Consider the following 57,481-nt stretch of genomic DNA (forward strand, 5'->3'; position numbering starts at 1 on the left):
CCCCCATGCGCGCGCGTCTCGACATTCCTGCCGGCACCCTGCACCGTTTTTCCCATAGATCTGAAATTCTTGGACGAAACCGGCTGGGGGATACGGCAACGCGCGAGATCCACGTCTATACCCCTCATGGTCATGACGGCAGCGGCTTGCCGCTTTTGGTGGATATCGTCGGATTTACCGCCGGCGGCCCGGCTCACACGAACTGGAAGAATTTCGGTGAGAACGTACCGGAGCGGCTCGACAGGCTCATCCATGACGGTGCCATGCCACCTGTTGCAGTCGCTTTCCCCGACTGTTTCACGCGTCTTGGCGGGAACCAGTACATCGACAGCGACGCTATGGGGCCCTGGGCAACCTGGCTGACAACCGAAATGCTGGAAGATGTTGAAAATCGCTTCAAGTGCGGCGGCACCGGCAAGCGCGGTATCTTCGGAAAATCCTCAGGAGGCTACGGCGCCATCATTCATGCGATGAAACACTCAGACGTCTGGTCTGCCGCTGCCTGCCATTCCGGTGACATGGCGTTTGAACTTTGTTACCTGCCCGAAATGCCAAGCGCATTGAGGGCAATTTCAAAAGCGGGTTCAATCGAAGCCTTCGTCCGGGATTTTGAAAAGGGTCCGAAATATCCGGGCAACTCACTTCATGACTTGATGACCTTTGCCATGGCTGCAACCTACGATCCGGATCCCGATCCGGAGGTCTTTTGCGGCATCCGTCTGCCTGTCGATCCGGAAACATGCGAACTCATTGAAGAACGCTGGAATGCCTGGCTGAAGTGGGACCCAGTGCACATCGTAGGTGATCACATCGATGCTCTGAAATCCTTGAAGGGCCTTTGGATCGAATGCGGCGATGTCGATCAATACAACCTGGTCTATGGTGCGCGCCGCCTGCACAGGAAACTGAGCGAAGCCAGCGTTGACCACGTCTATCAGGAATTCAGCGACAATCACTCGTCAGTGGATTACCGGCTGGATGAGAGCCTGCCGTTTCTGGCAGAAAAGCTCAGTCATTGACCTTTGGCGCCAGGCATCTCAGGAAGCCTGGCGGAACTTTCTGAAAGGGTTCGGCAGGGTCAGAATAGCACCGCCCGCCACAATCAGAACGGCCCCAAAGACAGCAACGCGAGTGGGAATTTCTCCCCAGACTGCAAAACCGAAAACAGCCGACATCACCACTGTGCCGTAATACACGGGGGCAAGTGTTGCCGCCCCTGCTCTTCTGTAGGCGGAAATATTCATGGACTGGCCGACAATTGCCAGTGGACCCATCCAGGCAAAAATCAGCAGATCGCTCCAGGAAATTCCATCTTTGACGATCAGCCAAAGGACCGGCCCGCTCAACAGCACCGCGGCAAAGACATTGACATATGCCAGGATGGTGACGGTGTCCTCGCGCTGGGCAATATAGCGCATGATCAGGGCTTCACAGGCCATGAACACGGCGCCGATGAGCGCTGACATGACGCCAGCCAACGCAAGCTCGTCATAACCCGCAGCACTTTCCGCAGACCGGACCACGAGATATGCACCTGCAGCGCACAACACACCTGCGACCCAATGACGACCGGTGATCACCTCCTTGAGAATAAAACCAGCCAAGATGATGGCGATGATACCTTTTGTGAGGCCTATTGCGGTTGCGTCCGCCAAGGGCAGAACACTGGCGGCGTAGATGGAGCAGGCAAGTCCACCAACACCACAAAACGCTCGCATGAGGTGCAGTTTCCAGAGCGGGCTGACACGCGTGAACACCGGAACACGCTTGACGGCCGCAACACTCACGATCGTTGCAGCTCCCCCAATGAACCGAAGCCATACCAGCACAGCAACCGGCAACAAACCTCCAGACAGTTTACCAGCGGCAAATATCGGTGTGAAAGCGGCCATGCCGGCAAGTGCAAGCAAAAGGGCGAGCAACGTGTTATCCGGGCGGTGATAGACGGAGTTCTGTGACATTCAACGGTTCCAGGTAATTTCAAGAGAGTCTTATCACTGCTCCGGCAGCCAAATCAGTCGTGAAAACCCCATAACGGGTATGCGTATACGCATCACGTTGCTCCGCGCCTTGTATATTGGTATAACCCACCCATGAACTGGGATGATCTGAAACTGGTTGATGCCGCTGCCCGCATGCGCTCTCTCTCCGGGGCGGCAAAGGCACTGGACATCAGCCAACCGCAACTGAGCCGCCGCCTGAAGAGCTTTGAAGACCGGATAGGCGCAAGACTGTTCGACCGTACGCCGACAGGACTGAAACCGACGGATGCCGGGCTGCGCCTGATCCCACTTGCAGATGACATGCGCAAGAAGGCGGAGGCGGCTGCACGGATCCTGCCCGATCTGTCCGGATCGGCACTGAAGGTTGTTCGTGTCGCCGTAGACGAGGTCCGTGCGCGGGTTCTGACTGACCGGTTTGAACTGCTGACGGGCCTGCTCGACGGTGTCGAGCTTGAACTGATATCAAGCCACCAGCATGTCAATCACCAGTCACGCAGTATTGAGCTGCAGATCCGCAATTGCCTTCCGGAAACCGACACGTTGATTGCACGGAAAATCGGTGAATTGGCCTACGCGGTTTACGGTTCGGCCGATTACGTCGCAAAACACCCTGCCGCCAGAACACCGGACCGTTACAAACTCTGTACATGGCTTGGCTTTGCTCCAGACGACCTCTGGTATCCCTCGCAGATGCGCTGGCTGGAAACCCGGCTGGCACAGATGCCGAAACTGCGATCCAATACCATGACGACTCTCATGAACATGACCGCATCGGGAGCCGGATTGTGTCTCTTGCCGGTTTTCATGGGCGACAGTAACCGCGAGCTCGTCAGATTGACTGAGCCGCTTGCGGAACTCACGAACGTCGAACACATCATCGTTCACCGGGACTTGCGCCGGGAACCCGCCGTGCGCCAGGCCATGGATGCCATCGCCGAGGTCTTCCGTCACATGGGACCGCAGTTGCGCGGCACCTCATTGAACGAGCCAGTCGCAGCAGCAGAATAAAACGGCCGGGAATACCCGACCGTCTCACTTACGCTTTTCGATTGTGTAGTCTGTCTCAGGGCTGTCTGCGAACGAAACAGTCGCCACCGGCTGCCTGGAGGCTTTCGCACAAGCTTATTGCTTCATCGCGCGACCCGGTCGGGATCCGCGCCCTGTAGAACACACCCCTGTCTTCAACGGTCGCTGCAACGATCACCGCGTTCCGGTTACCCAATACAGCCGGGAACCGCCGTTGCAGTCCAGAGTATGCGTCGCTTGCAGCGGCTTCAGAACGTTGAGACGTTACCTGAACGATATAGGTCCCAGACGGGATGCTGCCGCCGGAGGTGCTGGCAACAGGTGCCGGTGCTGCGGGCGCAGTTGTTGCCGGGGCAGCAGGCTGTTGCGTCAGGTTAAGCGGACTATCGTTCTGCTGCGCCTGCGCCGGTGTCGAGACGACGGCTGGAGCACTTGCAACCTGGACAGGAGCATCCGGCTTCTTGCGAGGCACAACTGACGGCACCGGTGCAGCAGGTTCACTTGCAGTCGGTTCCGGCGCTACGTCAGCACCGGTTACGATTGCCGGTGTATCGGGCTGAGCCGGTTCCGGTGCAGTGGCTGACGGATCTGCAGGCGCGACATCCGCACCGGTCACGACGGGCGACGTGGAAACCACCCGCGAACCGTTTTCGCCGGAAGCCGCATCAGGCTGCGCCGGTGCCGCCGGTTCAGGCTGCGCCGGTGTCGCTACAGCAGGTTCTTCACCTTCAGGAATGATGGTTCCGTCCGGTCTCACGACCACAGTCCTCACCCGTTTCGGAGTTCCGGGAACGAGATCGGCGTCGCCGTTGGTGCCTGCAGGTGCCGGCGGCAGCTCTGCGGGTTGCGGAGATTCTGTCGGGATAAGCCTGTCTGGTCCGGCTACACCAGTGCCGTCGACCCGATCATAAATAAGCTTGCCGGCCTGATCGTTTGCCGAAGCCTGGCTCTGCTCCGGATATACCTTGAGCGGCTCCTGCAGACCGCTGATGACCGGTGGCGGACCACTGGGTACAGGAACGGCGTCGCTATCGAACAGAAAAAAGCTTGCGCCGCCCAGGACAGCAACGCCAAGCACTCCAGCTGCAACGAACAAGCCTTTCCGGGATTTTTCGCCCGCATGCGGTATCGCGTTGCGTTCGGCTGCCGAGTGAGGCGGCAGGACGCCAGCACCGGTAAGGCTTGGATCGCTTTCCTGCATTGCCCGTGCAACCGCATCAAGGTCATAGCCTTCCGGCGGTGGCGGCGTTTCGTCGTCTTCCGATTGAGGAACCGCTGCAGCTGCAGCAGGCCAAGCCATATCGTCCAGGTCCGGCTCTGTTGATGGAGTGTCCTGCGACGATGGGTCGATCGAGCCACCAACAGGCTTCCGAGACGTTGGAGCCGGGAAGTCAAGATCGGCAAAAAGGGCGTCAATGCCGGCAGGATCTCCTGCCTGTTCCGGCGCGGCTTCCACCTTTTGCGCCGCCGGTTCGGACTGAACCGGGTTCAGCGCAGCAAAGAAGTCATTCTCGTCAATCTGCGGACGTTGCCCGGTTACAGGCTGCTGGTAGTTGGAGGTTTCGAATACCTCCTCATCTCCAGCAACTGCCTCAACCGGTTCATCGTGTTGCACGCCACCAATCCGGTAGTCGTCCGAGGGACGCGGCGCATCAATTGGCTTCGAAATGCTGGACGCTGCGGTCCCAATGGCGGGAGACACGGACGGCGCGCTCGGCACCTGGGTTGCGCGGGTCAAGCTGTCAGAGGCGGCAAAATCCGTTTTTTCGCGGGAGTATGAAGATGCCGTTGGCATCACAGGAATTGAGGGAGTTTGAGGAGCAGCCTCTTCCACCTCGTCTGCATATCCCATATCGGGCGCGCTTGCCGGATGTGTCTCGTCAACGGACTGACGCAAGGCGCCGATCAACTCGTCTTCCAGTTCTGCCGTAAGATTCTGTTCGAGATCCATGGCAACGGAAGGTGCAAGATAAGACTTGTCGTTTGCGCCCTCTGGCTCAGCCTGCACTGGGGCAGCCTGTGGCGTGCGAAACTGCACGACATGATCCACCGGAGCATGTGACACGCCAACCGGGGGAGCGACTGGTTGTACAGGTTCTGCGGCCTGCTCCGGCTCGCTCGGCCAAAGCGAAGAAACGTGTGAAGAAGGCGTCACTGGGGCTGTTTGAACCGGCTCTTCCAGCTGGAAAGACTGCTCGAAGCTGGACGGCGGTGTCGCCGCGTAGAAATCATTCCTGGAGGCGCTGTATGTTCCTTCAGGTTCTTCTGCAAAGTCCGCGCCAGCAGGGGCTTCAGGCGTATTCGACACCGGACGTAGATTTGAAAACGAAGGTTCGATGCGCGACGGCGCCGGGGTGGATTGTGCAGGCCCATCGCCTGCCACATCGTCCAGCCCCGCAAAATAATCTGTACTACCAACGCGGCCGCTGCTCACATTTGCCCCCGATTGCTTGTTCTTGTGGACAATCCGGGCCAATTCAACCAGCGGATCCTCCGCGGCCGGCCGTTCGCCGCCCGCCTCGTTTTGCGAGGCGCGCAAATCTGATCGCTTTGTTTCGTAGTCTTGTGACATGAGCTTTACGAAAACCGGTCCACTTCAAGTCGCTGGCGAGCCATTTAGTCGTTCCCAGCGGCCATTAAAACTAGCGCATTTCTTCAGGAGCATTCACGCCGAGAATCGTTAGACCTGAAGCGAGCACCAAAGATACTGCACGAACCAAAGCAAGACGCGCTAGGGTTAATTTCAAGTTACCGGCCTGAATAAAACGTAAATGAGGCAATTCGTAGCCTTTATTCCAGTGGCCATGCAAAGAACTAGCGAGTTCATGTAGATAAAACGCAATTCTGTGCGGCTCATGTGTTTCTGCAGCTGCTTCGACCACTTTCGGCCATTCCGCCATCTTGGCGATAAGCTCCTGCTCGCCGATATCATCCAGCAAGGTGAAATCGGCCCCTGCAAGATCATCAACCGCATAGCCGGCTTCCTTGAGTTCATCGGCCGCCTGCCGCAACACCGAACAGCAACGCGCATGGCCGTATTGAACATAGAAGACCGGATTGTCTTTCGATTGTTCCGTAACCTTTTTGAAGTCAAAGTCCAGCGGTGCATCATTCTTGCGGAACAGCATCATGAAGCGAACCGGGTCCGGCCCGACTTCATCCACGACATCGCGCAGTGTGATGAAATCGCCGGAGCGTTTGGACATCTTGACCGGTTCGCCGTCACGCATCAGCTTCACAAGCTGGCAGAACCGGACAATAACTTCCGTCTTGCCGTCGGAGATCGCCTTCCCGACTGCCTGAAGGCGTTTGGCGTAACCGCCGTGATCGGCACCAAGCACGTAGATCGTTTCGGAAAAACCCCGTTCGAACTTGTCCTGGAAATAGGCGACGTCGGCAGCGAAATACGTGTAGGAACCATCGGACTTCTTGAGCGCCCGGTCGGTATCGTCACCAAAGTCGCTTGCGCGAAACAGTGTTTGCTCGCGGTCTTCCCAGTCATCAGGAACCTGACCCTTGGGTGGCGGAAGCGTGCCTTCGTAAATCAGACCCTTGTTCCGGAGAGTTTCGAGCATGTGATCGATCTTCGAACCGTTGCCCGAGCCGCGATCATGCAAGGTTCTTTCGGAATAGAACACCTCGTGTTCCACACCGAGCGCTGCCAGGTCCTGCCGGATCAACTCGAGCATGGCGGCAATCGCGCGTTCCTTTACCAGCGGCAGCCAGTCGCTTTCTTCCTTGCTTACCAGCGACGGACCGAACTCCGCTTTCAGTTTTTCACCGACTGGCTTCAGGTAGTCTCCCGGATAAAGGCCAGCCGGAATGGCGCCGATGTCCTCGCCAAGTGCCTCGCGGTAGCGCAGGAAGGCGCTACGAGCCAGCGTATCGATCTGCGAGCCTGCATCGTTGATGTAATATTCCTTGACCACGTCATTGCCGGCAAATGCCAGAATGTTCGCCAAGGCATCACCCACGACCGCTCCACGGATATGACCGACGTGCATCGGACCAGTCGGGTTCGCGGAAACATATTCGACGTTGACCTTCGGAGCAGGAGAACGTTCCTGGGCTCCGAAGCGGATACCCTGATCCAATACGCTGCCCAGAACCTTGTGCCAGACCCCCTGGGCGACACGCAGATTGATGAAACCAGGGCCGGCAATCGTCGTCTCGGTAATTTCCGGGTCAGCGTTGAGCTTGGCAACGAGCTGCTCGGCAAGATCGCGCGGCTTCATGCCGAGTGGTTTTGCAAGTACCATTGCAGCATTGGTGGCAAGGTCGCCATGTGCCGGATCACGCGGTGCTTCCACGACGACTCGCGAAAGATCTGGCGCCTCTCCATTTGCATCTTTTAAATCAAGGTCTTGGAGAGCGTCTTTGACGCGCAGCGTGAAGTCCGCGAAGATATTCATAGAACACCGGTCTGGTTTTGGTTTTCAAACACAAAGCCCCCGCGCGCTGCGAAGGAAAAGCCTTCGGCGCCACGGGGCTGTAAAGTTGCCTCTGCGCCTACCCCAAATCAGGAGTGTCGTCAAACAGTCTGCGGTGCTCTTCGATGGCGTATCGGTCGGTCATTCCGGCGATATAGTCGCAAACCAGTCGCGCGACTTCCGCTTCACCCAGATTGCCAAGACCACTGTTCCATGGTTTCGGCATGAGGTCCGGCTCCGCAAGGAACCTTGTGAACAGGTCCCGCACAACCCGGGCAACCAGCTTTCGAACTGCAAGAACATCTTCATGCCGGTAGACACGGGCGAACAGGAACCGTTTCACTTCCTTTTCCGCAGCGGTCATGTCCGCAGAGAAACCGACGAGACAACGCCCCGCCATGCGAATCTCCTGGACGCTTTGCGGAGCAACGTCATTCAGATTACGCACCGCTTCGCGAATGACATCCTCGACCATGCGCGTGATCGATCGCCTGACGATCTCGTGGATACGTCGGCTCTCTTCGAGACCCGGATATTTGCCATCGACCTCGGCAAGGATGTCGGCCAGGAACGGCACATCGCGCATGTCTTCGATCGCAAACAGCCCTGCCCTCAATCCGTCATCGAGATCATGCGCGTCATAGGCAATATCATCGGCAATGGCAGCGGCCTGTGCCTCTGCACCAGGCCAGGTGTGCAACAGGAGGTCCTGTTTCCTGGCATAGTCGCGGATCGCAAACGGCAACTGGCTGTCCTTGAACTTTCCGAGCGGCGCACCGCTGGCATCAATCAAGGGGCCGTTGTGCTTGACCAACCCTTCCAGAGTTTCCCAGGCCAGGTTCAGACCGTCGAATTCGGCATAGCGCTGCTCCAGATGGGTCACGACCCTCAGTGATTGCGCGTTGTGGTCGAACCCGCCGAAGGGTGCCATGCACTCATGCATGACGTCTTCGCCTTCATGCCCAAACGGCGTGTGACCGAGATCATGTGACAAGGCCAGGCATTCCGCCAGATCTTCATCAAGCCGCAAAGCGCGTGCCAGCGAGCGCGCGATTTGCGATACCTCGATGGTGTGGGTCAACCGTGTGCGAAAATGGTCACCTTCGTGATAGACGAAAACCTGCGTCTTGTGCTTGAGCCTGCGAAACGCGGAAGAATGAATAATCCTGTCCCGATCCCGCTGGAAGGGTGTCCGCGTCGGGCTTTCAGGCTCGGGGAAGAGCCTTCCCCGGCTTTCCAGAGGGTTTTCCGCGTAGATTGCGCGGGATTGTCCCCCAAATCCGATATCCGCTTTCATCAGTTTCCAGCCATCCTTCACAGAACCGGTCCGCGTTTGCTGTTGCTCGGGCCGCGGGCAACACATTGACGCGGGCGGTCGCAAAACATACTTATCTGAACAAATCAGGTTTAACGTTCCCGCACATTGCCGGAACTAAGCGAGTCGGTGAAAGATGACCGAAACACTTGAAATTGGCGTAACAGTCAGCGACCGCGCTGCCAAGCGCATTGCATCGATTTTGTCCAAGGAACCGGGCGGCAGCATGCTGCGTGTCAGTGTGGAAGGTGGCGGCTGTTCCGGACTGCAGTACAAATATGACGTGGTCGACAGCCGCGAAGACGACGACCTGGTGATCGAAAAGCCTGGGGCAACGGTTCTGATCGATTCCATTTCCCTTCAATATATGAGCGGATCGGAAATCGATTTCGTCGATGATCTGATTGGCCAATCTTTTCAGATCAACAACCCGAATGCGGTCGCCGGATGTGGCTGCGGCACCAGTTTCACGATCTGACACTGTTGCGATACCGCATTGACGCCGGTTGCCCCGGCAGTTTCGAACAATTGAGGCAACCGCGCTCATGAAAATTGCGACCTGGAACATAAACGGCGTCAAGGCGCGTATCGACACTGTCCTTGAGTGGCTCAAGGAAGCGTCTCCGGATGTCGCCTGCCTTCAGGAAATCAAGTCCGTCGACGAGAACTTTCCCCGTCAACCGTTTGAAGACCTCGGTTACGCCGTCGAAACACACGGCCAAAAGGGTTTCAACGGCGTGGCGCTTCTGTCCAAGACGCCGCTGACTGATATTCAGCGCGGCTTGCCCGGAAACGATGCGGACGAACAGGCCCGTTATATTGAAGGCAGCCTGTCGACGGATAGCGGCCAGGTTCGAATCGGTTGCCTCTACCTTCCCAACGGCAATCCGCTGGGAACAGAAAAATTTCCGTACAAGCTCGAGTGGATGGACCGGTTGATTGCGCATGCTCAAATGCGTCTTTCAGAGGAAACGCCATTCCTGCTGCTGGGAGACTACAATGTGATCCCCGATCCGGTGGATGCCAAGAACCCGCAGAACTGGCTGGAAGACGCTCTCTTTCAGCCTGAGAGCCGGCAACGCTTCCGTGCCCTCACCCACCTCGGCTTGACCGAAGCAGTCCGGTCCTGCAGCGAAGCGCCGGAAACATTCACGTTCTGGGACTATCAGGCAGGTGCCTGGCAAAAAAACAATGGCATTCGGATCGATCATATTCTGATGTCTCCGCAGGCCACAGACCGGTTCTCAGGCTGCGGTATCGATAAGCATGTGCGCGGCTGGGAAAAGCCGTCGGATCATGTGCCAGTCTGGGTGAAGTTGGCTGCTTGAGACTGAAACTGCCTCCAGAAATCCAACTACTCCATTGCTGATGCAGGCGTGAAGCGCGGTGCGTGCCCGGAAACCGGGCTTGCAGTCGGCTGACGTCATGGTAAGCTTTTTTCCATCATGGGATGACGCTCAGCCGACCAACATCCGCGACGGCGACATGCGGAACAGACACACCGGTAACGACTTCGATTACCGGTCGTTCGGTCTTTACTGTCACCGCATGGTTGATTTTGGGTCTGGTTCTTGGGTCAGGCAGCGCAGCTCGGGCGCAAGACGTCTCGTGTACCTGCCGATACCAGGGCGAGAAATACGGCGTAGGTGAATCTATCTGCCTGAAGAGCCCATCCGGGCTGAGAATGGCGACATGTGAGATGGTGCTGAACAATACGTCATGGCAGATCAGCAACGCGCCTTGCCCACTGACCCAAATTCAAAGCCCTGCGATCGATAAATTCACGACCAGTCGTCCGACGACACCAGCTCATCCTTCAGGTTGAAGTCCACTCATAAGATAAAGCGGATTTTCTGAAACCCTGGCTCTCTCCAGCTTCGAGCCGGAGCAGAGATGACATGGCTTGTGCGAAAGCCATTGCAGCCGATCACACGTACATGGTGTTCAGATCGGTCTCTATGAGCTTGAGGTTATTGAGCGGGCAACTGCTGTGCGGTGAGCACGTCCGGGCGATTTTGCTTCAACCATCCGTCAGCCATTGATCTGGCCATCTGCCTGACAGGCTCGGGCGAAACCGCGAAATACTGCTCGTGCATGGAATGGATCCAGCTGGCATCCGTCCCCTTGGCCTGTTCCCGGGCAACGGTCATCCACATCAGGCCGCGAGCTTTTTTCTTGTCCGACGTACCGAGTGCATAGAGCGTTTCACCAAGGCGTGCCTGGGCACCCACATGACCCTTGAGCGCGGCAAGATTGTACCAACGAACGGCCATGCGGCTGTTGTTTTCCTGGTACATGCGGCCAAGTTCATACTGGGCATCGGCATCGCCGAAATAGGACGCGGCATGCGTGAAGATCTGACGGGCACGTGATTCATTCTTGGGCACAGCGCCGTCGATGCCGTTCAGATAGTAGGAACCGAGCGCAACGAAAGCGCTTGAGACGAAGGGAGCATCCGGTGCATCGGGGCGATCTTCCCCGTGCTCACGAACGATCTGACTGTAATATTCGAAGGCCTTGAGGTCGTCTTCCTTGACGCCGTCGCCGGAGGCATACATTTCGCCCAGCTTCCAGGCGGCCATGGGCTGACCGTTTTCGGCGGCATACTGCAGCGACCCAAGCGCAGCCGCCTTGTCGCCGGAATAATATTGGCGGGCACCGGCCCGCAGTGCTTCAGACGGGGAAAGATCGTTCGGACCGATCGCCCGTGCAGGCGCCGGCTGACCGTCAAAGGCGGCCACGGGCCCTGTCAGGCCGATCAGGATCAACGCACCGAGCACGGTTCCGGCTCTTCCCATGCGTTGAAGCTTTGTGCTGTTCTTAGGCATCCCAGTCACACTATTATCCGTCGGCAACGAAACAGATCCCCGACGGACTTTCTTGTTTTTTGTCCGCGCCAAGCGCATTTGCTGTCTCTTTGGTCCCAAAAGCATATGCCTGCGGGACCCACTGTTTCGGAGTGGCCTAAATTGGCCGATCATTTCGTCTTAAGTTGGGCCATACGACGCCGAAATAAGACCATTTCCTGACACTTTTGTCCGGACTGTGAACCACTTCAGGAGTTGATCCCGATCTGGTCGTCCCAGACATTAGCGTAACGGGTGACGGGCAAACATGGCCGAACAGGGGCAACGGCGGCAAACCGGGGCCCTGCAAATGACTCTGTCAGTAACTGTTGCGGAATTGGCACATATTGTGACCGCCCCTCTCCCATTCAAGACCCCTATTTCAACACAGGCGGGTTGATGATGTGTTTCCAGATCGGTTTTTTGGGCCCCTGGCTGTTGAAAACGGGGGCTTTTGGCCAATTACCTTTGCCGTTCTATCTTTGTCCTTCAAACTGAGACATGATTCGGTGTAGGTAACAGCGCTGAGTTTGTAAAAACTATGACCCAAGACCCATCAGGCGATACGGAATGAGCGCAAAAGACGATCTATTTGCAGGCAACGCGGCGGTCTCTGCCCCAATGATACGAGATGAGCCCGCCCCAGCTCCGCAAAAGCCGCGTCCCGTTGCGCCTGTCGCGGTCAGCGACGATTATTCAGCGGCCGACATCGAGGTTCTAGAAGGGCTCGAGCCGGTTCGGCGCCGGCCAGGCATGTATATTGGCGGCACTGATGAAAAGGCGTTGCATCACCTCTTTGCCGAAGTGATCGACAACTCCATGGATGAGGCGGTTGCCGGCCATGCGACGTGGATCGACGTGTCGCTTTCCAACGATGGCTATCTGACGATCACCGACAACGGCCGCGGTATTCCTGTCGACCCTCACCCGAAGTTCAAGGACAAGTCCGCACTCGAAGTGATCATGACGACGCTGCATGCGGGCGGCAAGTTCGACAGCAAGGTCTACGAGACCTCTGGCGGTCTGCACGGTGTCGGAATTTCCGTGGTCAACGCGCTGTCAGAGGAACTGATTGTAGAGGTCGCACGCAGCCGCAAGCTCTATCGCCAGATCTTCCGCCGTGGTCACGCCCAGGGTCCTCTCGAGCTGGTTGGCGACACCCAGAACAGACGCGGGACCCAGGTCAGCTTCAAACCAGACGATCAAATCTTCGGCAAAGGCGCCAAATTTGTCCCGGCGCGCCTTTTGAAGATGGCACGGTCCAAGGCCTATCTCTTTGGCGGTGTTGAGATCCGCTGGCACTGCGCACCTGAATTGCTGTCTGAAAAGGACGAGACACCGGCTGAGGCCGTGTTTCACTTCCCCGGCGGTCTTCGCGACTTTCTCAACGAAAGACTGACCAAGGAACGCCGTGTCGTCGACGACGTGTTCTTCGGCCGCACCGACAACGCCGGCAAACACGGGTCCGTGGAATGGGCAGTGAGCTGGTTTGCCGGCGACGGCTTTGTCAGTTCCTACTGCAACACCGTGCCGACACCGGAAGGCGGAACTCACGAAGCGGGTTTTCGATATGCCCTGCTGCGTGGCCTCAAGGCATATGGCGAACTGACAAACAACAAGAAGGCATCCATCATCACCGGCGATGATGTGATGACATCAGCCGGCGGAATGCTGTCCGTCTTCATCCGTGAGCCTGAATTCGTCGGCCAGACCAAAGACAAACTGGCGACCAACGAAGCCACGCGCATTGCGGAGACGGCTGTCCGTGATGCATTTGACCATTGGCTGACAGCCTCCCCCAACCAGGCAAACAAGCTTCTGGAGTGGGTTATCGATCGCGCGGATGAGCGCTTGCGCCGTCGCCAGGAAAAAGACGTCGCCCGCAAGACAGCCGTGCGCAAGCTGCGCCTCCCGGGCAAACTTGCCGACTGCTCGGCAAACCAGTCCGATGGAACCGAACTCTTCATCGTGGAGGGTGACTCGGCAGGTGGTTCGGCCAAACAGGCGCGCAACCGTTCCAACCAGGCCGTCTTGCCCTTGCGCGGCAAGATCCTGAACGTCGCAAACGCCGGCCGCGACAAACTCGTTGCCAACCAGCAGCTCGCCGATCTCATCCAGGCCCTTGGCTGCGGCACGCGCTCCCAATACCGGGAAAGTGACCTGCGGTACGAGAAGATCGTCATCATGACGGATGCTGACGTCGACGGCGCCCACATTGCATCACTTTTGATTACTTTCTTTTACCGCGAAATGCCGGAGCTAATCCGTGGCGGCCATCTCTTCCTGGCCGTGCCACCACTCTATCGTCTCAGCCAGGGGGGGAAGACCCTCTATGCACGCGACGATGCCCATAAAGACGAATTGATGGAGACCGTCTTCAAGGGTAAATCCAAGGTGGAAATCGGCCGTTTCAAGGGTTTGGGTGAAATGTTGCCGGCTCAGCTGAAGGAAACGACGATGGATCCGTCCAAGCGGACCATGCTGAAGGTCGTTGTAGAAGAAGAAGCTGTAACAGACACCAACGACACCGTTGAACGGCTGATGGGCAACAAGCCGGAAGCGCGCTTCCGGTTCATTCAGGACAACGCTGAATTCGCTGAGGATCTTGATATTTAGCCGCAACAGCAGGTATTTTGATCTATATCTTTTTTTGAAGAGGTTGGGCGGGCGTATATTTTTGCCCGCACTGCCTATTTGACCGGTCGGAAACGTAGCATGTTAAACCGGATGTATTCGATACTGGACAGACGGCTTCGCCCCTTGCGAAATCATGTCTTCCTGGCTTTTCCCAAGCACAAGATCGCCTTTGCCCGTATCGCAGAACCTGCTTTTCAACTTCTGCGCCCGGTTCTTCATTGCCTTGCCGGTACCGACAAGCTAAAGGCCCTTTCCGGTTTTGATCTTCGGACCGCCGCCACGGAACGGCTGCTCTTCCATGGGAATGTGGAGTTACTGACAGCACGCGAACTCAAGCGACGGCATCCCGAAATGAAAGTCGCGGCCTGGGTCCAGGATCCGATGCATCGGTTGGCCTACTGTTATGAGAAAGTCATCCTGAGTGCCGATCCGCTTCCTGCCTATTATGAAGAGCGCCAGTTCAATCAGGACATGACACCTCAGGAGTTCGTGTCACACGTTGCGTCGATCTCGGACCTGGAAGCAGACAATCTGTTTCGCAGCCAGACAGCTGCCCTCACCTACAAAGGTATGTTGACGGCCGATCTGATCTTGCAGCTTGAAGATTTCGACCAGTCATTCGCGACTTTTCTTTCGGAAAGCTCTCTCAGGTTCCGCACGAAATCTCCTGTCGCGTATCACGTGGACAATTTTGTCGGCAGGGACACGCTGTTGTCCTTTACCGAAGACAGCCTGGTTCAGCAGCTGCGGCGGCGCTACAAGTCAGACTACGACCTGTTCTACAAACCGGCGGCTCTTTCTGCCTGACGCTGCGCAATTTTACGTATCGAATACCGGCTGAAGCGATACTTTCGGAAACACATACCTTCGTTTGCGCCTGCATTTTGGGCAACGCATACTGATTTTCCAGCCGATTTCATGAACCAACTTGGTTGCACTATTAACTGAGATGGCAAATCGTACTCGGAATTACTCGATTTTCTTGAGATTTTACCTCTCAAGCGCATTGACACCTGAGCGCATGAATGTAGGGTGTGCGCACATTGGCACCGGCGGTTCCCACGGCGCCGCCGATTAACAATCACAACATTCGGGCAAAGCGCTCCATGGCATTTAATACTCTCGGTCTTAGCGAGAAGGTCCTCGCTGCAGTTGAAGCAGCAGGTTATAAGGAACCCACGGCAATCCAGTCGGGAGCCATTCCGCAGGTGCTTGAGCGCCGCGACATCCTTGGCATTGCCCAGACCGGAACCGGCAAGACCGCAAGTTTCACACTGCCCATGCTGACGCTGCTCGAAAAGGGTCGCGCTCGTGCGCGGATGCCGCGCACGCTCATCCTGGAACCGACGCGAGAACTCGCTGCGCAGGTTGAAGAGAATTTCGCCAAATACGGCACCAACCATAAACTCAATGTCGCCCTGCTGATCGGCGGTGTTTCCTTTTCCGACCAGGACAAGAAGCTCGACCGTGGCACAGATGTTCTGATCGCGACGCCTGGCCGTCTGCTTGATCACTTCGAGCGCGGCAAGCTGTTGTTGCAGGGCGTTGAAATCCTTGTCATCGACGAAGCCGATCGTATGCTCGACATGGGCTTCATTCCGGATATCGAGCGGATCTGCAAACTGATCCCGTTCACTCGTCAGACGCTTTTCTTCTCGGCGACGATGCCACCAGAAATCCAGCGTCTGACCGAAACGTTCCTGCAAAACCCGGCCCGTATCGAAGTTGCTCCGACCTCGTCGACGGCTGAAAACGTCGCTCAGTTTCTGAAGGCAGCCGAGTCCAAGGACTACGAAAAGCGCGCAGCCCTGCGCGAACTGCTGGAAGGTGCTGAAGACCTCAAGAATGCGATTGTGTTCTGCAACCGCAAACGGGACGTGACGACGCTTTACCGCTCTCTGGAGCGTCATGAATACAACGTCGGCGCTCTCCATGGCGACATGGACCAGCGTACCCGCATGATGATGCTGGACAATTTCCGGAAGGGAACGATCAAGCTCCTTGTCGCAAGTGACGTTGCCGCGCGTGGCCTCGATATTCCCGAGGTCAGCCACGTCTTCAACTTCGATGTTCCGAGCAATGCCGAAGACTATGTCCACCGGATTGGCCGGACGGGCCGCGCCGGACGCAAGGGCACAGCCTTCACGCTCGTAACCGGTGAAGACCAGAAATACCTCGATGCCATTCAGACATTGATCAAGAAGGACATCGACTGGCTGGGCGATGCGATAGACTTCGAAGCTGCCGCTCAGGAACGCAAGGCACGCCGCAAGGCCGGCAAGCCTTCCAGGAACGCACGGTCGAGCAACGACAACGAGGCTGCAGAACAACCCAAGCCTTCCAATCGTCGCCGGTCGCAGAGCAAGCCACGCGAAGTCGTGGAAGAGCAGATGGAGGAACTCCCGGAAATGCTGAACCCGACACCGGTCTCAAACCTGCCGCAACGGCAGACTGGCAAGCGCTCCAGAAACGATAAACTGGAACCTGCCTTCGGTGCTGGCGTTCACATTCCTGCGTTTCTCCTGCGTGAGCCGCGGCCTAAAAAGGCCTCGTAACGCCGAATTCTCTCCAGGTTTTGCTTTAAGCTTAACGGCTCCTTAAACCTTCCAGCCGAGTTTAAAACCTAGTTCTTGTGTCCGTGTGGGGCGGATTCGCAAGGCATGGGTGAGAGAAACTTGATGGCGGATGAAGACGACCATAAGCGGACTATCCAGTATGGAGAGTCCGCAATCAGTTACATCAAGAAGAATGTGCTGCCAGCCTACCCTCGTTCCTACGAGCTTTGGTACACTTACGCGGCTGGATACAATCAAGGCCTGAACAGGGCCGTCAATGAATCCATAAAATCCAACGGCAGGATCAGCACCGACGAGATGCTGACCCTTTACGGTCGTTTCCTGTCGCCGACACGGCTCGGTGATCGCCTGGATGAAGTTGGCTCCAAGGTTTCCCGGGAAGTTGAAGAACTGGTCGACACGCTAAAGCTGAGTGCTGACGCCACGTCCGATTATGGCACCGCGCTCGAGCAGGCAGGTGAAAAGATCAGGTCGGTCTCCGATCCGGAGAAATTACAGAACTACGTCACACATCTGGTGAAATCGACCCAGAATGCAGTTGCGTCCAACCGCAAGCTGGAGAGCCAGCTGCTGGAGTCCAAGAAACACATTGAGAACCTGCAGTCGTCACTGGAAGCGATCCGCTACGAATCCCTGACGGACGAGCTGACAACACTCAACAATCGCAAACACTTCGAGAACTCGATTGAACGTGTCATCGATCAATCGAAGGAGAGCGGTCGTGGTTTCTCCTTGCTGATGACCGATATCGATCACTTCAAGAAGTTCAACGACACCTATGGCCACCAGACTGGCGACCAGGTTCTGCGACTTGTCGCACTTGCGGTTAAACAGAACATCAAGGCACAGGACATCGCCTGCCGGTATGGCGGTGAGGAATTTGCGATCATTCTGCCACATGTCGGGCTCGAAGATGCTGCCGAAATTGGCGAGAACATCCGAAATGCGGTGATGTCCAAAGAACTCGTGAAACGTTCAACGGGAGAAAATCTCGGCCGTGTGACCATCTCTGTCGGCATCGCAACCTACGAGAACATCGATACGGTCCATTCCATCGTTTCGCGCGCGGACGAAGCGCTCTACCTTGCAAAAGATGCCGGTCGAAACCTAGTGAAGACTGAAAAGGATCTTGCAGGAGTGGATCAACGAGAAGACGTTGCCTGATCCAAGGCATCGTCCCTGATCAAGTATCAAGTTTCTAAATTCATTGGAAAAACAGGGGCTGAGCAGAAAACTGTCTCAGTCTTTTGCATTCAGCCCCATCTGCCAGAAATCACTTTCCAGACGGCAGGCCTTCTCAAATATGGACAGCACGCGCGGATAGCGGTGCTCCGTCAACGTCTGGCCTGCAGTTCCGTCGAGCCAGGCGATAAAGCCTTTTGCGAGTTCCTGATAGCCTTCACTGGCGTATTCCCGGATCCAGCGTGCGTAGGGATTGCGATCGGTGTCGCAGCCTTCCGCGGCCAGCCTGGCTCCAATTTCCGCATAACCAATTACGCAAGGTGCAAGAGCGGCCTGGAGGTCCAGGAGATCACCAGCCATACCGGCATCGAGCACAAAGCGCGTATAAGCCATTGTGGGCGTGTCTTCTGGTGCCTGCTCGATCATGTCACGCTCCATGCCCCAACTGCGGCACATCTCGACATGCAGATCGAGTTCATCATCCAGAATCGCCTTTACCCCCTCCAGTGACTGACGCATGTCGGTGACTGACGGGCTTTTGTAGACGCCAAGCGCATAAGCGCGGGCGAACTGGATGAGAAACAGATAGTCCTGAACCAGGTAGTGCTTGAAACAAGATAACGGCAGCGTTCCCGCGCCAAGCTGCTGAACAAATGCGTGACGGGTGTAGTCTGACCATTGCGGACCGGCGTCGGCCTTCAGCCGCTCGAAAAGGCTCATGAAAATCTCATCGAATAGATAGAAAGGCGCGATCAGCGTGCCAGGGCATTCAGGTCCGCAGCCTGAAGCGAAACGGATTCCCCACAGCCACAGGCGGACACTTCATTCGGGTTCTTGAAGATGAAGCCTGAACGGAACTTGGTCACTTCGAAGTCCATTTCCGTGCCGAGCAGAAAGAGCACGGCAGAAGGATCCACGAAGAGTTTCGCCCCCTTGTCTTCAACGGCATCATCACCAGGCCGCGCCGCATCCACCATTTCCATGGTGTATTCCATACCGGCACAGCCGCCCTTCTTGATACCGACACGCAAGCCGATGGCATTCTTGTCAGAGTTCTCGACAAGTTCCTTCACGCGCTCGGCGGCGGCGTCAGTCAGGGTCATCACCTGGAATTTAGCGGCGGAAGCCATATGATCCTCGTTCAGTGCAGCGAATGCTAAACCTGATATGGGGTTTCAGCTTATCCGATTAAAGGCTTGAAGCTCAATACCAGTTGAGCGCAACCTTCGCTTCGTCAGACATGCGATCGGGTGTCCAGGGAGGGTCGAAGACCATATCGACGTTGACCGGCCCCACCCCTGCAACCGCAGAAACGGCATTTTCCACCCAGCCCGGCATTTCGCCAGCCACAGGGCAGCCAGGGGCCGTCAGGGTCATGTCGATGTTGATCGACCTGTCATCCTCGATATCGACTTTGTAGATCAGGCCAAGCTCATAGATGTCGCACGGAATTTCCGGATCGTAGACCGTCTTCAGAGCACCGATAATATCGGTGGTCAGCTGGTCGAGTTCATTTGCCGGAATGGCGCTCTTGGCCGAGACTTCCGTCTGCAACTCTTCGCCGTCCGCGCCGGTATCGATTGTGGTAGCGTTTTCCATGGGGTCCGTCCTTACCCGAAAAAGCTCTGAGCCTTCAACAGGGCTTCATACAGCGCGTCCACTTCCGCACGCGTGTTGTAAAGCCCGAAGCTTGCCCGACATGTAGAGGTCACACCATATCTTGCCAAGAGCGGCTGTGCACAATGGGTCCCTGCCCGCACGGCGACCCCTGCCCGGTCGATGATCGTGGCAACGTCGTGCGCGTGGGCGCCCTGCAGTTCGAACGAGACAATTGCACCCTTGTCCGGCGCATCCCCGAAAATCCGCAGCGAGTTGATCTCGCGCAGTTTCCGGTGGGCATAATCCTTCAGATCAGCTTCGTGGCGTGCAATGTTTTCACGGCCTATCGCATCCATATAGTCGAGAGCCGCGCCAAGACCGATTGCCTGCACGATCGGTGGCGTACCTGCCTCAAACCTGTGCGGCGGTTCATTATAGGTAACAAGGTCCTCGGTCACGTCGAGGATCATCTCGCCGCCACCGTTGAAGGGACGCAAGGCTTTCAACCGATCCGGCTTGCCCCACAAGACCCCGATGCCCGACGGCCCATAGACCTTGTGTCCCGTGAAGACATAGTAATCGCAGTCGATGTCCTGAACGTCGACAGGAAGATGTACGGCCGCCTGGCTTCCGTCCACAAGCACCGGGATGCCCCGTTCATGCGCGATCCGGCAAACTTCCTTCACCGGAACGACCGTGCCCAGAACATTCGACATGTGCGTGAGCGCAACCAGTCTTGTCTTGTCCGTCAAGGTATCAGCAAAGGCATCGAGATCGAACGAGCCATCCTCGCGAACATAGACCCATTTCAACTTCGCACCGTGACGCTCCCGATGGAAATGCCAAGGCACGATGTTGGAGTGGTGCTCCATGATCGACAGAACGATCTCACCGCCATCGGCAAAATAGTCGGGCCCGAGGCCATATGACACCAGGTTGATCGCTTCGGTCGTGGACTTGGTGAAAACCACCTCATCGACGGATCCGGCATTCAGGAAACGGCGCACTTTCTCGCGCGCGGCTTCATAGTTGTCCGTTGCGGTATTCGACAGGAAATGCAGGCCACGATGAACGTTGGCGTACTCCTCCGAGTAAGCCTTGGTCACCGCATCTATCACCTGCTGGGGTTTCTGGGCGGAAGCACCGTTATCCAGATAGACCAGCGGCTTGCCGTAAACCTCTCGCGACAGGATCGGAAAATCCCGACGGATGGTTTCGACGTCGTAACCGGTGTTGCCGGTTGTTTCTTCTGCGGTCGCGACCGTCATGCGGCGCTGCTCCTTATTCCCGTTCGCTTCAGATGTCAGTGATTGGCAAGCCAGTCACGCACGCGCGCTTCCAGGCCCTCGGTCACTTCGTCCTCGCCGTATTCTTCAATCGCTTCAGACAGGAAAGCGAGTACCAGAAGGGTCTTTGCCTCGTCTTCCGGAATGCCACGGGCGCGCAGGTAGAAGAGCAGATCCTCATCAATCTGTCCGCTGGTCGCACCGTGAGCGCACAATACGTCGTCCGCGAAAATCTCCAGTTCCGGCTTGTTGGCCATTTCCGCGTCCTCGGAAAGGAGCAGAGCCTGGGTCATCATCTCGCCATCGGTTTTCTGCGCATGCTGGGCAACGTTGATGCGGCCCTGGTAGACACCCCTGGCCTCGCCGTCCAGAACGGTCTTGAAGAACTCGCGGCTGTTGCAGTGTGGCACAGCATGATCGACGATCAGCGTCTGATCAGCCAGCGATTTACCGCCCGCCATGGTCACGCCGTAGATTTTCGCTTCCGAATTTTCGCCGGTAAAGTTGATGAATTGCTGGTTGCGCGTGAACTGCGGTCCAGCGATGAAGCCAAGCGATTTCAGCTCGGTTTCAGCGCCAAGCGTTGCGATTGTCGTAAACAGCTGCGCGGCGTCCGTCTTGCCGACGATCAATCGCGTGGCAGCAAGCGCTGCCTTGTCGGCGAGATCGTAGTCAAACACCGTGTTCAGTTCCCCTTCACCGGTATCTCCGACAAAGGTTTCCAGAAGACGTAATTTTGCGCCTTCGCCAAGTTCGATGCGGTTGCGGACGGCCTGCGCGCCCGTGGAAGTCGCCACCTGAACCAGCTCGACCGGCTTGGACACTTCCACGCCCGCCGCGACTGTCATGACGACGCCGCCTTGGAGGAAGGCAGTGTTCAAGGCAACGACACCGTCGGACGGTCCCGTCTTTGGCGACGCAATCAACTGGGTGCCTGTTTCGCCGGCAAGAGCATCGGCAACACTTGTCAGGGTTACACCTTCGCCTGCGAGCGCTTCCACGTCCGAAAGCTCGGCAAGATAGGACCCATTGGCAACGACGATGCGGTACCGGTCGAGATCTCCGAAGCCGTCCTGTGTCTCGATCAGCTTGCTGGCAATGGCCGCGTCAGTTGCACCCGCAAGGGAGGCAGCCGACTTCATGTAGGCACGCAGGTCGGAATACTTGTATTCCTCTACACGGCGATGCGGCAGTCCACGGTCCCGAATCTGGCCGAGCGCCGCTTCGCGGAGAGCCTTGACGGCAACCGAGCCGGCCAAACCGTCTTTCGCGCTGTCGAAGCGCTCCAGCAGGTCGCTTTCCGCCTGGGTGTGTTTGATGGGTGCGCTGGCGTTCATATCGCTTTGCTCCCTCAGGCGGCCGTGTCGATGTAGTCGGCGTAACCGTTCTTTTCCAGCTCCAGCGCAAGGTCCTTGTCACCGGTCTTGACGATGCGGCCCTTGGACAGAACGTGGACGACATCCGGAACGATGTGGTCAAGCAGACGCTGATAGTGGGTGATCACCACCATGGCGCGATCGGGACCGCGCAGCTTGTTCACGCCTTCAGAAACGATCCTGAGCGCATCGATGTCGAGGCCCGAATCCGTCTCGTCGAGAACGCAGAGCTTCGGCTCAAGCAAGGACATCTGCAGAATTTCCGCACGCTTCTTCTCGCCACCCGAGAAGCCCACATTGAGCGGGCGCTTCAGCATATCCATGGAGACGTTCAGGTGGCCGGCAGCCTCCTTGACGCGCTTCATGAAGTCCGGGATCGACAGCGTGTCCTCACCGCGCGCCTTGCGCTGTGCGTTCATCGCCGTCTTGAGGAATTCCATGGTGGCAACACCCGGGATTTCGATCGGGTACTGGAACGCCAGGAACAGGCCCGCAGCAGCGCGCTCATCCGGCTCCATCTCAAGAAGGTTCTCTCCGTTGAACAGGATCTCGCCTTCGGTAACCTCGTAGTCGTCCTTGCCGGCCAGGATGTAGGACAGCGTCGACTTGCCGGAACCGTTCGGGCCCATGATGGCGTGTACTTCGCCTGCATTGATGGTCAGATCGATGCCGCGCAGGATCTCTGTTTCGTCTTCCGCAATGCGGGCATGCAGGTTTTTGATCTCAAGCATTGAGATTGTTCCTCGTATTTCGGCGGGCATTCAAGGCCCAAATCAATTCGTAACTTTGCAGGCCCTCTAGCCCACGGATCCTTCCAGGCTGATCGAGATCAGCTTCTGTGCCTCGACGGCGAATTCCATGGGCAGCTGCTGGATGACGTCCTTGACGAAACCGTTGACGATCAGCGCCACGGCTTCTTCTTCCGACAATCCGCGCTGCAGGCAGTAGAACATCTGGTCGTCCGAGATCTTCGAGGTGGTCGCCTCGTGTTCGAACTGGGCCGAGGCATTCTTGCTCTCGATGTAAGGCACGGTGTGAGCACCGCAGTCCTGGCCAATCAACAGTGAGTCACACTGGGTGAAGTTGCGCGCATTCGAGGCCTTGCGGTGAGCGGAGACCAGGCCACGATAAGTGTTCTGGGACTTGCCTGCGGAAATGCCCTTGGAAATGATCCGGCTGGAAGAATTCTTGCCCAGGTGGATCATCTTTGTGCCGCTGTCGACCTGCTGGTAGCCGTTGGAAACCGCGATCGAATAGAACTCACCACGCGAATTTTCGCCGCGCAGGATGCAGGACGGGTATTTCCAGGTAATCGCCGAACCGGTCTCGACCTGCGTCCAGGAGATCTTGGAATTCTTGCCGCGGCAGTCGCCACGCTTCGTGACGAAATTATAGATGCCGCCCTTGCCGTCCTTGTCGCCCGGGAACCAGTTCTGGACGGTGGAGTACTTGATCTCCGCATCATCCAGGGCCACCAGTTCAACGACAGCGGCATGAAGCTGGTTCTCGTCACGCTGAGGTGCCGTACAGCCTTCCAGGTAGGACACGTAAGCGCCCTTCTCGGCAATGATCAGCGTACGTTCGAACTGTCCGGTGTTCTGTTCGTTGATACGGAAATAGGTCGACAGTTCCATTGGGCAGCGAACGCCTTCAGGCACATAGACAAAGGATCCATCCGAAAAGACAGCCGAGTTCAGCGTCGCGTAGTAGTTGTCGGTCACCGGAACGACGGAGCCAAGATACTTCTTCACCAGATCCGGATATTCGCGCAGTGCTTCGGAAATGGAGCAGAAGATGACGCCGGCTTTCTTCAGCTCTTCCTTGAACGTGGTCACGACGGAAACGGAATCGAACACAGCATCGACCGCAACCCGGTTCTTCGGCTCGACACCGGCCAGGATTTCCTGCTCGCGCAGCGGAATACCGAGCTTTTCGTAGGTCGCCAGCAGTTCCGGATCGACTTCGTCCAGGCTTTTCGGGCCTTCGACGGATTTCGGGGACGCCCAATAGTAGAGGTCGTCGAGATCGATCTTCGGGTAGGAAACGCGCGCCCAGGTCGGCTCTTCCATTTGCTGAAAGCGGCGGAGCGCATCAAGGCGCCATTCGGTCATCCACTCCGGCTCGTTCTTTTTAGCCGACAGAAAGCGAACGGTTTCCTCGGACAGGCCTTTGGCGCCTTTTTCCGACTCGATATCGGTCACAAAGCCGTATTTATACTGGTCGACATCGATGGCTTTCACCGTATCGATGGTTTCCTGTACAGCTGGCATGTCTTGCCTCCATTCAACAGGCCTCGTGCCTGCTTTTGTTATTTCCTGCAGGGACCTTGTCACCTGCGCCATGTCTGGCAGCGAAGCTGCCTAAATCTTGTCGTCAAGCCGCCTGATGACGTGCTTGCGGATTGAGCCTGCCGACGATTTTCGGCCACAGCTCAAGGAACCTGTCGATATCGGCGCCGCAGGTATTCCACCCCATGCTGATACGCAAGGCGCAGCGGGCAAGATCTTCCGGAACGCCCATGGCTGTCAGCACATGAGACACGGACACCTTGCCGGAAGAACAGGCTGAACCGGATGAAACCGAGATATGGTCGAGATCGAAGGCGATCAGCGCGGTTTCTGCCGGAATGCCCGGAACGGCAAAGCAACAGGTGTTGGACAGTCTTTCAGCCTTGTCGCCAAAAATAACTGTCGAAGGACAAATCGCGCACAGCCCGGCTTCGAGCTTCGCCTTCATATCGCTCAGATGGCGCGTATCGGCCGATTCTTCAAGAGCAGCCTTGCTGGCAATGCCGAAGCCGGCGATTGCCGAAACGTTTTCCGTTCCGCCGCGGCGCCAGTTTTCCTGACCACCACCAACCATCAAAGGCGCAGGTACACGGGCCGTTGAACGCACCACAACCGCGCCAATGCCTTGCGGACCACCGAACTTGTGAGCAGACAGCGTCAGGACATCTGCCTTCCAGCTTTCCAGATCGATCGGCATCCGGCCGGCAGCCTGAACCGCGTCGACGTGAAAGAAGTGGCCGTGTCTTTCGGCAATGGCACCGATTTCGGCAAGAGGCTGGATGACACCGGTTTCATTGTTGGCAGCCATTACGGAAATGAGGCTTGGCCCGGCGTCCTTGACAGCCAGTTCGAGGGCACCGAGCTCAACACGGCCATCGCTGTCGACAGGTATGACCACCTGATCGGAAACCGCAAAGCGTCCGCCGGTCATCACGGAAAGATGCTCGATCGCGCTCCTGAACAACTTGTCGAGGTAAACGGGCGCTCCCTGGTCCTGCCAGGTCGGTGAAAGCGCCGTCATGTTCGCTTCCGTTCCGCCGGACACAAATGTCACAGCACGGTTCCTGGCATTGCAAAGACGGGCGACCTGTTCGCGTGCGGTTTCAATGCGTCCACGCGCCTTGCGGCCGTGAGCATGAACGGAGGATGCGTTGCCTGCATCATTCAGCACCTCGATCATGACCTCACGCGCGGTTTCGCGCAGAGGCGCGCCGGCGTTGTGGTCCAGATAGATCGGGGCTGACTGCTGCTGCATAGCGCCTCTTACGCTTGAACTCGAGTTTCGCAAAAATCGAATTTTCGCTTTATTATCAGTCACATGTGCGAAAAACCTTGAATTTTTCCGCCATGATGACGATAACTGCCCCCAACCGGTCGAACCGAGCATCGTCTGCCTGTTGAGGGATGGTGCGAACTTTCGAATAATTCTAAACAGGGTTCTAGAAACTCGGAGACAAAGAGTCAAGTTTAGACTTACGGGAAACCACGTATCGTGAGCCCAAATTACCGCGCGATCTTCTTCTGCGCGACAAAATGACAAGGACATAGCGTTTCATGCCTGAGGTGATCTTCAACGGTCCCGCCGGCCGGCTTGAGGGCCGGTTCCATCCCGCCAGAAAACGCAACGCGCCCATTGCCCTGGTTCTGCATCTGCATCCGCAATTCGGCGGCACGATGAACAACCAGATCGTCTACCAGATGTACTACATGTTCGCCCGGCGCGGATTTGCAGTGCTGCGTTTCAACTTCCGCGGCGTCGGCCGGTCGCAAGGCTCCTTCGACCATGGCCAGGGCGAACTGTCCGATGCAGCGGCGGCTCTCGACTGGGTGCAGACCGTACACACAGACGCCCGCGCCTGCTGGATTGCCGGTTTCTCGTTCGGTGCCTGGATCGGCATGCAGTTGCTGATGCGCCGCCCTGAAGTGGAAGGCTTCATCTCGGTCGCCCCACCGGCAAACCTGCACGACTTCTCTTTCCTGGCCCCCTGCCCGTCCTCCGGCCTGATCATTCATGGTGATAACGACAAGGTCGTTCCGCAGAAGGATGTGCAGACGCTGGTCGACAAGCTGAAAACCCAGAAAGGCATCGTGATCGATCACGAAACCATTCCGGGAGCCAACCATTTCTTCGAAAACGATATGGACGAGCTCATGCAGCGTTGCGGCACATATGTGGATGGGCGGCTTGGGCTGACGCCATCCGATTACGTCGACATCGACTGACACGACACCAAAGCCCGCCACCCGGCGGGCTTTTCATTTGTCCGAACGCCTGCGGTTCTCATGCCCGTGTCAATAGACAGTCTCGTCATCCGCTCGGCAAAGTCCGAAGATTTCCAGGGACTTTGCGCGCTCTATGCCCAACTGATTTCCAACGACATTGCCGCTGATGATGATTTTCGCCTCGAAACTTTTCACCAGATCCTGACGCAACAAGGTGTCGATTTGCTTGTCGGAGAACTGGCAGGCACATTGGTTGCGACCTGCATGCTGATTGTCGTGCCCAATCTGACGCGTGGCTGCGCATCATTCGCCCTTGTTGAAAATGTCGTTACACATGCCGACTGGCGGGGGAGCGGAATTGGAAAGGCACTACTTCGTGTTGCCACCGACAAGGCGTTTTCGGCCGGATGTTTCAAGGTGATGTTGCTGTCGGGTTCAGCCAACAAGGACGCTCATCGGTTCTACGAGAACCTCGGGTTCACCACCTCCAAGACTGGCTTTGAATTACGCGCTCCAGGGTACCCTGCACGCAATTGAGAGCAACCGCCAAGTCCCTGTAACATTTAGCAGACTGGACAGACTGGTATTTGCCTGCCTTGATTTCCCAGATTGAGAACCGGGAGGCGTGAACACGATGGCCGGCTACTTCGGGACGGAACAGCAAATCAAGCTCCAGCAGCGAGCGGAAGAACGTTACGGCTGGACCATGAAGACGCCCGGAGCCTGCTGCAATGTACGCACGCTCGGTACGGACGACCCTGATGCCCTGGGGTTCGACTCCATTTTCGAAGTACTGGCAGAAGATGGCGTGTTCGGGTTTCGTCTGCTTGAGAAAGCCCGTCAGCCCGACCTGGAAAACGCTCTGACAGAAAACGGCTACCGGCTGGACACCTGGGATGTATTCGTGGGCGACACAAATGCGATCCGCGACGCAACAAGGCCGACCCTTTCGACCGCCCTTCCAGGCGGCATTCGCGCATTTTCAGAGCTTGACGGTGCAGAGGGTCCACTGACGCGTTCGTTCCAGGAGTTTATGGCAGCGGCTGGAATCGCTCCGTTCTCAGGATCGTTCCTGAATGGCGATCATGGTGCGGTTGTTTCCGTCGGGTTGATGGATGACGCAGGTTGCCTTGCCGCTTGTGCCCACGCCTATCTGCCGCACAATCATCACAGCCCCTATCACAAGTATGCCTGGGGTGGTCTCGTTGCCGTTGCGCCTGAACATCGCGGTAAAGGGTTCGGCACTTACGTCAATGCGCTGATGGCGGACGCAGCATTGACACGACTTTCAGCGACACATGTCTATGAACTGGTAGCGGCAACGAACACAACATCACGCCGAATGGTCGAAGGTTGCGGGCTTTCGTTGTCGCAAGAACTCTATTCCGGGCTCGCGACCAGAGGAGCAGAACGGTTTACGCGATAAGACCCAAAGCCGTTTTCCGACTTCTGCCTACCCCTGGAAGGGTTTCGGACGCGGCACGCCCGGACCAGTATCCAGACCGTCGTCAGGTCCAGCCAACGGGTCTTCGCCCTCTGCAACGGTGCCTTTAATGGGAGGACCGGCATAATCTTCTGGCGGCGGAACGCTTGAGGCAAGTTTACAATCGGTCAGCCAGATATCGTACACGGGGTGCTCAACCGCGTGGAGGCCCGGGCTGGCTGCAAACATCCAGCCGGAATAGATCCGCCGTACTTCGTTGTTCAGCGTGATTTCATCGACCTGAACAAAACCGGTCGTGAGAGGCGATTCTGTCTGAGGGCGCGTGTGACAGACCCTTGGCGTGACCTGCAGCGCACCGAACTGGACGGTTTCACCAATGTAAACATCGAAGGAGATGATACGTCCGGTGATCTTGTCGAGGCCCGAAAAGACGGCGACCGGGTTTTCGATCTTTTGAGCGTTTGCAGAAACCAGGGGCATGACCATCGCCATCGCCGCGATTCCAAGGCCTGCGCCCAGGCGCTTTACCGCTTTCATCGTGTCAAACTGGTCCGCCATCAGCTTCAATTCGATTCCTCAGGTGCTAAGCATACGTGTGTTCTTTTATGCGGCGCTAGCACCGAATTGCGGCCCGGAAAAGACAAAGCTCGTTCCGGGCCGAGAAATGATCTAGCCGATTTCCGCCAGACGACCGAGCGCCGTCTGGACCTTCTCCAGCTTTTCCTTGGATTCGGCAACTTTTTCGCGTTCGCCGTCAACAACCTCTTCGGGGGCCTTGGCAACGAATGCCGGGTTGGAAAGCTTCTTCTCGATCTTCGAGATCTCACCTTCCAGCTTGCCGGCTTCCTTCTGAAGTCGGGTCTTTTCTGCACCAAGGTCGATGACCCCGGCGAGTGGCAGACAGACCGTGGCTTCGCCAACAATAATCTGGGCCGCTCCGGAGGGAGCTGCATCAGCCAGGGAAACGGTCTCTGCCCTTGCCAGACGAAGAATGGCAGATTCGTGGGTCTTGAGCCGAGCCTTGGTTTGTTCGCTGGCCCCTGTGACGACCACGGAGACCTTCGCACCTGCCGGAATGTTCATTTCCGCGCGAACCGATCTGATTTCGGAAATCAGATCCACGAGCCAGTTGATCTCACCAGCCGCAGCCTCATCGGAAACCTTGGGCTCCGGCCAGGCAGTCAGCATCAGCAAGCCATCATGCGCGTTGCCTTCGTTTCCGAGACGCTCCCACAGTTCTTCCGTCAGGAACGGCATGATCGGATGCAGGACCTTCAAGATTTCGTCCAACGCCCATGCTGCCGTTGCCCGGGTTTCAGCCTTGGCAGCTTCATCATCACCGTTGAAGATCGGCTTTGCGAGTTCCAGGTACCAGTCGCAGAACGTGTTCCAGGTGAACCGATAGGCAGCACCGGATGCATCGTTGAACCGGAAGTCCTCGAGTGCCGTGGTCACCTCGGCGATACAGCGGCTTGCTTCCGTTGCGATCCAACGGTTGAGCGTGTGCTTGGTTGCTGCCGGGTCGAACCCTTCCATCCGGGCACAGCCGTTCATTTCGGCGAACCGGGCAGCGTTCCAGAGTTTGGTGGCAAAGCGCTGACCGCCTTCGGCTGCCTGGTCGGACATTCGAAGCATTCTGCGGGCCTGAACCTCCTGGCTCGCAAGCGCAAACCGGGTGGCATCGGCGCCGAAACGGCCGATCAGATCGAGAGGATCGATCACGTTTCCGGTCGACTTGGACATTTTCTTGCCCTTGCCGTCAACAACGATCGAGTTGAAGTAAACCGTGTGGAACGGCACTTCGTCCATGAAATGAATGCCCTGCATCATCATCCGGGCAACCCAGAAGAAGATGATGTCGAGACCCGTGATGAGCACATCCGTCTTGTAGTAGCGCTCGAGTTCCGGCGTCTTGTGTGGCCAACCAAGCGTCGAAAACGGCCAGAGCGCAGAGGAGAACCACGTGTCCAGGACGTCCTCGTCCCGCGTCAGCGCCTTGCCGCCTGCCATTGCAACGGCCTCTTCCTCGGAATGCGCGCAGTATTCCTTGCCATCTTCATCGTACCAGACAGGGATCTGATGGCCCCACCAGAGCTGGCGGGAAATACACCAGGGCTGAATGTCGTTGAGCCAGTTGAAATAGACCTTGTCGGCGTTGCCGGGAATGAGCTTGGTCGTGCCGTCCTGAACGGCTTTCAGGGCGGGGGCCGCCAGTGTCTTGGCATCGACAAACCATTGGTCCGTCAACATCGGCTCAATGACGACCTTGGAGCGGTCTCCGAACGGCTGCATGATCTTCTTGGATTCAACCAGCGGCAACCGCTCCGGCGCTTCCACGCCTTCCTCCAGCGGACGAACGACGGCCCGGCCAAGCGTGTTCCATTCAGGGGCCTGCCCCTTCATCCAGGTAACGTCCGGATGATCCGCCGGCGCCGTAACTGCCAGACCTTCCGCCGTGATCTGTTCAATAACGCGTTTGCGCGCCTCGAACCGGTCAAGTCCACGCAGATCGTCCGGAACGATATTGATGAGATCGACCTCTTGAATGGTCATCTCTGCGCCCTCGATGATCGCCTGGGCCTTGGCGGCCTCTTCGACATAAGGCGCACCATCGGCGCGCATCGCACCCTTGGTGTCCATCAGGCGGTACATCGGGATCTTGTTGCGCTGAGCGACACCATAGTCGTTGAAATCATGTGCACCGGTGATCTTGACCGCCCCCGAGCCGAAATCCGGATCCGGATATTCGTCGGTGATGATCGGGATCAGACGGCGATGTTCCTTTGGCCCGACCGGGATTTCGCAGAGTTTGCCGACAATTGGCTTGTAACGCTCATCGTCCGGATGAACGGCAACGGCACCGTCACCCAGCATGGTTTCCGGCCGTGTCGTGGCAATCGAAATATAGTCACGGGTCTCGCGAAGGGTGATGTTCCCCTCTTCGTCTTTCTCGACGTATTCATAGGTCGCGCCACCAGCAAGCGGGTAGCGGAAGTGCCACATGTGTCCGTCGGTTTCGATGTTCTCGACCTCGAGATCCGAAATGGCTGTCTCCATCTTCGGATCCCAGTTGACGAGCCGCTTGGACTTGTAGATCAGGCCCTCGTTGTAGAGGTCGACAAAAACCTTGCGGACGGCCTCCGACAGGCCTTCGTCCATGGTGAACCGCTCACGCGACCAGTCGCATGATGCGCCCAGACGCTTGAGCTGAGCGATAATCGCGCTGCCGACTTCTCCCTTGTAGCGCCACGCACGCTGCACGAATGCCTCGCGGCCGATCTCTGTGCGGCTCGGCTCGTTGCGTTCGGCCATCTGTCTTTCGACAGCGATCTGAAGCGCGATCCCCGCATGGTCGGTGCCCGGCTGCCAAAGGGTGTCAAAGCCCTGCATGCGCTTCCAGCGGATCAGGATGTCCTGAAGTGTGTTGTTGAGAGCATGCCCCATGTGCAGCGAACCGTTTACGTTCGGCGGCGGAATTACGATGGAAAAGGAGGCTGCGCCCTCTTTGGCACCAGCTCCGGCCTTGAAGGCCGCCGCCTTTTCCCAGGTTTCGTAAATCCGCGGCTCAACGCTGGCCGCATCGTAGGTCTTATCCAGCATCAGGGTCACTCAATGGGAGAATGAATTTCGATTTTCGTGAAGCACCGTGTAAATCGGATGCGCTGCCGCAAGTCAACCGCCTATGCGGGGCAAACCTGCTGCCCAGTAGCGCTTTTGATAGGTGAATTGCCTGTCTTCCGATCAGAACTTGGGTTGAATGACGTTTGCTGCGATAAGCGGGTCATGACCGTTTCAATCCGTCCGCACCACCTGCTTTGCATGCTGACCTATCTGGGCAAAGGCTATACGCCGGCCTTTGTCCAAAATTACAGCACAATCGTTCAGCGCCTGAATGAAGGTGAACCCATTGAGCTGGTAGAAGGTCCAGACACCTTGTGCCAGCCAATGTTGGACGAACCGGGGTGCCATTGTCGAAATGAAAGCGTTCGCGACAGGGACCGGACAGCGGCCGCTGATATTGCACTGGCGCTCGGACGCCCTCTTGAAAAGGGAAATTCCATCATTTTGGACCGACAGACACTGTCTTTTCTGAGGGATGCGTTCGCTAACGGCTCAATCCGCAAGGCATGCCAAGGCTGTGATTGGCAGAGCATGTGCTCAGCGATTGCCAGAAACGAATTCAGGGGATGCCATCTGACACCCCCTGACTGAAATCTTCGGACAAATCCGGCCTAGCGCCGGCGCGTCACGCGCTGAATTTCCTTTTGAACCATCTGCTCGACCATGCCAGGCAGGTTCTGGTCCAGCCACGCCTTCAGCATCGGCCGCAGCATTTCCTTGACCAGCTCCTCAACAGTCTGCGCCTGCGAGCCAACAAACATGTTCGACAGGTTGTCGAATGCCGCGTGAACGGCTTCACCGGTGTTCTGCGATGTCAGAGGGGCATCGTCCGCCACATTCGGCAAATCGTCAGGCACCGGCCGAGCGGCCATCACAGGCTCAGGGTCGAAAACAGGTTCCGGTTCGGGGTCAAATTCAGGAGCAGGTGGAGCCGCGAAGGAAATGTCTCCTTCGTCGCCGTCCAGGTCCTCTGCCATTCCTTCGACAATGTCCATCGCATCATCGTCAGGAATCGCCAGTTCCTCGGTCAGCTCCAGAACGTCTTCGCCTTCGTCTTCTTCGGCATCCGCAGCCATGGCCGCAGCCATGTCATCCGCGTCGTCATCTTCTACCGGAAGGTCGTCTTCATCATCGTCGCTGCTCATGTCGAACAGCTTGTCGAGATCGTCCTGGGACATTTCGGAGGCATTGCCCATATCGTCCGCCGCCTCTTCTTCTACTGGTGTCTCTACGGGTTCGCTGCTGCCGCTTTCGCCGTCTTCGGCTCCCTGGGAGTCCTCATCGGATATGATTCGGCGGATCGACGCGAGGATTTCCTCCATCGACGGCTCATCAGCCTTCTTCGCCTGCGCCATGACTTCCCCCGTACTTACCGGCTACGCTCAGGAACAGTCTGTTCCATCAAAATGATTCGTTAACCGAAATTATGCGGGTCAATAAGAAACGCGCAAAGTGAACGCGCCCCGAAGCATCGCCTTATCCCCTTTTTAGTCGGGAATTACCGATCAAGGGTGGAATTCGGCCAGGCGTTTCACGTCATCCTTCGTAAATTTGTCAGGATGTTCAGCCGAATAACAAAAGCGGCTGAAGATCTTTCGACCGTCAGCCGCCATCGTGAAGAATATAAGTTACCAGTTTCTTACCGGCCATCCGGAGTGCGCAGACCAAACCACTGGTCCCGCACAGCCTCGTAATGCTGCTTCGGATTGTAGCGGGCAACGTTGAGGCCAAGTGATTCAGCGTCCAACCGGCCAATCGAAGCAACCAGCTGATATCCGCTGACAATCCGGTTGCGCTGCGCTGTTACGAGATTGGACTGCTGAATGACCAGTTCGCGCTGAGCGTCAAGAACGTCGAGCGTGGTGCGCTGACCGACGCGCTGCTCTTCAATAACGCCTTCCAGAGCCAGCTGTTGTGCTTCGACGGCGGCCTGGGCTGCAACGATGGAAGCTTCTGCCGCCTGGTAGTTACCCCAGGCGGAAATGACGTTGGCGCGAATCTGATCGCGCGCCACATCCAGTTGCAGACGGGTCTGGCCCAGCTCTTCCTTGGCCTGCCGCACGCGCGACGACACGCCACCACCCTGGTAGAGCGGAATGCTGACGTTACCGAAAATCTGCGCATTATCGCTGTAGTCGGTCGTTGCAGACGGGTTCCACGATCTGGAAATGCTGCCATCCAAGGTGACGGTCGGCAGAAGTTCGCCTTCGATCGTCTTGGTGTTGAAAATGGCAGCATCGACAAGGTGTTGTGCCTGACGGATCAATGGCTGATGTGTTTCACTCAGCTGCATCGCCTCGTCAATGGACTTGGGAACGTAGCGGCTGATCGACGTATCCGCCGACAGGCTGCGTGCCTCAACGCCGATCACCTGACGGTAGATGGCGCGGCTTGTATTCAGGTTGGCCATCGCGGTGTTGAGGCTGGCGCGGGCTTCGGCGGCGCGGGCTTCTGCCTGGCTGACGTCCGTCCGGGTGCCCTCACCTACGTCGAACCGGTCACGTGCGGCTCTTACCTGTTCCTGAAGGAAGGCAAGGTCACTGCGCTGAAGCGACACCAGAGCCGTATCCCTGATCACATCCACGTAGGACGTTGCCGCATCCAGCAGCGTGTCCTGCTCCGTCGACATCAGGCTTTCACGCTGAGCACGCACGACAGCTTCTGCCTGACGGGTGGAATTGATCGTCCGGAAGCCGCGGAACAGGGTCTGACTGATTGTCAGCGAGATCGACGCATTGTTGCGATAGTCGATCGCCGAGTCGGCCCCGGCTGCGAGGCGTCCGGCTGCTGCGGATGCTGTCACGGTTGGCCGCCAGCCCGTCAGTGCCTGAGGCACATTCTCATCCACACCACGAAGCTGCGCACGCGCCGCGTTCAAGGTGGGATTGTTCGAATAGGCAAGCGCCAGCGATTCTCTGATGGTTTCAGCATCAGCGGGAGACAGGGAGGCACCGGTCAAGGCGGTGGCGGAAACGCCACCCAACAGGCCAATAGCAATGGTCAAAACTTTTAGAGTTGAACGACCAGACACCCCACACTCCTTCCGGGTCAACCTACTTGATCCTGTTGAGTAAACTGATGGGTGTTATTCTTCAACCGTTTGAGAGCGGATAATTGCGAATTTCCGCGAGTGCGGCTTAATGGCAACAAGTTATCGCTGCGTTAAGCCATTTCTCCGCTTTTAAAGCAAAAACCCGCCATCATTCGGCGGGTTTCTGTCAGTCCGGACCAAATTGATCGCTCAGAAAACGAATTCGTCAGCCTTGTCGAAGCCAGGAAGCACGCTAACGGAGGCATTGAAACCGAATCGGCTGCTCACCGCAGAACCCGATTTCTGGTAGAGTTTGGCGACGCCAGCACCACCGCGTCCTTCAATCACTGCCAGACGTCCTGTCGGCTTCAGCTGGTCAGTCAGAGCCTTTGGCAGCACTTCGACGGCTCCGTCCACGAAAATGACGTCGTAAGGGCCTTCGGAAGAATAGCCTGCTGCCAGTGCGCCTTCCACGACAACCGCATTTTCGATGCCGAGATCGACCAGAACCTCGGTTGCCGTCTTGGCAAGGTCCGGATTTTCCTCAAGAGCCACGACGGAAGCAGCAAGTTTGGAAACGACTGCAGCGCTGTAACCGGTGCCAGCTCCAATGACCAGAACGACATCGCCTTCCCGGATATCCGCTAGTTGAACCAGCTTTCCGAAAATATGCGGCTTCATCAGCATGCGGCCGGTTTCGACTGCTCCAATCGGCAGATCTTCGTCGATATAGGCAACGGCACGTTTGGATGCGGGAACGAAGCGCTCGCGCGGCACCACTTCCATTGCGTCCAGGATCCGGTGATCGGTCACATCGTTGGTGCGCAGCTGGTTATCCACCATCTTGCGGCGGGACTGATTAAAGTCCGTCATATCGGCCCTCACTTTGACATGCCGGATTACCGGCGCCTCTTGAGAAACGTTCATTAGCGATGCAAAGGCTGCCTGACAAGTATGCGCGCGAGCAGATCCTGCGATGGCACCCGGATTCTACGGAAAATAAGCAGCAACTCATGGCTTTCCTCAAATCGATAATCGGCAACGGTGGAAATGTGTACGACGTTGAAAACAGGGCTTGACCAAATCGTGCAACTGTTTGATAAGGCGCGGCACACCACCTAGGGGCCCTGTGGCGGAGTGGTGACGCAGCGGATTGCAAATCCGTGTACACCGGTTCGATTCCGGTCGGGGCCTCCAGACACTTTTTCAGATCATTGCATGTTTTCAGGCGTTCGTTGTCCTGAACGAAGCCGATGCTACATCTTTCCCTTGCGTCATGTTAGCTTCTGTCCAGAAGCCTTGAAAAAGGGGATGTGCCATGAAAACACCAGGTGGAAGTCCGCCAGCGCCAGGCAAACCGGCGCGAGTGATCACGACATCAACCATGAAACGCGTTGAACCGCCCCGGCCGCGCAAGACACCGCAAGCGGTTTCCGCGAGCGACAATACCGCGGCTCTTGTGGAAGCCTTGCGCCAGCGCATCAATGACCTGGAAAACCGAATAGCTGATCTGGAAAGCGTGATTTCGCTACAGAACCAGGATGTCATTATCAGTGCGCCGAAAAGCGTGCTCATCCAGGGCATGGACACTGTCGAGATCTCGGCCGGCAGCAAATTCAAGGTTTCTGCCAGCATGACCGAGACAAGCACTCCCATCGCCAGGTTTTCCGGCATTCTTGAGTGCGACATCGTCAAGGCGAACACGGTGATGGGTGCTGCCTATACGCCTGGCGCGGGTAACATCTGGTAGTTTTTGGCAAGGATGCGGGTGACGATCGTTTCTCACGTGCTCCATCCGCATTTATCCTGCCTTGACCGAACGCTGTAACAGCACGGAAGCTGCCTAGCATGAAGGAACCGAGTTTCAGCATTGGCGTCGAGGAAGAATATCTCCTCGTCGACAGATCGACCCGCATGTTGGCGAGTTCGCCGCCACCGGAACTGTTCAAGGCCTGCGAAACCGACCTCGAAGGACGGGTCAGTCCTGAATTTCTGAAATGTCAGATCGAGGTTGGAACACCGGTTTGCTCCAGTCTGCAGGAAGTCCGCACGGAACTCGGCTATTTCCGCAAGACGATTGCGCGCCAGGCGGCAGTCTTCGACCTGGCGCCGATTGCGTCTTCAACCCACCCGTTCGCCGACTGGACGGACCAGCCGCACACAGACAAGGAACGTTACAACGAGATCGCCAGGACAATGCAGCTCGTGGTCAAGCGCATGGTGATCTGCGGAATGCATGTTCATGTCGGTATCGAAGATGAAGAACTGCGCATCGAGCTGTTCAATCAGCTCGCCTATTTCCTGCCGCACCTGCTCGCACTCAGCACTTCATCCCCGTTCTGGCGTGGTCGGAACACCGGCCTGAAGTCCTATCGCCTATCGGTTTTCAACGAAATGCCGCGGACCGGCCTGCCACCCGGGTTCGACAGCTATTTCGACTATCGGCACACGGTCGACATTCTCGTTCGCGCCGGTGTCATCGAAGATGCCACCAAGATCTGGTGGGACCTGCGCCCCTCCGACCGGTTTCCGACACTGGAAATGCGCATTACCGATGTCTGCCCCTTGCTTGACGACGCCGTCGCCATAGCGGCGACTTTCAGATGCCTGTGCCGCATGCTTTACAGGTTGCGCCGCGCCAATCAGGGTTGGCGGCAATATTCACGATTTCTGCTGGCGGAAAACCGCTGGCAGGCACAACGACACGGCACAAATGCACAACTGATCGATTTCGGCCGCAACGAAACGGCAGCCTTTCCGGACATGATCGAGGAACTGATTGAACTCATTCTTCCGGACGCCGTTCATTTTGACTGCGTGTCCGACGTGAACCATTTGAGGGAGATCGCCGCCCGGGGCACCTCCGCAGAACGCCAGCTGGAACTGGCTGGTGATATTCCTGAAGACGGTCACCTGCCCCAGGACACTCTCGACAGGATTGTCGACCTGTTGATTTCCGAGACCCAACGAGGGCTTTGATCAATCCAATCGTGGGTCGGCTCTCGCCACGATCAACCTGGTTGTCTTGGCGGTGTTCCGTGAGCGTCTGTGTGAAAAAACTCGGTCGAACCGGTCAGCACAAAGGCAAATTCGTCGATTTCCTCAATCACTGCAGCGGCAGAGCGTGACAGCCCGGACCTTGGGCGCATGCCGCGCTGCGCCTTGATCAAGGCCTGCCGCGCCAGTGCAAGCTGAGCCAGCAGGGCGTCGCGTTCCACGTCCTGCAATGGTGAATGGTGGCTGGTCTTTGCCATCAGGGCGTCCTTCGGTGCGCATTGTTCTTCTTTTGTTCTTTTTTCTGCACTTTGACGGATCTGTCAATGCGCCCAAAGTTGCGTCGCCTTGCGCCGTACCCGCCTCCCTTGCACCCTAACGATAGAAGTGCGGTACCGAACACGGATAAATGTTTGAAAAGGCAGGCAACAGCGCATAACAGCTTTTGGGACAGGACGAACAAATGCGCAGGACGTTCTTGCGGCAACGCATGTCGGGAACCGTCTGTACTTTTGGCCTTCCTACCGGCTAGATGAGTGACGAAAGGCAGATCGGCCGACCTGCCAACTGCAAGAGGCATTTTCATGGAACACGGCGGGGATTTGACCCTTGCGATAGAGCGCTTTGGCGGAACGCATGACGACTGGCTGGATTTATCAACCGGGATAAATCCATACAGCTATCCCGTGCCTGACGACCTGCCGCTGTCCACCTGGACCAGCCTGCCGGCACGCGGGGCCGAAGAACACCTGATTGCAGCTGCGCGCCAAGCTTATCGCATTCCCGACAATCTCGCTGTCTGTGCAGCGCCTGGAACACAGGTCCTGCTGTCGCTTCTTCCGACCATCCTTCCTGAAGGGCCGGTCGTTCTCGCCTCGCCCACCTATACCAGCCACAGGGATGCCTGGACGCGGGAAAGCCGAGCACCTATCGAAGTATCCAGCGTCTACTCCCTTCCCGCTGATGCAAAGATCGTGGTTCTGGTCAATCCGAACAATCCGGACGGGCGTCTGATAGATGTCAAAAGCCTGATCGAAATCGCGCGGACACTGAGCGCACGCGGCGGTTATCTGGTTGTGGACGAAGCCTTTGCCGATGTCGTTCCGGGCGCTACCTTGCTGCCGCACATCGGAACCGAAAACGTTGTCGTTTTGCGGTCCTTCGGAAAGTTCTTCGGTCTTGCGGGACTGCGGATCGGCTTTCTTGCAGGCGAAAAAACCGCCATTTCCAGAATGTCCGGCCTGCTCGACAGCTGGAGCCTCAGCGGACCGGCGCTGGAAATCGGAGCCAGGGCACTGCGTGACAGCACCTGGCAGGATCGGACAACCAGGCAGTTGATCGAAGACATGGCGGACCTGACAGTCGCACTTTCCGAGGCAGGTCTCAGTGTCTTCGGCGGCACGCCACTCTATGCGCTTGCCGGCCTGCGCAATCCCAAGGGCTTGCATGAGGCCCTTGCCCGCAGAAGGATCTGGACGCGGATCTTCGACTACGCACCAACCTGGATCCGCTTTGGCCTTCCAGGTGGACCGGAAAATCTCAAACGTCTGACAGACGCTCTTGCAGAAGCGCTAAAAGAGGTCTGACGGACCGGGATGCTGCTTTACGACCACGCTCTCTGGCTGCTTCTCGCCGCGCTGTTTCTGGACGCCCTGATCGGTGATCCCGACTGGATGTGGCAACGCCTGCCGCATCCGGTTGTCTGGATCGGCAAGTTGATCGGCCTGTTTGACCGGAATTTCAACAAAACGGAATTCGCACCGGCGACACGCAAGCTCGGCGGCGTGCTGACACTCCTGGCGCTGCTTGCCGGCGCCGGACTTGCCGGTGTCATCATTGAGGCAGTTGCGAAGTGGCTGCCATATGGCAGGGTGCTTGAGGCCGTCGTAGCTGCGGTGTTTATCGCTCAAAACAGTCTTTACCGTCACGTGGCAGCCGTGCGGGATGGCCTGTTGAAGGACGGGTTGGAAGGTGGCCGCAAGGCGGTTTCCATGATTGTCGGACGTGACCCGAACCGGCTGGACGAAGCCGGTGTCTCGCGAGCAGCCATCGAATCCTGCGCCGAGAATTATTCCGACGGTATCGTGGCACCCGTCTTCTGGTTCGCCGTGCTCGGCCTGCCCGGATTGATTGTCTACAAGGCGGTGAACACTGCCGACAGCATGATCGGCCACAAGAACGAGGTTTATGCAGACTTCGGGTGGGCGGCTGCCCGTTTCGACGATCTGGTCAATCTGCCCGCCTCGCGCCTGGCAGGGCTGTTTATCGCCTTGTGTGCGCCCTTGTCCCGAGGCTCGGTCCGCAAGAGCATTGCCTGTATTCTGGACGACGCCCGCAAGCACCGCTCACCAAATGCCGGTTGGCCGGAGGCGGCCATGGCAGGCGCATTGAACCTGGCTCTTGCAGGACCTCGGATCTATCCTAGTTACACCGTCAATGACCGGTATCTGAATGCGAGTGGACGAAAGGATGCGATGGCAGAAGATATTTCGCGCGCCTTGAGGATCCTCATTGGCTGCTACGCACTCGAAGCGTTGCTGATCGCATTTCTGGCGCTATTGCTGGCCTTCTAGGTCAGGCGTTTTCAGCCGCGCCGCGTGCGATCTTGAGGATGGCCTCCACGTCGAGGACGCTGTCCAGATGCCCTGCAAGATCATCCAGAATCCTGTCCATGTCCCTGTCATAACTGATGTCTGAGCGCACGCCGAAGGCATTCAGGTATGCCGTCCGGAACGCATCGGCGGTGAACAGGCCGTGAATGTAGGTTCCGTACACTCGGCCATCCGCTGAGACCGCACCATCGGACCGACCATCATCAAGGCGCATCATGGGATTGGTACAGTCTGGCCCGGTCGTTCGGCCAACATGAATTTCGTAGCCGGAGACAGGGGCTCCGCTGGCAACATGGGTCGCGCGTGCGGCAACGGTCGATTTGTCTGCTGTCAGTATGGTCTCGACATCCAGATAGCCCAGGCCTTCGACTGTTCCGGGAGATCCCTCGATGCCATCGGGATCCGAGATGATCTTGCCCAGCATCTGATACCCACCGCAGACGCCCAGGATATGCCCGCCCCGTCGGTGGTGTGCCTTGAGATCTATGTCCCATCCCTGTCTGCGGAAAAAGGCGAGATCACCAATCGTGGACTTCGACCCGGGCAAAAGCACAACATCGGCGTCTCCCGGCAACGGGGTGCCGGGTTGAACAAGCTCAAGCGTTACACCCGGTTCAAGCCGGAGCGGATCCAGGTCGTCGAAGTTGGCGATCCGCGAGATCACGGGAACGACGATCTTGAGCCCCCCGTCACCAAATCCGTCCGCCAGACCGAGTGCATCTTCAGCCGGAAGTTTCGCAGCATCCGCAAACCACGGGACAACACCTAGACCTTGCCATCCGGTGCGCCGCTCGATTTCTCGCAAGCCTTCGTCGAACAGGCTCGGGTCTCCCCGGAACCGATTGATGAAGAAGCCCTTGATGCGCTGCCGTTCGTTTTCTTCCAGCACCGCACAAGTTCCGACGACTGACGCAATAACCCCGCCGCGATCTATATCCGCACACAGGATCACCGGCAGATCCGCCGCCTCGGCAAATCCCATGTTGGCGATGTCTCCAGAGCGGAGGTTGATTTCCGCAGGGCTTCCTGCACCTTCGACAATCACCAGATCAACACCTGAGGCGTTTATCGAAAAACTCTCCAGAACCTTCGGTAATAATTCTGCTTTCTGCTTTCCATATTCGCGCGCCCGCATCGTGCCATGTCGCTTGCCCTGCACGATTACCTGAGCACCGGTGTCGGTTTCGGGCTTTAACAGAACGGGGTTCATGTGAACACTCAACGGAACGCGGCAGCCCATGGCCTGAAGCGCCTGGGCCCTGCCGATTTCGCCGCCGTCGGCTGTTACGGCAGCGTTGTTTGACATGTTCTGCGGCTTGAAGGGGCGCACGTTCAGGCCACGGTTGGCAAAGAGACGACACAGACCGGCGACGATCAGGCTTTTGCCAACATTCGAGCCAGTGCCCTGGACCATGATTGCCGGCACCTTGCCGACCGCTTTTGTCTCAACCATGCAACGTCAATCTTTGCCGAATGGTGCTGCGCCATATGGCCGAAATTCGCTTGGCACCGGAAGATTGGCGAGCCGCAGTTCCAGCATCAAGCGAACCGTCGGCCGAACGGCAAAGAGAACCGATCCGATCACGAACAACCATGTTCCTGCGTACATTAGGTTGTCGTAGAAAAAGAAGACGCTGCCGACAAGAAACGTCAATGCAGCCAGAAATTCGACAACGGTTCGGTAAAGTTCGTATTTCCGGACCGTTTCCACATGCGCCTGCGAGGCCGTGCGAAGACTGTGATCGAATAGCTTGCTCATCCTCGATCCCCTTTGATTACCTCTGGGTTTCGTGATCCAAGTGCCCGGGTCTAAAACTCGATGCCTTCCTGTGGTTTCACACCAGACCGGAAGGGATGTTTTATCTGGGTCATGTCAGTGACAAGATCTGCAATGTCGATCAGCTCGTCCTTGGCATTGCGCCCCGTGATGACGACATGCACATCGTCCGGTTTTTCGTTCTTAAGGAAATCGACCACTTCGGCAATGTCCAGATAATCGTAGCGCAGAACGATGTTGAGTTCGTCACACAGGATCAGACGATATTCACCGGATGTGATCATGTCCTTGGCGGCTTGCCAGGCTTCGTTCGCGGCATCGATATCCCGTTGCCGATCCTGTGTTTCCCAAGTGAACCCCTCACCCATCCGTTTGATCGTGACGAGGTCGGAGAACCGTTCCAGCGCCATGCGCTCACCGGTTTCGATCCGCCCCTTTACGAATTGCACCACGCCCACCTTGTGGCCGTGACCGAGAGAACGGAACACCATCCCGAAACCCGCTGTCGACTTGCCTTTGCCCTTGCCCGTGTGGACGATCAGCAATCCCTTTTCGATGGTCTTGGTCGCCATGATCTTGTCACGTGCGGCCTTTTTCTTGCGCATCTTCTCGGCATGGCGGGCATTGAGTTCTTCTTCGGTCAGTTCCGGCTTGTCCTTGTCGGCGGTCACGATGCGTCCGTCCCTTCCAGTCTTGTTTTCAAATCATTCAGTGCAGCATGGGTCGAATTGCGCCGCGGCGTCCAGAGGCCGCGTTCAATTGCTTCATGAAAGCGGTCCAGCATTTCGTTGAGACCCGCCGGATTGGCGTCCTTGAGGAAATCCAGAACTTCTTGGTTATCCACGTAGGCATCATACAGCTGGTCAAAATGGTGATCTCCCACGGCCCGGGTGGTCGCGGCAAATGCGAACAGATAGTCGAGCGTCGCAACCATCTCGAACGCGCCCTTGTAGCCATGCCGCATGACACCTGCGATCCACTTCGGATTTGCCGCACGAGCGCGCACCACGCGGCCGATCTCTTCCGAAAGGGTGCGGACCACCGGACGCTCAGGCCGCGAATGGTCGTTGTGGTAGACCGTCGGTGCTTCGCCTTTCAGTGCTTCGACAGTCGCTGCCAGTCCGCCCTCGAACTGATAATAGTCGTCACTGTCCAGAAGATCGTGTTCGCGGTTGTCCTGATTGTGCAGGACTGCGTCCACGGTTTTCAGCCTCGTTTCGAGATCGTGCCTGGCGACGGAGCCTTCCGCACCGCCACCGTAGGCGTAACCACCCCATGTCAGAAAGGCATCGGCAAAATCCGAACGTTCCTCCCAAAGCTTCTCGTCGATCAGCGCCTGCAGACCAGCACCATAGGCACCCGGTTTTGAGCCAAAGACACGGAACCCGGCCCTGCGTTCGGCTTCGTTCTTGTCCAGCCCTTCAGCCTGAAGCCGTGCACTTTCCGATCGCATTCGTGCGGCAATCGGATTGGCTTCGTCCGGTTCTTCAAGCGCACCGACCGCACGGGCGGCGCTGTCAAAAAGATCCATTTGATGCGGGAAGGCATCGCGGAAAAACCCGGAAACCCGCAAGGTAACGTCGACACGCGGTCGCCCAAGCTCTGAAAGCTTCAGAATTTTGAACCCGGTGACACGACCCGAACCCTGCTCCCACACTGGACGCGCCCCTATAAGCGCCAGCGCCTGGGCAATGTCGTCACCTCCGGTTCGCATGTTGGCAGTGCCCCAACATGTCAGGACCAGCGATTTCGGCCATTCGCCTTCTTCCTGGAAGTACCGTTCTGCAATGAGAGATGCGGATTGCCAGCCGAGCCGCCACGCGGTTTCGGTCGGCACCGCACGTACATCGACGGAGTAGAAGTTCCGGCCAGTGGGCAGCACATCCGGACGCCCACGCGAAGGCGCGCCGGACGGCCCGGGGGCAACGAACCCACCTTCCAATGCCGTCAGCACTGCGCTTGTTTCAGCGTGTCCGGAGCCGGTTACAGCCGGTCGCAGAACCTGGTTTAGATCATCCAGAACAGCAAGGGTCGATTGCCAGGCCTCAGGCACTCCGCGATTACCCGCAACGATTTCGTGGGCAAGAAGCTCGATACGTTCAACGGTATCGCCTTGCGATCTCCAGGGAACCTCCAGAACATGTGCGAGGTGCTCCGGTCGACCCTGCTGCCAGGGGGCAGCAAAATCGCAATCCAGTGGATCAAATCCTTCAAAACCGAGGTCCGAAGAGATGGCTCTTTGCAGGCTCTGCTGTTCCGGCCTGTTGCCTCGCGGTACCCTTGCCAACGCAACCAGCAGATCCATCAGAAGATCGCCTTCGGGACTTTCGCCAAGAATATGCAGCCCGTCCCTGATCTGCAGTTCCTTCAGGTCGCACAAGTGAGCGTCGAGGCGCGCAAGGCGGGTTTCCTCGTCCATGGTCTCGGTAATACCGATATCCTTGTCCAGACCATGCCGCGCAGCAGTGTCCAGGATGTCCCGCGTCAATGCCTTAAGGCGGCGCGGGTCAACGCCGCTCGCCAGATAATACTCATCAAGCAGCGTCTCCAGCTCTTCGGCGACGCCATGGCTCTCCGCCCGGGCCAAAGGCGGTGTCAGGTGATCGACGATGACGGCCGAAGTCCGTCGCTTGGCCTGCGCCCCCTCGCCTGGATCATTGACGATGAAAGGGTAGATGTTCGGAATTGGCCCCAGAACGGCTTCCGGAAAACAGCTTTCAGCCAGGGCCAGTGCCTTGCCGGGCAGCCATTCCAGATTGCCGTGTTTGCCGAGGTGAATGACGGCATCGACAGCGAATTGTTCTCGCAGCCAGATGTAGAAGGCAAAATAGTGGTGCGGCGGTACCAATGCCGGATCGTGGTAGGTTTCCTTCGGATCGATGTTGTAGCCACGCGCCGGCTGAATACCGACCACCTGATTGCCGAACCGGTGCAGGGCCAGGCGGAAATGGCCATCCGTTACATGAGGATCGTCCGACGGTGCTCCCCAACGATCAACAACTGCTGACCGAACAACGTCTGGCAACGTGTCGAAGGAGCGCTCGTAGTCCTGAAGCGACAAGGCCTGATACTCTTCCTTGCCTGATCGGCCCTCCAGGGCATTGGTTACGCCCGAAGTCAGGATTTCCATCAGATCGGCGGAGCTTGCTGGAACCTTGCCGACGTCATAGCCCGCGGCGGCCATGGCCTTGAGCAAATGAACGCATGACGCAGGCGTGTCGAGCCCTACACCGTTGGCAAGACGCCCGTCTCGGTTCGGATAGTTTGCCAGGATAAGGGCCGACTTCTTGGCTGCAGCCGGTTTCCGACCGAGTTTCCCCCAGGCAGCTGCAAGCGCCGCGGTAAACATGATCCGATCCGGAACAGGCGTAAAGGCAACCGGCGTCGACTGGGTGGCCTCATCGAAGACCCCTTCTTCCTTGAAGGAGACAGCACGGGTCAAGATCCGGCCGTCAATCTCCGGCAAAACGACATGCATGGCGAGGTCACGTATCGACAAGCCCTGATCGCTGTCTTCCCAGCCCTCTTTGGAGGAAGACGAAAAGACGACCTGCAACACGGGCTTGCCGGGTCGATCGAGCGGTGTCGGCTGATGGGCTGCTCCGGCCTTCGAGACGGCGAAGGCAGTACCGTTCAACACGACATCAGGCGGTGCCTCATCGAACAGGCTTTCCAGAACGGCGACGGATTCCGCTTCCTTCAGGCTGGAAACATAGATCGGCAGTGCATTTACGCCGGCTTTGTCGAGAGCAGCGATCAACGCATCCAGTGGTGCGGTTTGGGCACCTTGCACCAGAGCACGGTAGAAAGTGATCGCTGCAACAGGTCTTTCAGGATCCCGCCAGGAGGCCTTCAGTTGCGCTATATCGGGGGCGGCCTTGCCAGCAAGATAGATACCCGCGCGAGGAAGAGGCACCGGATGCGCGGGCTCTTCTCCCTTTCCGATCAGGTGCGTTGCATATCTCAAGGCATTGGCGTAATTCTCCGCGCCGCCTTCCACACAATATCGCCAGAAGCGATGCACTTCCGCTGGTGATCGGGTGGAGCGAGACGTCAGTTCTTCGTCCCACTTGTCGTCGCCTGGAATGACAATCAGATCGATGCCATTCGCGCGGACTTCTTCTTCAAACCTTTCCAGGCCGTAGCGCCAGTACTCCACTCCACCCAGAATTCGCAGAACGATCAGCCGAGACCCACGGACGGTCTGTTCGGCATAAAGATCGACCGAATAGGGATGCGACAGGGCCATGAGATTGGCGAGCCGCAGGTCTGCCCGGCCTGTTCCAAGCCGTGATTGCGCAGCGGCAAAGCTTCCCAGTTCGGTGTCTGCAGCGGACAGGAACAGAATGTCGGCTGGAGACTGGCCGAGATCGACCGCGTCCCCACCGTCATCGATCCGGCGCGTCTGGCTGGCGAGAATGTGCATGCTTGGTCTTTATTTCCAGCTTCTATCCAGCGTGTCAGGCAGCAGCCGTCAATTCACCCAGCAGGCCACGAACCGCAGTCAGGTCGAGGCCCTTCAAACCGATCACGACCAATCTGCCGCTGCTCTCGGCGCCGGCGGCGAACCAGGTTTCGACACGCGGTCCGACAGCTTGAACCATTGCAGGTGCTGCCTTGCCCTCGATTTTTACGGCCCCCTTGATACGCAGGACGCCTTTTTGCGCCATGGCTTCCAGAACCTTTGCCTCTGCATCTTTCAGGCTGGCGAAAGACGAGACTGCCAGCACGTGACTTTCAAAATCATCGTGATGGTGATGATCGTGATGATGGTCGTCATGGTGATGATCATGATCATCATCGTGGTCATGGTCATGGTCGTGGTCGTGGTCATCATGATGGTGATGATGCTCGTGCCGATCAGCCATATCGTCCTCAGCAGCAGAGCCTCTGCCGAGCAGAACTTCAATCGGAAGCGTGCCTTTTTCGGATGTCACCACGTGAACCGCCGGACGAACATCGGCGGCGATCTTCTCATGCACCTGCTTCAAAGCGTCTTCGGAGACGAGATCAGCCTTGTTCAGAACAACGAGGTCTGCGCAACGCAATTGGTCGTGGAAGAGTTCTTCAACAGGACTGTCATGATCAAGAGCCTCGTCGGCGGCACGCTGCGCGGCAAGTGCATCTTCATCAAGTGCGATCCGGCCTTCTGCGAGTGCAGCAGCATCCAGCACCGTGACAACACCATCTACCGTTACCTTCGGCTTGACGCTCGGCCAGGAGAAGGCCCGAACGAGCGGCTGTGGCAGAGCCAGGCCAGAGGTTTCGATTACAATATGCTCCGGCGGATTGTCCCGCGCGAGCAGCATTTCCATGGTTGGCAGGAAATCGTCGGCAACGGTGCAACATATGCAGCCATTGGTAAGCTCAACCACCTCTTCCGCGGCGCAATCGGGATCAGCGCATCCATTCACCAGGGAACCGTCGAAGCCCATGTCCCCAAACTCGTTGACAATAAGGGCAATGCGTTTGCCATTGGCATTGGTAAGCAAATTGCGGATCAGCGTGGTCTTGCCTGCTCCGAGAAACCCAGTGACGATCGTTGCCGGAATTTTTGCGCCCGGCTGCAGGGATGAAGTGGTCATAATTTGATATCCGGTTGTGATGTGGGTTTCAAAAGTATCGGCAGCCCCGCAGCAACGAAGACGACCTGTTGGCACCTATGCGCCATATCCTGGTTCAGTCGTCCCTGCACATCGCGGAACGACCTCGACAGATGGTTCTCCGGCACGATCCCCATACCAACTTCGTTGGAAACGAAAACGCACGGCCCCTGAAGATCCTTCAGAACCGCGCAAAGCCGTGCCGTTTCGGCGGGGATGTCCTTGTCTGCAAACAGCAGGTTCGACAGCCACAGGGTTAGGCAGTCAACAAGTACCACCCGGTCTTGCCTGCATTCGTTTTCAAGTACCGCTGCAAGTTCGAGCTGTTCTTCCACGGTGAGCCAGGACGGGCCGCGTTGATCTTTATGAGCGGCGATCCGGCTGGCCATTTCGTCGTCGTGGGCAGCACCAGTCGCGATATAGATTTTTTGCAGACCGGTTTCATGGACAAGCTTTTCCGCGAACCGGCTTTTTCCGGAGCGGGCACCGCCGAGGACCAGCGTCGTCCTCTCGCCGTTTGAATGCGTCATTCCTTCTCCCAGCCGTCCGCCCGACAGCGCCATAGGGTTGACAATGTGACGGCCGGTCTCCTGGCTTGCGGCTCAGCGCGGTCTGTACCCCTTCCCGGCCCCATCAGGACGCCAGTGGTTTTCGTACAGCCACTCACCGCTCACAGTTGCGGGGGCAGCTCCGGATCTGGACTTGAAAAAGACCGCACCGGATTCCCGTTTCATCCGGATCAGGCAAGGCCTTTTCCGGAACCGTCGGTTTCTTCCTAAACGTATCTTGAGGCCGACACAAGCAGCAGAAAGCTGCTGACGAATAACCTTGAAAATCGGCCAGGCAGTCAACACGGACACCTTCTTGCGCCAAAGTCAGAAAAAGGCACAGCGGATTTAGCCTGCCCGGGGAGTTCCAATCGTCGCGAAACGTAGGGTTTTCCAAGCACGGCAGAACGCCTAGCCATCTGAAATATATCGAGTTTTCCACACTGAGATCAAAAAAATGACGGCTTGATGAAAAAAACGCCCTCGGGGGCTTGGCAAACGGATCAAGCCTTTGATATACGCATCTCCATCGACGGGGCGGCAACGCGCTGGCCCCGAGCGTGGTGATCCCCAGTAGCTCAGTTGGTAGAGCAAGCGACTGTTAATCGCTGGGTCGCTGGTTCGAGTCCGGCCTGGGGAGCCATCACCACATCTTCTTAATCCTCCCAAATGCTGCATTTCTGAAGGCTGGGACACCGTTCAGTGTCCAGGTTGATCTTATTCACGTTTGATCTTGCAACAATCTGCACGCCTCAAAAAACGACAGCCATTTGACGCGAGCTCGTCTTTCGCAGCAGTAACGTTCCGCGCCATCTTCCTAAACAACATTTCCTGGCTACGTTTATAGCGAAGATCGCGCCTCCATTGGCTCTGCGTTGTTGAATAGCGCTTCTTGATAAAGCTCCAGGTTGCTCCTATCGTGATTTCTCCAAAGGGAGCATCATGGAAAATCGCGGCTAGATCCAGCGCCCCTGAACCCGCAAATCTTCAAATGCGTGGTACCTTTTATGAGCGGCGACAACACACACACCATTGCCACCGTAACCGCAGCACCAGGTTATGCCGAATTTCTTGAAGCCTACTGCGAGAAGGAACAGCCCCTGCTGATTAAGGGACTAGCAAAAAACTGGCCCGCGCGGGAAAGGTGGCAATCCGGCCGATTACGAGCAGAACTCCATACGCTGCCAAAGGTCCGCGACAGAGGTGTCTTTTTCCTCAGCCGCTCCCCCGTACTCGAACAAGATATCGAGATGCCGGATTTCCTGAAGGAGATCCTCGCGTCCGATCGGATAATGCAAGATTCCGTTGCCTGGAGATTCTGGATCAACAGCAGGAACAACCGGACAGAGTTCCACTACGATACCAACGCCGAGAATGTCATTACAGTTCAGGTGAAGGGCCGTAAGGAATGGGTACTGGTTTCGCCCGAAACACCGTTACCGTGCTACCCGTTCACCAACTTCTCTCTACTGAAAGACGAAGAGCGATTGCTGCGGAACAAGCGATTCTTCAAATTCGATCTGGAGGAAGGTGATCTTCTCTATCTGCCTCCCCATTGGTACCACCGGGTGGTTGCCAAGGAAGACGAGAACATCAACATCAATTGGACTTTCACGAAACGCGAAACTACGGTCATCTCAAAGGAATTCAAGCGTGACATGGAGCGGTGCGGCCTGCTGCATTCATTCAAGAACAGTGATTCCGCGCTGGTTCGGCGCTGTTACGAAACCGCTATCCGCGCCCTTCCAAATGTCGGCGGTATTGGCTGGGGTCTGAAATCGTTCATTTCATCGCCCTATACGCCAAGCCGCGGAGCATTGGTCAGCCGGTTCTTCAAGGAATTGCTGCAAATACCGAATACGCTGCTGACACTTCCAAACGTTCGCTCAACGCTGAAAAAGGTCGACAAGACCTAACCGGCGAACGCGCTGCCAATCCCTCAAGTTTGGTGCGGTATGTAGACCACCAGCATATATGCCGGGCTACGTATTCGAGAATTGCTCTCCCGCAATCCATACGCCCTCGACCTCATAGGCATTGCCAAGCTGTACGAAGTCAGCCGGATAGCCTTCTTCGAAACGACCGAGCGGGCGCCCGAGAACGTCCGCAGGATCACTGGTCGCCATTGCAAGAGCAGCTTCGACCGGAAGCTCGAGTGTACCGGTGAGAAACTTCAAGGACGCCGGCAAATCTATATCGGCGCCGGCAAGCGTGCCGTCTTCGAGGGTCAATGTGCCATCGCGGCGAAAGATTTCCCGACCTCCGAGAAAGAAGGACGTAACATCGGTGCCGGTCTGGGACATGGCGTCGGTAACGATAAAGATCCTGCCCGGGCCAGTCTTTGACTTGAGCGCAACCCGCATCGCGACCGGGTCGACATGGACACCATCAGCAATGATGCCCACGTTGAGCGCGCCCAGATCGAGCGCGGCGCCCACAAGGCCGGGTTCGCGGTGTTGCAACGGGCTCATGGCGTTAAAAAGATGGGTGACCATCGAAGCACCCGCTTCAGCCGCTGTCTTGCACTGCCGGTATGTGGCTCCGCTGTGGCCAAGACTGACGTGAATTCCCGCATCAGCCAATTCCCGCATCTGTTCTGGCGGCACCGTTTCCGGTGCCACAGTCATGATGAGGCTTGGCAATTCCCGCGCCGCGCGCAGGTAAAGCGCCATGTCTTCGCGGTTCAGAGGCCGGATCAGATTCGGGTCATGGGCCCCCTTGCGCCCCGCAAACAGATGCGGCCCTTCGAGATGCAGACCATGAAACCCCTTCACGCCCCGCGACCATGCGGCAATTCCCAGATCAACGACTTTGCGCGTCACGTCGGGCGTGTCCGTAATCAAAGTCGGTGTCAGGGCTGTTGTCCCGAGGCTTACATGGGCGGCGCAAATACGTTCGATATCGTCGACTGTTTCCGCATCCCCCAGCATCAAGCCACCGCCGCCATTGACCTGCAGATCGATCAATCCCGGTGCGAGAATGCCGTCACCAAGATCGACAGTCTCTACGCCAACTGGAACCTGATCGGCCGAAAGAAGGCCGGCCACCTTGCCATCTTCGACAAGCAGGGCAGCATTCGCATGGATTTTCTCGCCATCGAAAACCCGGCTGCAGAGGTAGGCGGTTGTGGAGGTCATACGGTCTGAGTGACTTTCTTCAGGTGCTTGGGAACGTCCGGATTGAAACCGCGTTGCCGTGCAAACCATTCGATGAAGGCGTAGAAAGAAACAATCTGCACCAAGGCATCTGTCAATGGATGCCCGGTTGCCTGGAAAGCCAGCTTTTCCGCCCGCTCCACCTTGTCGGTCGTTGCAAAAACACTTCCACCCTGGTCCACCATGCGATCCGCAGCCTGGGCAAGTCCCTCTTCGGCTGCATCGCGTACACCAAGTGCCAGGATCGGGTATCCGTTTTCGACGATCGAGACAGGACCGTGCATTACCTCGGCGGACGAATAAGCCTCCGCATGGATCTGGCAGGTTTCCTTGAATTTCAGCGCAGCTTCATTTGCGATTGCCAGACCAGGTCCGCGTCCAATGACATAAAGCGAACCCCGCTGCTCGATCGGCTTGGCAAGCGCGCGCCAGTCCTTGTCGATTGCTTTTTCAAATTGCTCCGGCAAGGCAGCCAACGCGTCGAGCAGTTCCTTGTCAGCTCCGATTTCCGCCAAAAGCAGCAGGCCCGCCAAGACGGAATTGACGAAGGTCTTGGTCGCCGCGACGCTACGCTCAGGACCTGCGCAAATATCGATCGCGGCGCTGGAAAGCTTTGCCAGTTCACTTCCCGACGTGTTGGTAAACCCTACCGTGAAAGCCCCCTGCTCGGTTGCACTTTCCACAACCGAGAGACTGTCCGGGCTGGCGCCGGATTGGGAAATTGCAATCACAAGTGCCTGGCCCAGCTTGACCTTGCCGCCATAAACCGAGGAAACGGATGGGCCGAGAGAGGCCATGGCAAGACCAAGGTAGATCTCCGAGGCATACTTGAGAAACGTTGCGGCGTGGTCAGAAGAACCGCGAGCGACGCTTGCCAGGAACACCGGCGCGCCTGCCTTCTTTGCAATGTCGCGGATCAACGGGTGTCCATCGGCCAACAGACGGCGCGCAGCCTTCGGGATTTCTTCGATTTCCCGGCGCATGTGCGTCGGCGTGGCCATGGTACTTGCTTCAATCATCAGGATTAGTCTTCCGAAATCTGAAGTTCGGCGATGAAGTCATATGCATCGCCGCGGTAAACGGAACGGGTGAATTCGACGACATTTCCGGAGGCGAGATAGGACACACGTTCTATTTTCAGCCCGGCAGACCCAGCTGGCACACCGAGAATGTCGGCATCGATAGGCTCAAGATTGCGGGCTGAAATGCGCTGGATAGCGCGAACAGGCTGCAAGCCGGCCGTGCGTAGGATGGCATAAAGAGACGTGGTGACCCGCTCCGGGTGAGGCAGGACGCTCTCGGAAAGGGAGGCACGCTCGATTGCCATCGGGGTGCCGTCTGCCTTGCGAAGCCTGTCGACACGGGCAACGCGCTGTCCTGACGTGAGACCGAGCGTGAACATTTCTTCGGGCGACGCTGGAAACAGTCCGCGGCGCAGCCACTCGCTGCTGGCGGAAAGACCACGGCGTGCCATATCCTCGGAAAAGGACGTCAGGCTGGAAAGGCGCTGTTCAACTTTATGCACCTTGGGCGCAACGAAGGATCCGCTGCCGCGCTTCTGGACAACGACCTGATCCTCAACAAGCCCGGCAACTGCCTTGCGCACCGTCACACGGGACAGATCCGTAATGGAGGCAATCTCGCGTTCAGACGGAAGCGGCTCATTCTCCTTCAGCACGCCGTCGTCAATAGCCTGCTGAATGCGCCGCCGCAGCTGCAGGTATCGGGGACCGCTGGAATTCGCCAACCAGTCACCATTTTCCAGCAAGGAAATGAAGTCAGTCATGAAACGGGGCGCCTTAGGAGATGAAAATAATACCTTTCAGATACCAATTTAAACTCTATCGAAACCGAAAATCAAGTGTTAAAACAATTTCCGAACCTGCATCACCACTGCTGGAGCACCAAACGGAAACGTTCCAGGCGCGTGATTGCCTTGAGAGACTTAATTCCGCGATACGAAACTTGGTGTGCCTCCGAGTTCCTGAACCATGAATTTGCCGACGACCGAAGACCGCGATCCGATTTCCATTGGCCTGTCCAAAAAGTCTGATGAAGACGTCCTGTCGCTGCTGCTGCAACGGCAGAAAGATGCGCTGAATGCCACCGAAACGGCCATCCCGGAGATTGCAAAAGCCGCCGAAGCACTTCAGACAGTCACTGTTTCAGGTGGAAAAATCGGCTATGCCGGTGCCGGCAGTGCCGGACTGACAGCCCTGGCGGATTGCCTGGAATTGCCGGGAACGTTCGGCTTTCCCGTTGAGCGCATGCGCATGCTCTATGCCGGAGGGGCTGCAAACCTGCTTCACCTTGCCGGCACATATGAGGACGACGAGGAAGCCGGTTTTGCTGACTTTCGAAAATCAGGCCTTGGAGAAGGAGATATCCTGATTGCAGTTTCTGCAAGTGGATCAACTCCTTATACTCTTGGTACGTTCAGAGGTGCGCAGGCGGCAGGCACAAAAACCGTTGCACTGGCAAACAATCCTGACACTCCCCTCCTCCGTCAGGCAGATTTTCCGATCTTCCTGAAAACACCTCCCGAAATCATCGCAGGCTCTACACGTCTCGGGGCGGCAAGCGCCCAAAAAGCTGCACTCAACATGATCTCTACATTGGTGGCACTGAGGCTTGGACACGCAGTTCGTGGTCACATGGTCAACCTGGTTGCGGATAATGAAAAACTGCGCCAGCGCGCTTATCGCATCCTTCAGGATCTGACGGGCTGTACGGCAGAAACTGCAGCGGAAAAGCTCCAGCAGGCCCAAGGCAGAGTGAAGGTTGCGGTTCTCATGATTCGAGAAGGCCTCGACGCGGAAAGCGCCGAAATGTCGCTCAACGAACACAGCGGAAACTTGCGTCCTTTCCTTTGACGCGTGCCCGCGCTTCCAACAGACATCTGGCACATTTTCGAACATAATCTCGTCCGCAAACAGCAGGCCGGGCCTTCTCACGGCACTATTGAGCTTGCGCGATGTAGCCGTTGTTTTTGACAGGTGTCAGCCGCCCAATTCCTTTAAAAAATGATGCCAATTTCTTTTTTTGGTTTACTACCAATGCGATTGGTTGCATATTGGTATTATAACTGTACGTTAACAAATATAACCCAGAGGCGTTTGAACAGGCGATGACCACCTGTTTTGATATTGGCGGCTCCTTCATCCGACATGGAGAGCTCCAAGCGGATGGAACCGTTGCGGAAAAAGGCCGGGTAGCGACACCCGGATCTGACTGGCAGGCGTTTGTAGACGCGATTGCCGACTGCTCCGGGCCGGATGGATCTCCTATCTCGATTTCGCTTGCAGGCGCCTTTGATACCCGCAGCGGCATCGCGGATGTGGCCAACATCCCCTGCCTGCATAAACGACCCGTGCAATCGGATCTGGAAACCGCCCTCAAACGTCCTGTCGCCATTACAAATGACGCAAATGCTTTTGCGCTTGCCGAAGCCGTCGACGGCACTGGTCGAGGCAAGCCGGTCGTTTTCGGTATTATTCTCGGGTCTGGTGTCGGTGGCGGGCTTGTCGTCAATGGCACGCTTGTTACGGGTTATGGCGGCATCGCGGGGGAATGGGGTCACGGCCCCATCATGGACCCGACAGCTGGTGGCCAGTTGAAAGGCATTGAGCACTACCCCTGCGGCTGCGGCCAGACAGGATGCATCGACGCGATCTGCTCGGCCCGTGGCATGGAGAAGATCCATCGGTCACTGCATGGGCTGGATCAGGCAAGCAAGGATATTACTGCCGCCTGGCATGCCGGTGATGCAGCTGCCACACAAACGCTCGACGCCTTCACCACTCTGCTTTCGCGAGCGCTCTCCGCTTTCGTCAACACACTTGGTCCGGATGTCATACCGGTGAGTGGTGGCCTTTCGAACGATCTTGTTCTTCTCGACGTGATCGATCGAAAGACGCGTGACCTTGTTCTTGCCAACTATAGCGAGCCACTCGTCATCAAGGGCGAATTTGCCGCCAATGGCGGCCTGCATGGTGCCGGCATCGTGGCCCGTACGCTCATCAAGGAGGCGGCCCGGTGACCAGGATCCCCCTCGAGGTATGTGTAGACACCCTCGAAGGCGCCTGGACGGCAGCCGAAAACGGCGCTGACCGAATTGAATTATGCGCAGCTCTGTCCGAAGGTGGCCTGACCCCTTCACAGGGGTTCATGGTGGCCGCGGCCAGACTACCGGTTCCCGTCTACGCGATGATCCGCCCCCGATCCGGTAATTTTGAGTACTCGGACCTGGAAAAGGCCTTGATGCTGCGCGACATCCACGCGGCTGAAAATGCAGGTCTTGCGGGAATCGTGATCGGGGCAGTCGACAACCAGCACAGTCTCGATCGAGACTTTCTGGCCGCATCCATTAACGGCACCAGACTGCCGGCAACTTTGCACCGGGCCATCGACACCGCACGCGACTACGAAAAAGCTATTGAAGACGCGATCACGCTCGGTTTCGAACGCGTGCTGACCTCTGGACAGGCCAGCAAAGCAGAACATGGCCTTTCACTACTTCAGCAGGCGGTCAATGTCGCCGCAGGGCGGATTTCCATCATGGCAGGATCGGGTGTCACCGCCGCCAATGCTTCCCAAATTCTCAAACGATCCGGCGTGCAGGAACTGCATGCGTCCTGTTCTTCCGTGAAGCCCTTGCCGGAGCCGCAGGACCTGGAAACGCGCCTCGGCTTCGTTTCCGAGGCAGGCATCAAGGACACCGATGGAAACGTCGTCCAGGCACTTCGCCGTGCCATGGACCAATTTACGGAGGCCGCAGCATGAAGACCGGCTATGTCGGACTGGGCGCGAGAATTGCCAATGTCAGCAACTGCCTGCAGGAGGTTTCAGGAGATCTTGATCCCTGCGCTTACGTCGACCCGACACCCGCCGGCCTCAAGCATGTCGAGGCCAAATGCGGCCACAGCCTGACCGCCTACACCGATCTCGACAGGATGATCCGACAGGAGAAACTAGACCTCCTGATGATCGGGTCCCCCAATTTCATGCACCTGGATCATCTGCGAACGGCACTCAAATCTGATGTTCGCTACATCTTCTGTGAAAAGCCGGTTGTCGTCAGCGAAGAGGAAACCTTCGAACTCCTGTCCCTGATGAAGGAACATGGTGGATCGAAACGTGTCCTTGTCGGACTGGTGCTGCGATATTCGCCGCTCTACACCGAACTTCAGAAAAGCCTCAAGTCCGGCCAGATCGGCAAAGTGGTCTCGATTGAGGCGTCCGAGCATATCGGTCCCTACCACGGTTCATTCTTCATGCGCGACTGGCGCCGCTATGACCGGAATTCTGGCGGCTTCATGCTGGAAAAGTGCTGCCACGATCTGGATCTCTACCAGGGTGTCACAGGTTGTCGGCCGCGTTTCGTATCCAGCTTCGGCGGACGCAAGAGCTTTGTTCCGGAGAACCGGCCGGATCAGGACCATACCTTTCCGACACCGAAAATCGAAGGCAGGGTCGATCCGTTCACACCGCGATGGGGTGGCGGCAATGCCGACTTCGACAGTGATGGCGACATCATCGACTACCAGACAGCGCTGATCGAATACGAGGACGGCGCGAACCTCTGCTTTCACACCAACATGTATGTACCGGACGAATTCCGGCGCTTTGCCGTCATGGGGACCAAGGGCATGGCGGAAGGAGACTTCATTCGGAATTACTACCGGGTGCATGACGCCCTGACATCCGCCTGCCTGATCGACAAGCCGCAGGTCGTTGATGCCAGCCGGCACGGCCACTATGGCGCCGATGAAGCCATGGCGCGTGACCTCGACCATTACTTCCGCAACGGCGGACATCTGCCGGTCAGCGTTCTGGATGCACTTGAGGCCGGTCTGACGGCGATCAAGCTGGACGAAGCGCGCCGGACGCGCAGCGTCATCGACCTTGCC

At 57.2% G+C, this 57,481-nt stretch carries 49 protein-coding genes, 2 tRNA genes and 1 riboswitch (1 of these 52 running past the window's edge); of the genes, 23 read left to right on the top strand and 28 right to left on the bottom strand.

Annotated features, from left to right (window positions below; translation table 11 throughout):
• Positions 1-5 precede the first annotated feature (5 nt).
• Positions 6-1,019, top strand: coding sequence for an alpha/beta hydrolase-fold protein (locus HEP89_RS22390; RefSeq protein ID WP_062488808.1), 1,014 nt, complete (start codon positions 6-8; stop codon positions 1,017-1,019).
• An 18-nt stretch (positions 1,020-1,037) separates the two neighbouring features.
• Here HEP89_RS22390 and HEP89_RS22395 read toward each other — a convergent pair whose 3' ends face one another.
• Positions 1,038-1,961, bottom strand: coding sequence for a DMT family transporter (locus tag HEP89_RS22395; RefSeq protein WP_062488809.1), 924 nt, complete (start codon positions 1,959-1,961; stop codon positions 1,038-1,040).
• Between the two features lie 132 nt (positions 1,962-2,093).
• On the opposite strand from HEP89_RS22395, the gene HEP89_RS22400 reads away from it, so the two are divergent.
• Positions 2,094-3,011, top strand: coding sequence for a LysR family transcriptional regulator (locus tag HEP89_RS22400; RefSeq protein ID WP_062488810.1), 918 nt, complete (start codon positions 2,094-2,096; stop codon positions 3,009-3,011).
• A gap of 55 nt (positions 3,012-3,066) precedes the next feature.
• Here HEP89_RS22400 and HEP89_RS22405 read toward each other — a convergent pair whose 3' ends face one another.
• From HEP89_RS22405 to HEP89_RS22415, 3 genes are all read right to left on the bottom strand, one after another.
• Positions 3,067-5,463 (bottom strand): SPOR domain-containing protein, encoded by a 2,397-nt coding sequence (locus tag HEP89_RS22405; RefSeq protein ID WP_158514182.1) that lies wholly within the window; start codon positions 5,461-5,463, stop codon positions 3,067-3,069.
• A 208-nt stretch (positions 5,464-5,671) separates the two neighbouring features.
• Positions 5,672-7,441 (bottom strand): arginine--tRNA ligase, encoded by a 1,770-nt coding sequence (gene argS / locus HEP89_RS22410; protein WP_062488812.1) that lies wholly within the window; start codon positions 7,439-7,441, stop codon positions 5,672-5,674.
• Between the two features lie 97 nt (positions 7,442-7,538).
• On the bottom strand, positions 7,539-8,756 hold the full coding sequence (locus HEP89_RS22415) for a deoxyguanosinetriphosphate triphosphohydrolase (RefSeq protein ID WP_168693070.1): 1,218 nt from the start codon (positions 8,754-8,756) through the stop codon (positions 7,539-7,541).
• Between the two features lie 154 nt (positions 8,757-8,910).
• Here HEP89_RS22415 and erpA point away from each other — a divergent pair, with 154 nt between their 5' ends.
• The gene (gene erpA / locus HEP89_RS22420; protein WP_022998733.1) at positions 8,911-9,252 is read left to right on the top strand and encodes an iron-sulfur cluster insertion protein ErpA; all 342 of its coding nucleotides are present in this window, start codon (positions 8,911-8,913) and stop codon (positions 9,250-9,252) included.
• Between the two features lie 67 nt (positions 9,253-9,319).
• On the top strand, positions 9,320-10,102 hold the full coding sequence (gene xth, locus HEP89_RS22425) for an exodeoxyribonuclease III (RefSeq protein WP_168693071.1): 783 nt from the start codon (positions 9,320-9,322) through the stop codon (positions 10,100-10,102).
• Positions 10,103-10,744: 642 nt separating this feature from the next.
• On the opposite strand, the gene HEP89_RS22430 is transcribed toward xth, so the two are convergent.
• Positions 10,745-11,602, bottom strand: a complete 858-nt coding sequence (locus tag HEP89_RS22430) for a tetratricopeptide repeat protein (protein ID WP_173013998.1) — start codon at positions 11,600-11,602, stop codon at positions 10,745-10,747.
• Between the two features lie 588 nt (positions 11,603-12,190).
• Here HEP89_RS22430 and parE point away from each other — a divergent pair.
• The 4 genes from parE (at position 12,191) to HEP89_RS22450 (ending at position 17,997) form a co-directional block, all read left to right on the top strand.
• Entirely contained in the window at positions 12,191-14,236 is a 2,046-nt protein-coding gene (gene parE, locus HEP89_RS22435) for a DNA topoisomerase IV subunit B (protein WP_168693072.1), read from the top strand.
• A 99-nt stretch (positions 14,237-14,335) separates the two neighbouring features.
• On the top strand, positions 14,336-15,064 hold the full coding sequence (locus HEP89_RS22440; RefSeq protein WP_139314249.1) for a sulfotransferase family 2 domain-containing protein: 729 nt from the start codon (positions 14,336-14,338) through the stop codon (positions 15,062-15,064).
• A 299-nt stretch (positions 15,065-15,363) separates the two neighbouring features.
• A complete protein-coding gene (locus tag HEP89_RS22445) occupies positions 15,364-16,812 on the top strand; it encodes a DEAD/DEAH box helicase (RefSeq protein WP_055654145.1) in 1,449 nt (482 codons plus the stop codon).
• A gap of 123 nt (positions 16,813-16,935) precedes the next feature.
• On the top strand, positions 16,936-17,997 hold the full coding sequence (locus HEP89_RS22450; protein ID WP_022998740.1) for a GGDEF domain-containing protein: 1,062 nt from the start codon (positions 16,936-16,938) through the stop codon (positions 17,995-17,997).
• A gap of 75 nt (positions 17,998-18,072) precedes the next feature.
• Here HEP89_RS22450 and tenA read toward each other — a convergent pair whose 3' ends face one another.
• The 8 genes from tenA to HEP89_RS22490 form a co-directional block, all read right to left on the bottom strand.
• On the bottom strand, positions 18,073-18,735 hold the full coding sequence (gene tenA / locus HEP89_RS22455) for a thiaminase II (RefSeq protein WP_197923278.1): 663 nt from the start codon (positions 18,733-18,735) through the stop codon (positions 18,073-18,075).
• A gap of 32 nt (positions 18,736-18,767) precedes the next feature.
• Positions 18,768-19,145 (bottom strand): Fe-S cluster assembly scaffold SufA, encoded by a 378-nt coding sequence (gene sufA, locus HEP89_RS22460; RefSeq protein ID WP_022998742.1) that lies wholly within the window; start codon positions 19,143-19,145, stop codon positions 18,768-18,770.
• Positions 19,146-19,218: 73 nt separating this feature from the next.
• Positions 19,219-19,614 carry an SUF system Fe-S cluster assembly protein gene (locus tag HEP89_RS22465; RefSeq protein WP_006933232.1) on the bottom strand — a complete coding sequence of 132 codons (396 nt, stop codon included), beginning with the start codon at positions 19,612-19,614 and terminating at the stop codon, positions 19,219-19,221.
• An 11-nt stretch (positions 19,615-19,625) separates the two neighbouring features.
• Positions 19,626-20,882 (bottom strand): cysteine desulfurase, encoded by a 1,257-nt coding sequence (locus HEP89_RS22470; protein WP_075283955.1) that lies wholly within the window; start codon positions 20,880-20,882, stop codon positions 19,626-19,628.
• Positions 20,883-20,917: 35 nt separating this feature from the next.
• A complete protein-coding gene (gene sufD / locus HEP89_RS22475; RefSeq protein WP_168693073.1) occupies positions 20,918-22,237 on the bottom strand; it encodes a Fe-S cluster assembly protein SufD in 1,320 nt (439 codons plus the stop codon).
• A 14-nt stretch (positions 22,238-22,251) separates the two neighbouring features.
• Positions 22,252-23,007: a Fe-S cluster assembly ATPase SufC gene (gene sufC / locus HEP89_RS22480; RefSeq protein WP_006933229.1), complete on the bottom strand. Its 756-nt coding sequence runs from the start codon at positions 23,005-23,007 to the stop codon at positions 22,252-22,254.
• Between the two features lie 66 nt (positions 23,008-23,073).
• Entirely contained in the window at positions 23,074-24,546 is a 1,473-nt protein-coding gene (gene sufB, locus HEP89_RS22485; RefSeq protein ID WP_031268546.1) for a Fe-S cluster assembly protein SufB, read from the bottom strand.
• 103 nt (positions 24,547-24,649) lie between these two features.
• Positions 24,650-25,819, bottom strand: a complete 1,170-nt coding sequence (locus HEP89_RS22490; protein ID WP_168693074.1) for a cysteine desulfurase family protein — start codon at positions 25,817-25,819, stop codon at positions 24,650-24,652.
• 299 nt (positions 25,820-26,118) lie between these two features.
• On the opposite strand from HEP89_RS22490, the gene HEP89_RS22495 reads away from it, so the two are divergent.
• The 3 genes from HEP89_RS22495 (at position 26,119) to HEP89_RS22505 (ending at position 28,213) form a co-directional block, all read left to right on the top strand.
• Complete coding sequence (locus HEP89_RS22495; protein ID WP_022998747.1) at positions 26,119-26,787, top strand: alpha/beta hydrolase; 669 nt, start codon at positions 26,119-26,121, stop codon at positions 26,785-26,787.
• A 60-nt stretch (positions 26,788-26,847) separates the two neighbouring features.
• Entirely contained in the window at positions 26,848-27,324 is a 477-nt protein-coding gene (locus HEP89_RS22500) for a GNAT family N-acetyltransferase (protein WP_168693075.1), read from the top strand.
• 97 nt (positions 27,325-27,421) lie between these two features.
• Positions 27,422-28,213, top strand: a complete 792-nt coding sequence (locus HEP89_RS22505) for a GNAT family N-acetyltransferase (RefSeq protein ID WP_168693076.1) — start codon at positions 27,422-27,424, stop codon at positions 28,211-28,213.
• A gap of 27 nt (positions 28,214-28,240) precedes the next feature.
• Here HEP89_RS22505 and HEP89_RS22510 read toward each other — a convergent pair whose 3' ends face one another.
• Entirely contained in the window at positions 28,241-28,723 is a 483-nt protein-coding gene (locus HEP89_RS22510; RefSeq protein WP_088665247.1) for a DUF2155 domain-containing protein, read from the bottom strand.
• Between the two features lie 177 nt (positions 28,724-28,900).
• A complete protein-coding gene (locus tag HEP89_RS22515) occupies positions 28,901-31,831 on the bottom strand; it encodes a valine--tRNA ligase (protein WP_168693077.1) in 2,931 nt (976 codons plus the stop codon).
• A gap of 183 nt (positions 31,832-32,014) precedes the next feature.
• On the opposite strand from HEP89_RS22515, the gene HEP89_RS22520 reads away from it, so the two are divergent.
• Positions 32,015-32,443 carry a DUF1284 domain-containing protein gene (locus HEP89_RS22520; protein ID WP_168693078.1) on the top strand — a complete coding sequence of 143 codons (429 nt, stop codon included), beginning with the start codon at positions 32,015-32,017 and terminating at the stop codon, positions 32,441-32,443.
• A gap of 20 nt (positions 32,444-32,463) precedes the next feature.
• Here HEP89_RS22520 and HEP89_RS22525 read toward each other — a convergent pair whose 3' ends face one another.
• From HEP89_RS22525 to HEP89_RS22535, 3 genes are all read right to left on the bottom strand, one after another.
• Positions 32,464-33,207: a DUF2497 domain-containing protein gene (locus HEP89_RS22525; RefSeq protein WP_022998753.1), complete on the bottom strand. Its 744-nt coding sequence runs from the start codon at positions 33,205-33,207 to the stop codon at positions 32,464-32,466.
• Between the two features lie 284 nt (positions 33,208-33,491).
• The gene (locus HEP89_RS22530; RefSeq protein ID WP_228148040.1) at positions 33,492-34,883 is read right to left on the bottom strand and encodes a TolC family outer membrane protein; all 1,392 of its coding nucleotides are present in this window, start codon (positions 34,881-34,883) and stop codon (positions 33,492-33,494) included.
• 210 nt (positions 34,884-35,093) lie between these two features.
• A complete protein-coding gene (locus HEP89_RS22535; protein ID WP_031268553.1) occupies positions 35,094-35,756 on the bottom strand; it encodes a protein-L-isoaspartate O-methyltransferase in 663 nt (220 codons plus the stop codon).
• 250 nt (positions 35,757-36,006) lie between these two features.
• Between HEP89_RS22535 and HEP89_RS22540 the strand changes: the two genes are divergently transcribed.
• From HEP89_RS22540 to HEP89_RS22550, 3 genes are all read left to right on the top strand, one after another.
• Positions 36,007-36,080: transfer RNA gene (locus HEP89_RS22540), tRNA-Cys, on the top strand.
• A 187-nt stretch (positions 36,081-36,267) separates the two neighbouring features.
• A complete protein-coding gene (locus HEP89_RS22545) occupies positions 36,268-36,633 on the top strand; it encodes a hypothetical protein (RefSeq protein ID WP_022998757.1) in 366 nt (121 codons plus the stop codon).
• 98 nt (positions 36,634-36,731) lie between these two features.
• Positions 36,732-37,862 carry a carboxylate-amine ligase gene (locus HEP89_RS22550; RefSeq protein WP_168693079.1) on the top strand — a complete coding sequence of 377 codons (1,131 nt, stop codon included), beginning with the start codon at positions 36,732-36,734 and terminating at the stop codon, positions 37,860-37,862.
• 32 nt (positions 37,863-37,894) lie between these two features.
• Here the strand turns inward: HEP89_RS22550 and HEP89_RS22555 are convergent, their stop codons facing one another.
• Positions 37,895-38,137, bottom strand: a complete 243-nt coding sequence (locus tag HEP89_RS22555; protein ID WP_031268556.1) for a hypothetical protein — start codon at positions 38,135-38,137, stop codon at positions 37,895-37,897.
• Between the two features lie 324 nt (positions 38,138-38,461).
• On the opposite strand from HEP89_RS22555, the gene cobD reads away from it, so the two are divergent.
• Together cobD and cbiB are read left to right on the top strand one after the other, a co-directional pair.
• Positions 38,462-39,463: a threonine-phosphate decarboxylase CobD gene (gene cobD / locus HEP89_RS22560; protein WP_022998760.1), complete on the top strand. Its 1,002-nt coding sequence runs from the start codon at positions 38,462-38,464 to the stop codon at positions 39,461-39,463.
• Positions 39,464-39,472: 9 nt separating this feature from the next.
• The gene (gene cbiB / locus HEP89_RS22565) at positions 39,473-40,450 is read left to right on the top strand and encodes an adenosylcobinamide-phosphate synthase CbiB (RefSeq protein ID WP_168693080.1); all 978 of its coding nucleotides are present in this window, start codon (positions 39,473-39,475) and stop codon (positions 40,448-40,450) included.
• Between the two features lies 1 nt (position 40,451).
• Here cbiB and HEP89_RS22570 read toward each other — a convergent pair whose 3' ends face one another.
• Genes HEP89_RS22570 through cobU form a run of 6 tightly spaced genes read right to left on the bottom strand, consistent with a single transcriptional unit; the run spans position 40,452 to position 48,399 of the window.
• The gene (locus HEP89_RS22570; protein ID WP_168693081.1) at positions 40,452-41,942 is read right to left on the bottom strand and encodes a cobyric acid synthase; all 1,491 of its coding nucleotides are present in this window, start codon (positions 41,940-41,942) and stop codon (positions 40,452-40,454) included.
• Between the two features lie 6 nt (positions 41,943-41,948).
• Positions 41,949-42,248, bottom strand: a complete 300-nt coding sequence (locus tag HEP89_RS22575) for a YrhK family protein (RefSeq protein ID WP_168686895.1) — start codon at positions 42,246-42,248, stop codon at positions 41,949-41,951.
• Between the two features lie 50 nt (positions 42,249-42,298).
• A complete protein-coding gene (gene cobO, locus HEP89_RS22580) occupies positions 42,299-42,937 on the bottom strand; it encodes a cob(I)yrinic acid a,c-diamide adenosyltransferase (protein ID WP_022998764.1) in 639 nt (212 codons plus the stop codon).
• On the bottom strand, positions 42,934-46,692 hold the full coding sequence (cobN, locus tag HEP89_RS22585; RefSeq protein ID WP_168693082.1) for a cobaltochelatase subunit CobN: 3,759 nt from the start codon (positions 46,690-46,692) through the stop codon (positions 42,934-42,936). Before cobN ends, cobO begins: the two co-directional genes overlap by 4 nt.
• A gap of 34 nt (positions 46,693-46,726) precedes the next feature.
• A complete protein-coding gene (cobW, locus tag HEP89_RS22590) occupies positions 46,727-47,851 on the bottom strand; it encodes a cobalamin biosynthesis protein CobW (RefSeq protein WP_168693083.1) in 1,125 nt (374 codons plus the stop codon).
• Positions 47,848-48,399, bottom strand: a complete 552-nt coding sequence (cobU, locus tag HEP89_RS22595) for a bifunctional adenosylcobinamide kinase/adenosylcobinamide-phosphate guanylyltransferase (protein ID WP_168693084.1) — start codon at positions 48,397-48,399, stop codon at positions 47,848-47,850. The genes cobW and cobU overlap by 4 nt, the downstream gene beginning before the upstream one ends.
• A gap of 32 nt (positions 48,400-48,431) precedes the next feature.
• A riboswitch (cobalamin riboswitch) is annotated at positions 48,432-48,650 on the bottom strand.
• Between the two features lie 334 nt (positions 48,651-48,984).
• Between cobU and HEP89_RS22600 the strand changes: the two genes are divergently transcribed.
• Both HEP89_RS22600 and HEP89_RS22605 read left to right on the top strand, forming a co-directional pair.
• Positions 48,985-49,060 (top strand) — tRNA-Asn (locus tag HEP89_RS22600).
• 364 nt (positions 49,061-49,424) lie between these two features.
• Positions 49,425-50,333, top strand: coding sequence for a cupin-like domain-containing protein (locus HEP89_RS22605; protein WP_168693085.1), 909 nt, complete (start codon positions 49,425-49,427; stop codon positions 50,331-50,333).
• A 66-nt stretch (positions 50,334-50,399) separates the two neighbouring features.
• Here HEP89_RS22605 and nagA read toward each other — a convergent pair whose 3' ends face one another.
• From nagA to HEP89_RS22620, 3 genes are read right to left on the bottom strand one after another with little or no spacing between them, the layout of a single operon-like run.
• Positions 50,400-51,554 (bottom strand): N-acetylglucosamine-6-phosphate deacetylase, encoded by a 1,155-nt coding sequence (nagA, locus tag HEP89_RS22610; protein ID WP_168693086.1) that lies wholly within the window; start codon positions 51,552-51,554, stop codon positions 50,400-50,402.
• Positions 51,551-52,591 (bottom strand): SIS domain-containing protein, encoded by a 1,041-nt coding sequence (locus tag HEP89_RS22615; RefSeq protein WP_168693087.1) that lies wholly within the window; start codon positions 52,589-52,591, stop codon positions 51,551-51,553. Before HEP89_RS22615 ends, nagA begins: the two co-directional genes overlap by 4 nt.
• Before the next feature lie 5 nt (positions 52,592-52,596).
• Positions 52,597-53,358: a GntR family transcriptional regulator gene (locus HEP89_RS22620; RefSeq protein WP_022998780.1), complete on the bottom strand. Its 762-nt coding sequence runs from the start codon at positions 53,356-53,358 to the stop codon at positions 52,597-52,599.
• Positions 53,359-53,563: 205 nt separating this feature from the next.
• Here HEP89_RS22620 and HEP89_RS22625 point away from each other — a divergent pair, with 205 nt between their 5' ends.
• The 4 genes from HEP89_RS22625 to HEP89_RS22640 form a co-directional block, all read left to right on the top strand.
• Positions 53,564-54,445 carry an N-acetylmuramic acid 6-phosphate etherase gene (locus HEP89_RS22625; protein ID WP_168693088.1) on the top strand — a complete coding sequence of 294 codons (882 nt, stop codon included), beginning with the start codon at positions 53,564-53,566 and terminating at the stop codon, positions 54,443-54,445.
• A 254-nt stretch (positions 54,446-54,699) separates the two neighbouring features.
• On the top strand, positions 54,700-55,611 hold the full coding sequence (locus HEP89_RS22630; protein ID WP_168693089.1) for an ROK family protein: 912 nt from the start codon (positions 54,700-54,702) through the stop codon (positions 55,609-55,611).
• Positions 55,608-56,354 (top strand): copper homeostasis protein CutC, encoded by a 747-nt coding sequence (locus tag HEP89_RS22635; RefSeq protein WP_168693090.1) that lies wholly within the window; start codon positions 55,608-55,610, stop codon positions 56,352-56,354. The genes HEP89_RS22630 and HEP89_RS22635 overlap by 4 nt, the downstream gene beginning before the upstream one ends.
• On the top strand, positions 56,351-57,481 hold the 5' portion of the coding sequence (locus tag HEP89_RS22640; protein ID WP_168693091.1) for a Gfo/Idh/MocA family oxidoreductase. The gene runs 39 nt beyond the window's last position; 1,131 of the gene's 1,170 nt are visible here — the first part of the coding sequence; it begins with the start codon at positions 56,351-56,353; the stop codon falls past the right edge of the window. Before HEP89_RS22635 ends, HEP89_RS22640 begins: the two co-directional genes overlap by 4 nt.

It is taken from the genome of Labrenzia sp. 5N (assembly GCF_012395805.1).
GTDB lineage: Bacteria > Pseudomonadota > Alphaproteobacteria > Rhizobiales > Stappiaceae > Roseibium > Roseibium algicola.

What these genes read in the sequence shown, in the direction of transcription:
- HEP89_RS22390 (WP_062488808.1), top strand. Translation starts at nt 6, where the DNA reads ATGCGCGCGCGTCTCGACATTCCTGCCGGCACCCTGCACCGTTTTTCC.
- HEP89_RS22395 (WP_062488809.1), bottom strand. Translation starts at nt 1,961, where the DNA reads ATGTCACAGAACTCCGTCTATCACCGCCCGGATAACACGTTGCTCGCC.
- HEP89_RS22400 (WP_062488810.1), top strand. Translation starts at nt 2,094, where the DNA reads ATGAACTGGGATGATCTGAAACTGGTTGATGCCGCTGCCCGCATGCGC.
- argS (WP_062488812.1), bottom strand. Translation starts at nt 7,441, where the DNA reads ATGAATATCTTCGCGGACTTCACGCTGCGCGTCAAAGACGCTCTCCAA.
- HEP89_RS22415 (WP_168693070.1), bottom strand. Translation starts at nt 8,756, where the DNA reads ATGAAAGCGGATATCGGATTTGGGGGACAATCCCGCGCAATCTACGCG.
- erpA (WP_022998733.1), top strand. Translation starts at nt 8,911, where the DNA reads ATGACCGAAACACTTGAAATTGGCGTAACAGTCAGCGACCGCGCTGCC.
- xth (WP_168693071.1), top strand. Translation starts at nt 9,320, where the DNA reads ATGAAAATTGCGACCTGGAACATAAACGGCGTCAAGGCGCGTATCGAC.
- HEP89_RS22430 (WP_173013998.1), bottom strand. Translation starts at nt 11,602, where the DNA reads ATGCCTAAGAACAGCACAAAGCTTCAACGCATGGGAAGAGCCGGAACC.
- parE (WP_168693072.1), top strand. Translation starts at nt 12,191, where the DNA reads ATGAGCGCAAAAGACGATCTATTTGCAGGCAACGCGGCGGTCTCTGCC.
- HEP89_RS22440 (WP_139314249.1), top strand. Translation starts at nt 14,336, where the DNA reads ATGTTAAACCGGATGTATTCGATACTGGACAGACGGCTTCGCCCCTTG.
- HEP89_RS22445 (WP_055654145.1), top strand. Translation starts at nt 15,364, where the DNA reads ATGGCATTTAATACTCTCGGTCTTAGCGAGAAGGTCCTCGCTGCAGTT.
- HEP89_RS22450 (WP_022998740.1), top strand. Translation starts at nt 16,936, where the DNA reads ATGGCGGATGAAGACGACCATAAGCGGACTATCCAGTATGGAGAGTCC.
- tenA (WP_197923278.1), bottom strand. Translation starts at nt 18,735, where the DNA reads ATGAGCCTTTTCGAGCGGCTGAAGGCCGACGCCGGTCCGCAATGGTCA.
- sufA (WP_022998742.1), bottom strand. Translation starts at nt 19,145, where the DNA reads ATGGCTTCCGCCGCTAAATTCCAGGTGATGACCCTGACTGACGCCGCC.
- HEP89_RS22465 (WP_006933232.1), bottom strand. Translation starts at nt 19,614, where the DNA reads ATGGAAAACGCTACCACAATCGATACCGGCGCGGACGGCGAAGAGTTG.
- HEP89_RS22470 (WP_075283955.1), bottom strand. Translation starts at nt 20,882, where the DNA reads ATGACGGTCGCGACCGCAGAAGAAACAACCGGCAACACCGGTTACGAC.
- sufD (WP_168693073.1), bottom strand. Translation starts at nt 22,237, where the DNA reads ATGAACGCCAGCGCACCCATCAAACACACCCAGGCGGAAAGCGACCTG.
- sufC (WP_006933229.1), bottom strand. Translation starts at nt 23,007, where the DNA reads ATGCTTGAGATCAAAAACCTGCATGCCCGCATTGCGGAAGACGAAACA.
- sufB (WP_031268546.1), bottom strand. Translation starts at nt 24,546, where the DNA reads ATGCCAGCTGTACAGGAAACCATCGATACGGTGAAAGCCATCGATGTC.
- HEP89_RS22490 (WP_168693074.1), bottom strand. Translation starts at nt 25,819, where the DNA reads ATGCAGCAGCAGTCAGCCCCGATCTATCTGGACCACAACGCCGGCGCG.
- HEP89_RS22495 (WP_022998747.1), top strand. Translation starts at nt 26,119, where the DNA reads ATGCCTGAGGTGATCTTCAACGGTCCCGCCGGCCGGCTTGAGGGCCGG.
- HEP89_RS22500 (WP_168693075.1), top strand. Translation starts at nt 26,848, where the DNA reads ATGCCCGTGTCAATAGACAGTCTCGTCATCCGCTCGGCAAAGTCCGAA.
- HEP89_RS22505 (WP_168693076.1), top strand. Translation starts at nt 27,422, where the DNA reads ATGGCCGGCTACTTCGGGACGGAACAGCAAATCAAGCTCCAGCAGCGA.
- HEP89_RS22510 (WP_088665247.1), bottom strand. Translation starts at nt 28,723, where the DNA reads ATGGCGATGGTCATGCCCCTGGTTTCTGCAAACGCTCAAAAGATCGAA.
- HEP89_RS22515 (WP_168693077.1), bottom strand. Translation starts at nt 31,831, where the DNA reads ATGCTGGATAAGACCTACGATGCGGCCAGCGTTGAGCCGCGGATTTAC.
- HEP89_RS22520 (WP_168693078.1), top strand. Translation starts at nt 32,015, where the DNA reads ATGACCGTTTCAATCCGTCCGCACCACCTGCTTTGCATGCTGACCTAT.
- HEP89_RS22525 (WP_022998753.1), bottom strand. Translation starts at nt 33,207, where the DNA reads ATGGCGCAGGCGAAGAAGGCTGATGAGCCGTCGATGGAGGAAATCCTC.
- HEP89_RS22535 (WP_031268553.1), bottom strand. Translation starts at nt 35,756, where the DNA reads ATGACGGACTTTAATCAGTCCCGCCGCAAGATGGTGGATAACCAGCTG.
- HEP89_RS22545 (WP_022998757.1), top strand. Translation starts at nt 36,268, where the DNA reads ATGAAACGCGTTGAACCGCCCCGGCCGCGCAAGACACCGCAAGCGGTT.
- HEP89_RS22550 (WP_168693079.1), top strand. Translation starts at nt 36,732, where the DNA reads ATGAAGGAACCGAGTTTCAGCATTGGCGTCGAGGAAGAATATCTCCTC.
- HEP89_RS22555 (WP_031268556.1), bottom strand. Translation starts at nt 38,137, where the DNA reads ATGGCAAAGACCAGCCACCATTCACCATTGCAGGACGTGGAACGCGAC.
- cobD (WP_022998760.1), top strand. Translation starts at nt 38,462, where the DNA reads ATGGAACACGGCGGGGATTTGACCCTTGCGATAGAGCGCTTTGGCGGA.
- cbiB (WP_168693080.1), top strand. Translation starts at nt 39,473, where the DNA reads ATGCTGCTTTACGACCACGCTCTCTGGCTGCTTCTCGCCGCGCTGTTT.
- HEP89_RS22570 (WP_168693081.1), bottom strand. Translation starts at nt 41,942, where the DNA reads ATGGTTGAGACAAAAGCGGTCGGCAAGGTGCCGGCAATCATGGTCCAG.
- HEP89_RS22575 (WP_168686895.1), bottom strand. Translation starts at nt 42,248, where the DNA reads ATGAGCAAGCTATTCGATCACAGTCTTCGCACGGCCTCGCAGGCGCAT.
- cobN (WP_168693082.1), bottom strand. Translation starts at nt 46,692, where the DNA reads ATGCACATTCTCGCCAGCCAGACGCGCCGGATCGATGACGGTGGGGAC.
- cobW (WP_168693083.1), bottom strand. Translation starts at nt 47,851, where the DNA reads ATGACCACTTCATCCCTGCAGCCGGGCGCAAAAATTCCGGCAACGATC.
- cobU (WP_168693084.1), bottom strand. Translation starts at nt 48,399, where the DNA reads ATGACGCATTCAAACGGCGAGAGGACGACGCTGGTCCTCGGCGGTGCC.
- HEP89_RS22605 (WP_168693085.1), top strand. Translation starts at nt 49,425, where the DNA reads ATGAGCGGCGACAACACACACACCATTGCCACCGTAACCGCAGCACCA.
- nagA (WP_168693086.1), bottom strand. Translation starts at nt 51,554, where the DNA reads ATGACCTCCACAACCGCCTACCTCTGCAGCCGGGTTTTCGATGGCGAG.
- HEP89_RS22615 (WP_168693087.1), bottom strand. Translation starts at nt 52,591, where the DNA reads ATGATTGAAGCAAGTACCATGGCCACGCCGACGCACATGCGCCGGGAA.
- HEP89_RS22620 (WP_022998780.1), bottom strand. Translation starts at nt 53,358, where the DNA reads ATGACTGACTTCATTTCCTTGCTGGAAAATGGTGACTGGTTGGCGAAT.
- HEP89_RS22625 (WP_168693088.1), top strand. Translation starts at nt 53,564, where the DNA reads ATGAATTTGCCGACGACCGAAGACCGCGATCCGATTTCCATTGGCCTG.
- HEP89_RS22630 (WP_168693089.1), top strand. Translation starts at nt 54,700, where the DNA reads ATGACCACCTGTTTTGATATTGGCGGCTCCTTCATCCGACATGGAGAG.